The sequence below is a fragment of the Candidatus Zymogenaceae bacterium genome (assembly GCA_016931225.1).
Classification (GTDB): Bacteria; Desulfobacterota; Zymogenia; order Zymogenales; family Zymogenaceae; genus JAFGFE01.
Map to the genome: position 1 here is coordinate 57672 of JAFGFE010000039.1, position 57671 is coordinate 115342.

At 56.9% G+C, this 57671-nt stretch carries 59 protein-coding genes and 2 riboswitches (2 of these 61 cut by a window edge); of the genes, 46 read left to right on the top strand and 13 right to left on the bottom strand.

The features are described 5' to 3' along the window. The 19 genes from rsmH to JW885_15155 all read left to right on the top strand — a co-directional run. Positions 1–167, top strand: the 3' end of a protein-coding gene (rsmH, locus tag JW885_15065) for a 16S rRNA (cytosine(1402)-N(4))-methyltransferase RsmH (protein MBN1883485.1). Its footprint begins 775 nt before the window's first position; the window shows 167 of its 942 coding nt (coding positions 776–942); its start codon lies beyond the left edge, outside the window; the stop codon is at positions 165–167. Next, complete coding sequence (locus tag JW885_15070; protein ID MBN1883486.1) at positions 157–492, top strand: hypothetical protein; 336 nt, start codon at positions 157–159, stop codon at positions 490–492. Before rsmH ends, JW885_15070 begins: the two co-directional genes overlap by 11 nt. A 16-nt stretch (positions 493–508) precedes the next feature. After that, a complete protein-coding gene (locus tag JW885_15075) occupies positions 509–2311 on the top strand; it encodes a penicillin-binding protein 2 (protein ID MBN1883487.1) in 1803 nt (600 codons plus the stop codon). Beyond that, positions 2308–3834, top strand: coding sequence for a UDP-N-acetylmuramoyl-L-alanyl-D-glutamate--2,6-diaminopimelate ligase (locus tag JW885_15080; GenBank protein ID MBN1883488.1), 1527 nt, complete (start codon positions 2308–2310; stop codon positions 3832–3834). The genes JW885_15075 and JW885_15080 overlap by 4 nt, the downstream gene beginning before the upstream one ends. Beyond that, a complete protein-coding gene (locus JW885_15085) occupies positions 3827–5251 on the top strand; it encodes a UDP-N-acetylmuramoyl-tripeptide--D-alanyl-D-alanine ligase (protein ID MBN1883489.1) in 1425 nt (474 codons plus the stop codon). The genes JW885_15080 and JW885_15085 overlap by 8 nt, the downstream gene beginning before the upstream one ends. A 15-nt stretch (positions 5252–5266) precedes the next feature. Further along, entirely contained in the window at positions 5267–6343 is a 1077-nt protein-coding gene (locus JW885_15090; GenBank protein ID MBN1883490.1) for a phospho-N-acetylmuramoyl-pentapeptide-transferase, read from the top strand. Positions 6344–6357: 14 nt separating this feature from the next. Continuing rightward, positions 6358–6720, top strand: coding sequence for a hypothetical protein (locus tag JW885_15095; GenBank protein ID MBN1883491.1), 363 nt, complete (start codon positions 6358–6360; stop codon positions 6718–6720). A 14-nt stretch (positions 6721–6734) separates the two neighbouring features. Next, a complete protein-coding gene (murD, locus tag JW885_15100; GenBank protein ID MBN1883492.1) occupies positions 6735–8108 on the top strand; it encodes a UDP-N-acetylmuramoyl-L-alanine--D-glutamate ligase in 1374 nt (457 codons plus the stop codon). Continuing rightward, a complete protein-coding gene (ftsW, locus tag JW885_15105) occupies positions 8105–9202 on the top strand; it encodes a putative lipid II flippase FtsW (GenBank protein MBN1883493.1) in 1098 nt (365 codons plus the stop codon). Before murD ends, ftsW begins: the two co-directional genes overlap by 4 nt. Further along, positions 9199–10284, top strand: a complete 1086-nt coding sequence (gene murG, locus JW885_15110) for an undecaprenyldiphospho-muramoylpentapeptide beta-N-acetylglucosaminyltransferase (protein MBN1883494.1) — start codon at positions 9199–9201, stop codon at positions 10282–10284. The genes ftsW and murG overlap by 4 nt, the downstream gene beginning before the upstream one ends. Continuing rightward, positions 10281–11666, top strand: coding sequence for a UDP-N-acetylmuramate--L-alanine ligase (locus JW885_15115; GenBank protein MBN1883495.1), 1386 nt, complete (start codon positions 10281–10283; stop codon positions 11664–11666). The genes murG and JW885_15115 overlap by 4 nt, the downstream gene beginning before the upstream one ends. A 2-nt stretch (positions 11667–11668) precedes the next feature. Next, positions 11669–12577, top strand: coding sequence for a UDP-N-acetylmuramate dehydrogenase (gene murB, locus JW885_15120; protein MBN1883496.1), 909 nt, complete (start codon positions 11669–11671; stop codon positions 12575–12577). Beyond that, positions 12574–13368 carry an FtsQ-type POTRA domain-containing protein gene (locus tag JW885_15125; GenBank protein ID MBN1883497.1) on the top strand — a complete coding sequence of 265 codons (795 nt, stop codon included), beginning with the start codon at positions 12574–12576 and terminating at the stop codon, positions 13366–13368. The genes murB and JW885_15125 overlap by 4 nt, the downstream gene beginning before the upstream one ends. A gap of 42 nt (positions 13369–13410) precedes the next feature. Continuing rightward, on the top strand, positions 13411–14637 hold the full coding sequence (ftsA, locus tag JW885_15130; protein MBN1883498.1) for a cell division protein FtsA: 1227 nt from the start codon (positions 13411–13413) through the stop codon (positions 14635–14637). A gap of 24 nt (positions 14638–14661) precedes the next feature. Then, the gene (gene ftsZ / locus JW885_15135; protein ID MBN1883499.1) at positions 14662–15822 is read left to right on the top strand and encodes a cell division protein FtsZ; all 1161 of its coding nucleotides are present in this window, start codon (positions 14662–14664) and stop codon (positions 15820–15822) included. 66 nt (positions 15823–15888) lie between these two features. Then, entirely contained in the window at positions 15889–17571 is a 1683-nt protein-coding gene (locus tag JW885_15140; GenBank protein MBN1883500.1) for a radical SAM protein, read from the top strand. A 151-nt stretch (positions 17572–17722) separates the two neighbouring features. Continuing rightward, complete coding sequence (locus JW885_15145; protein ID MBN1883501.1) at positions 17723–18511, top strand: hypothetical protein; 789 nt, start codon at positions 17723–17725, stop codon at positions 18509–18511. 17 nt (positions 18512–18528) lie between these two features. Further along, positions 18529–19695, top strand: coding sequence for a hypothetical protein (locus JW885_15150; GenBank protein MBN1883502.1), 1167 nt, complete (start codon positions 18529–18531; stop codon positions 19693–19695). 30 nt (positions 19696–19725) lie between these two features. Beyond that, positions 19726–21333 (top strand): family 10 glycosylhydrolase, encoded by a 1608-nt coding sequence (locus JW885_15155; protein ID MBN1883503.1) that lies wholly within the window; start codon positions 19726–19728, stop codon positions 21331–21333. 78 nt (positions 21334–21411) lie between these two features. Here the strand turns inward: JW885_15155 and JW885_15160 are convergent, their stop codons facing one another. Continuing rightward, a complete protein-coding gene (locus tag JW885_15160) occupies positions 21412–21891 on the bottom strand; it encodes a hypothetical protein (GenBank protein ID MBN1883504.1) in 480 nt (159 codons plus the stop codon). A 255-nt stretch (positions 21892–22146) separates the two neighbouring features. On the opposite strand from JW885_15160, the gene JW885_15165 reads away from it, so the two are divergent. Both JW885_15165 and JW885_15170 read left to right on the top strand, forming a co-directional pair. Then, a complete protein-coding gene (locus JW885_15165; protein ID MBN1883505.1) occupies positions 22147–22584 on the top strand; it encodes a hypothetical protein in 438 nt (145 codons plus the stop codon). Positions 22585–22813: 229 nt separating this feature from the next. Further along, on the top strand, positions 22814–23260 hold the full coding sequence (locus JW885_15170) for a hypothetical protein (protein ID MBN1883506.1): 447 nt from the start codon (positions 22814–22816) through the stop codon (positions 23258–23260). 102 nt (positions 23261–23362) lie between these two features. Here JW885_15170 and JW885_15175 read toward each other — a convergent pair whose 3' ends face one another. The 4 genes from JW885_15175 to JW885_15190 form a co-directional block, all read right to left on the bottom strand. After that, positions 23363–23881, bottom strand: a complete 519-nt coding sequence (locus tag JW885_15175) for a hypothetical protein (GenBank protein ID MBN1883507.1) — start codon at positions 23879–23881, stop codon at positions 23363–23365. A gap of 65 nt (positions 23882–23946) precedes the next feature. After that, positions 23947–24534: a periplasmic heavy metal sensor gene (locus JW885_15180; GenBank protein MBN1883508.1), complete on the bottom strand. Its 588-nt coding sequence runs from the start codon at positions 24532–24534 to the stop codon at positions 23947–23949. Beyond that, a complete protein-coding gene (locus JW885_15185) occupies positions 24527–25009 on the bottom strand; it encodes a zf-HC2 domain-containing protein (GenBank protein ID MBN1883509.1) in 483 nt (160 codons plus the stop codon). The genes JW885_15180 and JW885_15185 overlap by 8 nt, the downstream gene beginning before the upstream one ends. Before the next feature lie 99 nt (positions 25010–25108). Further along, positions 25109–25699 (bottom strand): RNA polymerase sigma factor, encoded by a 591-nt coding sequence (locus tag JW885_15190; protein ID MBN1883510.1) that lies wholly within the window; start codon positions 25697–25699, stop codon positions 25109–25111. Positions 25700–25950: 251 nt separating this feature from the next. Here JW885_15190 and JW885_15195 point away from each other — a divergent pair, with 251 nt between their 5' ends. From JW885_15195 to JW885_15225, 7 genes are all read left to right on the top strand, one after another. Then, on the top strand, positions 25951–26700 hold the full coding sequence (locus JW885_15195; GenBank protein ID MBN1883511.1) for a DUF1571 domain-containing protein: 750 nt from the start codon (positions 25951–25953) through the stop codon (positions 26698–26700). Positions 26701–26842: 142 nt separating this feature from the next. Next, positions 26843–27496: a C39 family peptidase gene (locus tag JW885_15200; protein MBN1883512.1), complete on the top strand. Its 654-nt coding sequence runs from the start codon at positions 26843–26845 to the stop codon at positions 27494–27496. Positions 27497–27687: 191 nt separating this feature from the next. Then, positions 27688–27866, top strand: a riboswitch (cobalamin riboswitch). Between the two features lie 108 nt (positions 27867–27974). Beyond that, on the top strand, positions 27975–28901 hold the full coding sequence (locus JW885_15205; protein MBN1883513.1) for a cobalamin-binding protein: 927 nt from the start codon (positions 27975–27977) through the stop codon (positions 28899–28901). Then, complete coding sequence (locus JW885_15210; protein ID MBN1883514.1) at positions 28885–29880, top strand: iron ABC transporter permease; 996 nt, start codon at positions 28885–28887, stop codon at positions 29878–29880. The genes JW885_15205 and JW885_15210 overlap by 17 nt, the downstream gene beginning before the upstream one ends. Next, the gene (locus tag JW885_15215) at positions 29880–30665 is read left to right on the top strand and encodes an ABC transporter ATP-binding protein (protein MBN1883515.1); all 786 of its coding nucleotides are present in this window, start codon (positions 29880–29882) and stop codon (positions 30663–30665) included. The genes JW885_15210 and JW885_15215 overlap by 1 nt, the downstream gene beginning before the upstream one ends. After that, positions 30646–30888, top strand: a riboswitch (cobalamin riboswitch). It overlaps the preceding gene by 20 nt. A gap of 29 nt (positions 30889–30917) precedes the next feature. After that, a complete protein-coding gene (locus tag JW885_15220; protein MBN1883516.1) occupies positions 30918–33023 on the top strand; it encodes a TonB-dependent receptor in 2106 nt (701 codons plus the stop codon). Positions 33024–33217: 194 nt separating this feature from the next. Then, complete coding sequence (locus tag JW885_15225; GenBank protein ID MBN1883517.1) at positions 33218–34330, top strand: D-alanine--D-alanine ligase; 1113 nt, start codon at positions 33218–33220, stop codon at positions 34328–34330. A 156-nt stretch (positions 34331–34486) separates the two neighbouring features. Here JW885_15225 and JW885_15230 read toward each other — a convergent pair whose 3' ends face one another. From JW885_15230 to JW885_15240, 3 genes are all read right to left on the bottom strand, one after another. After that, positions 34487–34939, bottom strand: coding sequence for a hypothetical protein (locus JW885_15230; GenBank protein ID MBN1883518.1), 453 nt, complete (start codon positions 34937–34939; stop codon positions 34487–34489). A gap of 84 nt (positions 34940–35023) precedes the next feature. Further along, complete coding sequence (locus JW885_15235; protein ID MBN1883519.1) at positions 35024–36616, bottom strand: AMP-binding protein; 1593 nt, start codon at positions 36614–36616, stop codon at positions 35024–35026. Between the two features lie 135 nt (positions 36617–36751). Then, positions 36752–38428, bottom strand: a complete 1677-nt coding sequence (locus tag JW885_15240; GenBank protein MBN1883520.1) for a long-chain fatty acid--CoA ligase — start codon at positions 38426–38428, stop codon at positions 36752–36754. A 270-nt stretch (positions 38429–38698) separates the two neighbouring features. Between JW885_15240 and JW885_15245 the strand changes: the two genes are divergently transcribed. The 8 genes from JW885_15245 (at position 38699) to JW885_15280 (ending at position 44322) form a co-directional block, all read left to right on the top strand. Beyond that, positions 38699–39505 carry a hypothetical protein gene (locus JW885_15245; protein ID MBN1883521.1) on the top strand — a complete coding sequence of 269 codons (807 nt, stop codon included), beginning with the start codon at positions 38699–38701 and terminating at the stop codon, positions 39503–39505. Continuing rightward, positions 39502–39951 carry a D-tyrosyl-tRNA(Tyr) deacylase gene (locus tag JW885_15250; GenBank protein MBN1883522.1) on the top strand — a complete coding sequence of 150 codons (450 nt, stop codon included), beginning with the start codon at positions 39502–39504 and terminating at the stop codon, positions 39949–39951. Before JW885_15245 ends, JW885_15250 begins: the two co-directional genes overlap by 4 nt. A 13-nt stretch (positions 39952–39964) precedes the next feature. After that, positions 39965–40459 carry a DUF1285 domain-containing protein gene (locus tag JW885_15255; GenBank protein MBN1883523.1) on the top strand — a complete coding sequence of 165 codons (495 nt, stop codon included), beginning with the start codon at positions 39965–39967 and terminating at the stop codon, positions 40457–40459. Further along, a complete protein-coding gene (locus JW885_15260) occupies positions 40456–40650 on the top strand; it encodes a hypothetical protein (GenBank protein MBN1883524.1) in 195 nt (64 codons plus the stop codon). Before JW885_15255 ends, JW885_15260 begins: the two co-directional genes overlap by 4 nt. Positions 40651–40684: 34 nt before the next feature. Continuing rightward, positions 40685–41929: a GGDEF domain-containing protein gene (locus JW885_15265; protein MBN1883525.1), complete on the top strand. Its 1245-nt coding sequence runs from the start codon at positions 40685–40687 to the stop codon at positions 41927–41929. Further along, complete coding sequence (locus tag JW885_15270) at positions 41926–42531, top strand: HD domain-containing protein (protein MBN1883526.1); 606 nt, start codon at positions 41926–41928, stop codon at positions 42529–42531. The genes JW885_15265 and JW885_15270 overlap by 4 nt, the downstream gene beginning before the upstream one ends. A gap of 41 nt (positions 42532–42572) precedes the next feature. Continuing rightward, positions 42573–42992: a hypothetical protein gene (locus JW885_15275; protein ID MBN1883527.1), complete on the top strand. Its 420-nt coding sequence runs from the start codon at positions 42573–42575 to the stop codon at positions 42990–42992. A 217-nt stretch (positions 42993–43209) separates the two neighbouring features. Beyond that, positions 43210–44322, top strand: a complete 1113-nt coding sequence (locus tag JW885_15280; GenBank protein ID MBN1883528.1) for a hypothetical protein — start codon at positions 43210–43212, stop codon at positions 44320–44322. A gap of 132 nt (positions 44323–44454) precedes the next feature. Here the strand turns inward: JW885_15280 and JW885_15285 are convergent, their stop codons facing one another. From JW885_15285 to JW885_15295, 3 genes are read right to left on the bottom strand one after another with little or no spacing between them, the layout of a single operon-like run. Then, the gene (locus JW885_15285) at positions 44455–45054 is read right to left on the bottom strand and encodes a DnaJ domain-containing protein (protein MBN1883529.1); all 600 of its coding nucleotides are present in this window, start codon (positions 45052–45054) and stop codon (positions 44455–44457) included. 31 nt (positions 45055–45085) lie between these two features. After that, a complete protein-coding gene (locus JW885_15290; protein MBN1883530.1) occupies positions 45086–45484 on the bottom strand; it encodes an Hsp20/alpha crystallin family protein in 399 nt (132 codons plus the stop codon). A gap of 31 nt (positions 45485–45515) precedes the next feature. Continuing rightward, complete coding sequence (locus tag JW885_15295) at positions 45516–45968, bottom strand: Hsp20/alpha crystallin family protein (protein MBN1883531.1); 453 nt, start codon at positions 45966–45968, stop codon at positions 45516–45518. A 161-nt stretch (positions 45969–46129) separates the two neighbouring features. On the opposite strand from JW885_15295, the gene JW885_15300 reads away from it, so the two are divergent. The 8 genes from JW885_15300 (at position 46130) to JW885_15335 (ending at position 53591) form a co-directional block, all read left to right on the top strand. After that, on the top strand, positions 46130–46912 hold the full coding sequence (locus tag JW885_15300) for a TVP38/TMEM64 family protein (protein MBN1883532.1): 783 nt from the start codon (positions 46130–46132) through the stop codon (positions 46910–46912). After that, positions 46909–47379 (top strand): hypothetical protein, encoded by a 471-nt coding sequence (locus JW885_15305; protein ID MBN1883533.1) that lies wholly within the window; start codon positions 46909–46911, stop codon positions 47377–47379. Before JW885_15300 ends, JW885_15305 begins: the two co-directional genes overlap by 4 nt. 45 nt (positions 47380–47424) lie before the next feature. Next, positions 47425–48426, top strand: a complete 1002-nt coding sequence (locus JW885_15310) for an MBL fold metallo-hydrolase (GenBank protein MBN1883534.1) — start codon at positions 47425–47427, stop codon at positions 48424–48426. 31 nt (positions 48427–48457) lie between these two features. Further along, positions 48458–49243 carry an enoyl-CoA hydratase gene (locus JW885_15315; GenBank protein ID MBN1883535.1) on the top strand — a complete coding sequence of 262 codons (786 nt, stop codon included), beginning with the start codon at positions 48458–48460 and terminating at the stop codon, positions 49241–49243. 32 nt (positions 49244–49275) lie between these two features. Next, positions 49276–50250: a HEAT repeat domain-containing protein gene (locus JW885_15320; GenBank protein MBN1883536.1), complete on the top strand. Its 975-nt coding sequence runs from the start codon at positions 49276–49278 to the stop codon at positions 50248–50250. A gap of 39 nt (positions 50251–50289) precedes the next feature. Beyond that, positions 50290–50985 (top strand): HEAT repeat domain-containing protein, encoded by a 696-nt coding sequence (locus tag JW885_15325; GenBank protein MBN1883537.1) that lies wholly within the window; start codon positions 50290–50292, stop codon positions 50983–50985. 52 nt (positions 50986–51037) lie between these two features. Continuing rightward, a complete protein-coding gene (locus tag JW885_15330) occupies positions 51038–51775 on the top strand; it encodes an enoyl-CoA hydratase (GenBank protein ID MBN1883538.1) in 738 nt (245 codons plus the stop codon). Positions 51776–51893: 118 nt separating this feature from the next. Next, the gene (locus JW885_15335; GenBank protein MBN1883539.1) at positions 51894–53591 is read left to right on the top strand and encodes an AMP-binding protein; all 1698 of its coding nucleotides are present in this window, start codon (positions 51894–51896) and stop codon (positions 53589–53591) included. A gap of 172 nt (positions 53592–53763) precedes the next feature. Here the strand turns inward: JW885_15335 and JW885_15340 are convergent, their stop codons facing one another. Further along, a complete protein-coding gene (locus tag JW885_15340) occupies positions 53764–54243 on the bottom strand; it encodes a hypothetical protein (protein MBN1883540.1) in 480 nt (159 codons plus the stop codon). Between the two features lie 260 nt (positions 54244–54503). Then, positions 54504–55754, bottom strand: coding sequence for a hypothetical protein (locus tag JW885_15345; protein MBN1883541.1), 1251 nt, complete (start codon positions 55752–55754; stop codon positions 54504–54506). A 147-nt stretch (positions 55755–55901) separates the two neighbouring features. Here JW885_15345 and JW885_15350 point away from each other — a divergent pair, with 147 nt between their 5' ends. Both JW885_15350 and JW885_15355 read left to right on the top strand, forming a co-directional pair. Beyond that, a complete protein-coding gene (locus JW885_15350) occupies positions 55902–57350 on the top strand; it encodes an MFS transporter (GenBank protein ID MBN1883542.1) in 1449 nt (482 codons plus the stop codon). Beyond that, positions 57347–57671, top strand: partial view of a hypothetical protein gene (locus tag JW885_15355; protein MBN1883543.1) — the 5' end (the start) only. It continues 2231 nt past the right edge of the window; the window shows 325 of its 2556 coding nt (coding positions 1–325); its start codon is at positions 57347–57349; its stop codon lies off the right edge, out of view. The genes JW885_15350 and JW885_15355 overlap by 4 nt, the downstream gene beginning before the upstream one ends.

Below are 57671 nucleotides of genomic sequence, written 5' to 3' on the forward strand. Positions count from 1 at the left end.
TCAAGTTTTCCTTCCGGGCATTGGCCGGGACAACTCCTGATGCAGGTGCGGACTATCGGATCCTTACCAAGAAGCCGCTGGTCCCCACGACCCGGGAACAACGGGAGAACCCCCGGTCCCGCAGCGCGAAGATGCGACTCCTCATGAGGGCGAACAATGGGCATTGACAGCGTGTCATATGGAGAGGCCGTCAGGGTCAGGCAGCAGTCCAAGGAGCGTCAGCGTCGATTCCTGCTTCTGGTCATACCGCCGTTGATTTCGGCTTTGATGATCGCGGCGAGCCTCTCCTTCTATCTCTGGACCCGGGTGTCGGTGGTGACGGTGGGGTATGACCTGAGCGCATTGAAGACCACGCGTGTCGCCCTGATACAGAAGAACAGGGAGCTTCGTATTCAACTGGATACCATGATTACGCCCGGCGAGCTCGAGCGAATCGGAAAGGAGATGGGCTTGATCTATCCCGAGCAGGATCAGATTATCCCTTTGAGATAGTATCCGGAAACAGGCCATGAAACGCTATAACACAGCACGAACCGATAACGAAAAGGCATCGGCGGCGAGGCTTCGAACCTGGCGAAACATGCGCATCGGGTTCATCATGCTGGTGTTTCTGCTCATGTTCGGAGTGGTGGTTGTGCGCCTGTTCAACCTGATGCTTCTCAATCGAGACAAGCTCTATTCCCTGGCGGAAAAGCAGCATCGTGTCATATCCACTTACATTACCAAGCGGGGAAACATTTTCGATACCAATGGTATCGACCTGGCGGTGAGCCTTGAGATGGATTCGATCTACGCCTGCCCCTACAAGGTAGAGGACCTGCAGTCCGAGGCGACGCTGGTTTCCGATGTCGTATCCATCGACCGGGACTCTCTTGTGAGGAAACTCTCTTCAGACAAGAACTTCGTGTGGGTCAAGCGTCGGGCCAATCCCTCAATCGTGTCTATGCTCGATGAAAAGGACCTGGACAGCATCGGTTATGTGAAGGAGGATAAGAGGTTTTATCCTCACGGTAACCTCGCCGGCGCGGTCATCGGTTTTGTGGGGACGGATAATCGAGGTCTGGCCGGTCTCGAATACGAGATGGATGATTACCTCCGCAGCACCGTGAGCCACTATATTGCCATCAAAGACGCCTCCGGACACAAGCTCTTCGAGGTGGATCCCTCAAAGGCCCCGGCGCTGAAGAACTACGACCTGACCCTGACGCTGGATATCTATATTCAGCATATCGCGGAACGGGAGCTGGCCCGGGGGGTGGAGAAGACCGGCGCCCTGGGGGGCTGTGCCGTTGTGATGGACCCGAAAACCGGCGAGGTGCTGGCAATGGCCGGGTACCCGGGATATGACCCGAACCGTTTTCTTGATTCACCCCAGGAGAACTGGCGAAACAAGGCGGTATCGTGGAACTTCGAGCCCGGATCGACCTTCAAGATTTTCCTCGCGGCGGGGGTGCTGGAGTACGGCGTGGCGGCGGTCGATGACGTGTTCGACTGTGAGGGCGGCTCCTTCGATGTCAGCACGGTGAAATTTACGGACCACGAATCAGGATTCGGTCTGCTGTCCGTTTCGGACATCATCACCCATTCCAGCAATATCGGCGCGGTGAAACTGGGGCTTCTCATGGGAAGCGACCGCTATTATCATACCATGAGCTCGTTCGGATTCGGCGATTATACCGACATCACCCTTCCGGGGGAGGAAAAGGGGATGATCTCCGATCCGTCGGTGTGGAACGAGGTGGACCTGGCGGCGGCATCCTTCGGCCACGGCCTGTCCGTCACCCCGCTGCAGTTGATCGCCGCCACCGCGGCCATCGCCAACGGCGGCGAGCTGATGAAGCCGTATATCGTAAAAGAGATCGGCACAGGAGACGAATCCATTTTCACCGCCGAACCTGAGGTCACCCGGCGAGTGATCAGCGAAGAGACGGCAAATCTCGTGATGGAGATGATGGAGCGGGTGGTTAGGGAGGGGACCGGGACCGAGGCTGTGGTGGAGGGTTTTCGGGTGGCGGGGAAAACCGGAACGGCCCAGATCTTCGACCCCGCCACCGGCACCTATTCGGATACGGAATACAACTCGTCGTTTGTGGGGGTCATCCCCGCGGACGACCCGAAGCTGGTCATCCTTGTGGTGCTCGAGCAGCCCAAGACCAGCATATACGGCGGTGACGTGGCGGCGCCGGTGTTTTCGGCCATCGCCGCGTCGACCATGTATTATCTCGGGGAATATCCCGAATATCTCTACGCCCGGGGAGACACCCTCACGTCACCGGACGGGGAGGGGCGTGAGCCTGTGGTGCTGCCATGAAGCTGTCGCAATTGATCAAGGATATTGAGGTTGTCTCCATACACGGAGATGTGGATGTGGAGATTACCGATATCCAGTATGATTCGCGCCTGGTCACGCCGGGAAGCCTCTTTGCGGCTCTCACAGGCTTCACCACCGACGGTCACCGATTTCTGCCCCAGGCGGCGGAAAACGGCGCCAAAGCGGTACTTGTGGGCCGGGACGTGGACACGAATGGCATGACCGTCGTTCGGGTGGCCGATACCCGATCGGCCCTCGGCCGTGCGGCCCAGATTTTTTTCGATGAGCCGTCGACCGGGATGTTTCTGGCGGGGATCACCGGGACCAACGGTAAGACCACCGTGGCGCTGATACTGGAGGGGATGTTTCTTGAGGCGGGATTCACCCCGGGGGTGATCGGCACCATCAGCTACCGATATGGGGACACATCGATCACTCCCCCCCATACCACGCCCCAGGCCCTGGACCTGATCAGGCTGCTGGCGGACATGCGGGATTATGGCGTGACCCACGTGTCGATGGAGGTGTCCTCCCACGCCCTAGACCAGGGGCGGGCCGACACCTGCAGGTTCGATACGGCGATCTTTACGAATCTGACCCAGGATCACCTCGACTATCACGGCGACATGGAGACCTATTTCGACAGCAAGGCCCGCTTTTTCCGTGAAATCGCCGGCAGGGGAAAGGAGACCGTCAGCGTTGTCAACATCGATGATGAATGGGGACGGCGGCTGGCCGGGGAGATAAAGGAGGGACTGGTCACCTACGGATTCAAGAATACCGCGGATATCTCCATCCGGGCCCACCGGGCGGACATGGAGGGCGTCCGGGGAGAGATTATAACGCCCCGCGGCTCGTTCGCCTTCGCCTCGAACCTCCTGGGCGTTCACAACATATATAATATTATGGCCGCCGTCGGCGGCGCCCTGGCGGCGGACATCCCGCTTCCGGTCATCTCCCGGTCTCTGGGGAGAAGAATCGTGGTGCCGGGTCGCCTGGAGGCGGTTGATCGGGGGCAGGACTTCCTGGTGCTGATCGATTACGCCCATACCGACGACGCTTTAAAAAACGTGATCTCAACCCTCAGGCCCCTGACCGCAGGACGCCTGATCACCCTGTTCGGATGCGGCGGTGACAGGGACAAGAAAAAGCGCCCGCTGATGGCACGGGCCGCGGCGGAGCTGAGCCACCAGGTCATCGTGACGTCGGACAACCCCCGAACGGAGGACCCGAACGACATTATCGAGGATATCCTGGCGGGTTTTGAGGGCGTCGATATGTTCCGTGTGGAACCGGACAGCCACCGCTGGGACGTGGACGATAAGGTGTATACGGTGCTTTCGGACAGGCGGGAGGCCATCGCGTTCGCCGTCAATCTCGCCCGGCCTGGGGATATCGTCCTGATCGCCGGGAAGGGCCATGAGGACTACCAGATCATCGGCACCACGAAGTATCCCTTCGACGACAGAGTGGAGGCGGCCCGATGCCTGGACGACCGATTGAAGGGGGGAGCGGGTGGTTGATTCCGCACACATACGGCTCGCCGCGGACGAGATAGCCCGGATGACCGGGGCGGAGCGTATAGGAATTTCGAAGGGGATGGAATGTGTCGGTGTGTCCACCGATTCAAGGAGCATCGGGCCGGGGGAGCTTTTCGTCGCCCTCGAGGGCGATCGATTTGACGGCCATGACTTCCTCAAAGACGTTACAAAAAGGGGCGCCGGGGCCGTGTTGATCAAAAGGACGCGCATTGAGAGCCTTCCCCGGGACGTTTGTGCGTTCGCGGTTGACGACACCCTCTTCGCCCTGGGGGAGTTGGCCCGAGGACACCGGGAGCGGCTTCCCGCACGGGTGGTGGGGATTACCGGCTCCAACGGCAAGACGACCACCAAGGAATTGATATACGACGTGCTATCCCGGCGCTTTCGCACGGAAAAGAGCCGGGGCAATTTCAACAACCTCATCGGTCTGCCGATGATGCTGCTCTCCATGGATGAAACATGCGAAGTGATCGTGGTTGAGCTGGGGATGAACACGCCCGGGGAGATGAAGCGGCTGGTTGCCATCGCCGGGCCGGATATCGGCGTCATCACCAACATCGGCCCGGTTCATCTTGAGGGTGTGGGAAGCATTGAGGGGGTGTACCGGGAGAAGCGTGAGATGTTCCTGGGGCTTCCCGATGACGGCGTCGCGGTTTTCGAGGACGACGGCCCCTTTTCAGATCGCCTCAGGCGGGATGTGAATACGCGCGCCGTCACCTTCGGATTCGGCCCGGGTGCGGATGTCAGGGCGCAAAACATCGGGGAGCGGGACGACGGTGCGGCGGATGTGGAGTTCGTCGTGCCGGAAGGCGCCTTTCGCGCGACGTTTCATATCCCCGGCCGCCATAACCTGAAGAACTCCCTTGCGGCGCTGGCCGTCGGATCGGCCCTGGGGGTGGATACGGACGCCATGAAAGAGGCCGTTGAGGCGTCGCGGCCGGTGTCGATGCGCATGGAGCTTGCCGAGACGAAAGACGGGGTGATGGTGCTCAACGACACCTACAACGCCAACCCGGTGTCCGTAAAGGCGGCCCTCGAATTCCTGGCCCTGGAATCGAAGAGGCGGGGCGGGCGGCTTTTAGCCGCCCTGGGGGATATGTTGGAGCTGGGAGACTACGCCCGGGAGGGACACGAGACGGTGGGGGAGACTGCGGCCCGGGAGGGATACGAGAAGCTCTTCATCCTGGGAGATCATTCGTCGGATGTGGCCCGGGGGGCGGTGCGTGGGGGGATTAAGGAATCGGCGATCAGAATATACGGCAGGGACACCCAGTCGTCTCTGATCGACGAACTCGTACAAGAGGTTCGTCCCGGCGATCATGTATTGATAAAGGGATCCAGGGGGATGTGCATGGAGCGGGTGGCGAACGCCCTTTTGGATTCGGACGAGGCCCACTAACAAGAAGGGGAATATATGTTTTATCACCTGTCGCAATGGCTGGCCGATTCGGCGTCGTTTTTCAACCTGTTTCGGTATATAACGTTCAGGACCATTTACGCCAGCCTCACGGCGCTGGTCATCTGCCTGGTGTTCGGTCCGATGTTCATCCGAAAGCTGCGGGATCTCCAGGTGGGTCAGCCGATTCGGGAAGACGGCCCGACGTCTCATTTTCAGAAGGCGGGCACCCCCACCATGGGCGGCGTCCTGATCGTTTTCAGCGTGGTTATCTCGACACTGTTGTGGGCCGATCTCTCGAATCTGTATATATTCATGGTGCTTTTTGTGACGATCTCGTATGCCGCCATCGGCTTTGTGGATGATTACAGAAAGCAGATCAAGAAGGATTCCCGGGGACTCCCCGGAAGATACAAGCTTTTGTGGCAGGTGATCGTGGGAATACTGGTAGGCGTGATGCTCTACATGGACCCCAATTTCAACACAGAGCTGTCGGTGCCGTTTTTGAAGAATGTGACCCCGGACTTGGGATGGTTCTATATCCCCTTTGCGATATTCGTCATCGTCGGGACATCGAACGCGGTGAACCTCACCGACGGACTGGACGGCCTGGCCATCGGGCCGGTGGTGAGCGTCGCCGCAACGTACCTGGTATTCGCCTATGTGTCCGGCCACATCGATTTCGCCGACTATCTGCTCATCACCTTCATCCCCGAGGCGGGGGAGTTGTCGGTGTTCTGCGGGACGATGGTGGGTGCGGGCATCGGATTCCTGTGGTATAACTCCCACCCCGCCGAGATTTTCATGGGAGACGTGGGCGCCCTTTCACTGGGCGGCGCCATCGGCATGGTGGCGGTGGCCACCAAGCACGAGCTGCTCCTGGTGATCGTGGGGGGACTGTTTGTCGTGGAAACGCTGTCCGTGATCATCCAGGTGGGCTACTTCAAGCTGAAAAAGCGCAGAATCCTCAAGATGGCCCCCCTGCACCATCACTTCGAGCTTCTCGGGTGGCCGGAGCCGAAAATAATTGTGCGTTTTTGGATTATTTCCATCATGTTTGCGTTACTGGCAATAAGTACTTTAAAGATACGATGACGGAGGTTCTTAAAATGGCGTATTCTTATCACGTCAATGACCAGGTCGGCTCAAACCGCCTGTCCGCCGCGATCGAAGAGTTCGATCTGACGAGCTTCGGCGATGAGTTGGCCACAGCCAAGGTGGTGGAGCTGACCGACGGCGGTGTGTTGCTTGAGACCTGCCGCGCATTCTCCACCGGCACGCTGGTGCGGATCGATTTCTATCCGCCCGAATACGACGGCATCAGCGACGAATACGATGAAGTGGTGGCGGTGGGGGTCGTGCGGGAATCTCGGGAGATCGTTTCGGGTAACCTGTATCGGCTCTTTGTGGCGTTTGCGCCGCTGAAGAGCGATCACTACCGCCAGACCATCGAAGGACTGGAGAACTGGTAAGGGGGACGTGTGCTGTGGATCCCGCACGGAGACATGACCTCTCCGGCGAACGGGTGCTGGTGGTCGGCGGTGCATTGACCGGCATAAGCGTCTGTCGCTTTTTAGCCCGGCGGGGCTCTCGGGTGACATTGACCGATCTATCAAATCTCGCAGGGAAGGAGAGTGAGCTTTCGGCCCTCGCCGGGCTGGGGGTGAATCTCGTGATCGGCGGACACCGGGATCGTGACTTCCTGGATGCAGATCTGATCGTCGTCAGCCCCGGAGTGCCCCTCTTTATCGAATCGCTCGTAAAGGCGAAACAGGCCGGCGTGACGATTATCGGGGATGTGGAGCTGGCGTCCTGGTATCTGAAGGCCCCGATCCTCGCCGTCACCGGCACGAACGGTAAGACCACCACCACGGCGCTGTTGGGGGAGATGCTTGATGCATGCAATCTTTCGGTCGCCGTGGGGGGCAACATCGGCGAGCCCCTGGTGGACCTCGTGGAAGGATCGGAAAACCTGGACTGTGTCGTCGCGGAGCTTTCCAGCTTTCAGTTGGAGGCGATCGATACGTTCAGGCCGCATGTCGCGGTGCTCTTGAACATCACACCGGATCATCTGGACCGGTATCCCGGGTTCGAGGAATACGTCCTCTCCAAGATGCGGATATTCGAAAACCAGACGGGGGAAGATTACGCGGTGCTCAACGCCGACGATCTCGAGGTAACGGCCCGAACGGAACGCATCAGGCCAAAGCGGGTCTGTTTTTCCGGGCAAAAAGCCCTCGACGAGGGGGTGATCTGGGATGACGGGCGTATCGTCTGCCGCATGGAGGGGGCCTCGTATTCATACAATCCGGAAGGATCGGCCCTGACGGGCGTTCACAACAGGGAGAACATCATGGCCGCCGTGGCGGCGGCAGCCGTGATGGGATGTGCGGGAGAGGCGGTGGATCGGGCGATTCACTCCTTTCGTCCCGCGGCCCATCGCCTGGAGCTGGTGGGTGAGGCGAACGGTGTGCGCTATTTCGACGATTCAAAGGCCACCAACGTGGGGGCGACCCTCAGGTCTATCGAGAGCTTCGATGGCGGTGTGCACCTGATCATGGGGGGGGTGGACAAGGGGGGGAGCTACGGACCGCTTGTAGAGGCGGTGAAGCGACGGGTGACGGCCCTCTATCTGATGGGGGAGGCGGCGGACCGCATCGAGAAGGAGCTGGGCGGGGCGGCGAAGGTCGTGCGGGTTGCGGATATGGCCGATGCGGTGCGTCGGGCGTCCGACGCCGCATCGAGGGGGGATGTGGTGCTTTTGGCCCCGGCATGTTCCAGCTTTGATATGTACGATAATTACAAGGAGCGGGGGAAGCACTTCGCTCTGCTTGCCGCCGAGCGGATGAAAGAACGATGAGCAGATATCGATACGACAAGATACTGATCGCCGTCACACTGCTCCTGGTGCTTTTCGGCATCATGATGGTGTTTTCCGCGAGCTTCGTGGTGTCCTACCAGGAATCCGGCACGGAATTTCATTTCTTTCAGCGGCAGGCTGCGTTCGCGGTGCTGGGGCTGGTGTTGCTCGGGTTGACGATGACCCTCGATTATCACATCCTGAAGACATATGTCTACCCGATACTCGGTTTCAGTCTCCTGCTTCTGGTGCTGGTGCTGATTCCGGGCGTCGGCCTGAAGATAAACAACGCCCGCAGGTGGATCGGCGTTATGGGGCTTAATTTTCAGCCGTCGGAGCTGGCGAAGCTCGCCCTGGTGATATACCTTGCATATTCCCTGACGAAGAAGGACGACAAGATAAAGACCCTCAAGGTCGGATACTTGCCGCATCTGGTGCTCATGCTGATCATGGCGTTTCTCATCTGGAAACAGCCGGATTTCGGCGCCGCGATAACCATCGGCGTCATCGCATTCATCATGCTGTTTGTGGCGGGAACCCGCCTGTCGTATCTCTTGGCCACGGTATTGGCGACCGCTCCCTTCATATATCTGGGGGTGGTCAACGTGGAATACCGGTTCAAACGGATTATCGCGTTTTTGAATCCCTGGGAGGATCCCACCGGGAGCGGGTATCACATCATCCAGTCCTTTCTCGCCTTCGGCTCCGGCGGATTGACCGGTACCGGGCTGGGGCAGGGGACCCAGAAGCTGTTTTACCTCCCCTATGCGTATTCGGATTTCATCTTTGCGGTTATCGGGGAGGAGCTCGGTTTTATCGGCGCCTGTGTCGTGATATCGGCGTACGTGGTGTTGGCGGTGCGGGGCTTCAGGGCGGCCAGAATGGCGCCGGACCTGTTCGGCACATATCTGGCGGTGGGCATTACCTGCCTGATTACCGTAGGGGCGATACTGAACACCGGCGTCGTGACGGGACTCTTTCCCACGAAGGGGATGACATTACCTTTTATCAGCTACGGGGGGTCATCCCTGGTGGTCAACATGCTGGCAGCGGGGATTCTCATTAACGTGTCGGGCCAGGGGGTGGAATCGTGAATATCGTTATCGCGGGAGGGGGCACCGGCGGACATCTATTCTGCGGCATCGCGGTGTATGAATGCCTGAAGGTGCGTACCGACATCTATTGTGATGTGCGGTTCATCGGTTCGAAGACCGGACTGGAGGCGAGCGTGCTGCCGGATCTCGAGATTCCCGTGTCGTTCATCCCGGTGGTGAAGCTCAGGACGAGCGGTATAGTCGGCAGAATGAAATCGCTCGCGATGCTCCCGATATCCATCCTGTCATCGATCGGGCATCTGAGGAAGCTTGCGCCCGACGTGGTGCTGGGGGTCGGCGGGTACGCCTCGGGCCCCGTGGTGCTGGCGGCGTGTCTGATGAGAATTCCGACGGCGCTTATCGAACAGAATGCCGTGGCCGGATTTACCAACCGGGTACTGGGGAGGTGGGCGAAGAAGGTGTTTTTGGGACTTCCCGGGGCGGAATCGGCGTTTCGAAAGGAGCAGGCGGAGTTCGTGGGGAATCCGGTAAGGGTGTCGCTCACCGAAATTCCACCCGTGGATAGCGTACCCGCTCCCTTTACCGTGCTGGTGTTCGGCGGCAGCCAGGGAGCCAGGCGCATTAACGAACTGGTGACGGGCGCCCTGAAGATGCTGGGAAACCTCAAAAGTGACATTCAATTTCTCCATGTAACCGGAGAGCATGACTATCCTTGGGTATCCAGGGCGTATCGGACCGAATCAGTGAGGGCAGAGGTGCTCAAATTCACAAACGACATGTACAAACTCTATGCCCGGGCGCACTTCGTGATCGGACGGTCCGGGGCGCTCACGGTTTCGGAGTTGGCCGCCGCGGGCCGGGGGGCGCTTTTGATCCCCTATCCTTATGCCGTCGATGATCACCAGGCGGCCAACGCCCGGTATCTTGTCGATAGGGATGCCGCATTCATGATCAGGCAGCATGAGCTGACGGAGAAAAAATTGGCCGATGTAATCGTCAATATGATCAACGAGCCGAAAAAGTTCATACATATGGGGGAGCTCGCCGGGAGCCTAGCCACCCCCGACGCCGCCCGGCGCATCGCCGACTGGCTCGTGGAGAGGGGGGGGACGGCATCATGAATCGATTCGATCGGAGGGAATACAAGGGATTTCATCGGGTGCACTTCGTCGGCATCGGCGGCATCGGCATGAGCGGTATCGCGGAGGTGCTTTTGAACCTCGGATACGAGGTGTCCGGATCCGACCTGAAACGCTCGGACATCACCCAGCGTCTTTCTGATATGGGCGCGAAGATACATTACGGTCATGCCGAGAAGAACCTCGAGGACGCCGATGTGGTGGTCGCCTCCACCGCCGTGAAGAACGACAATCCGGAGGTGAAAGCCGCCGAGGAGCGCACTATCCCGGTCATTCCCAGGGCCGAGATGCTGGCAGAATTGATGCGCATCAAATACGGCATTGCGGTGGCCGGCACCCATGGAAAGACCACCACCACCTCGATGATCGCGACGCTTCTGGGCGTGGGAAACCTCGACCCGACAATCGTCATCGGAGGAAAACTCGATTTCATCGGCTCAAACGCAAAGCTCGGGGAGGGACAGTTCCTGGTCGCCGAGGCGGACGAGAGCGACGGCTCGTTTCTGATGCTCACCCCCACCATCACGGTGGTCACGAACATCGAGGAAGAGCACATGGATCATTACGGGTGCCTGGAGGAGATTCGGGAGGATTTCATCACCTTCGTCAACTCGGTGCCCTTTTACGGTCTGAATGTGCTGTGTCTCGAGCACGAGAACGTTCAGGGCATCATCCCCCGGGTCAATCGCCGGTTCGTCACCTACGGTTTTTCGCCCCAGGCGGATTTTTACGCGTCCCGGGTGCGGTTTGAAGGGCTCACCTCCACATTTGATGTGAACTTTCGGGGAGAGGGATGGGGGGAGATCACGCTGCATATGCCCGGCGCCCACAATGTGCTCAATTCCCTCTCCGCCGTGGCCGTGGGTATGGAGGTGGGGCTCGACTTCGCCACCATTCAGAGGGGCCTCAACGGCTTTACCGGCGTGCATCGGCGCTTTCAGGTCAAGGGGGAAAAGGCGGGAGTGACGGTGGTCGACGATTACGGCCATCACCCCACGGAGATTATCGCCACTTTAAAGGCGGCCCGCAACATCTGGAACGGACGGATCATTGCGGTGTTCCAGCCCCATCGCTATACCAGAACCCGGGACGCCTTTGAGGGATTCCTGACGGCCTTCTTCGCGGCGGACGTTCTGGTGATGACCGACATCTATCCCGCGGGAGAGGACCCGATACCGGGAGTCACGGCGAAATCGCTCTTCGACGGCATCCGGGAGCGGGGGATGAAGGAGGCGTATTTCATCCCGGACAAGAAAAAAGTGGCGGGGAAACTCGCGGAACTGGTACGGCCGGGGGATATGGTTATCACCCTGGGTGCGGGGGATATCAATCAAGCGGGCATGAAGCTTTTGGAGATGGCATAGCAATGAACCGGGCGATGGGAGACATACTGCATGAGCAAGTGAAGGGACGGGTGCGGGAGAACGAGCCGATGGAGCATCACACCTCCTTTCGGATCGGCGGGCCGGCGGACCTGTTTGTGGAGCCTCGTGACCTGGATGATCTCATCATCGCTCTGGAAATATGTACAGAGCATCAAATCCCCGTTATGATTGTCGGCGCCGGAACGAATATGCTGGTCAGAGACGGCGGGATTCGCGGCGCGGTGATCGGTCTCCGGGAGATGAAACGGGTGGAGCGGCGGGGCGCTTCGAGCGTATACGCGGACTGTGGGGCGCTTCTTTCCGGTCTGGTGATGAAGTCCGTCTCGTGGGAGTTGTCCGACCTGGAATTCGCCGTGGGGATTCCGGGAAGCGTCGGAGGTGCCGTCATCATGAACGCCGGCGCCCACGGATCGAGCATATCGAATGTGGTAAAAAGGGTGGAGATGGTTTCTCCCGACGGGTCAGTAAATATTATCGACGTTTATGATCTTTCGTTTTCATATCGAAGGTGTCATATAGACGAAGGAAAGATCGTCACCGGGGTCGAATTTACTCTTCAGCCCGGGGACTCCGTTGACATAAAGAAACGGATAGAAAAACACCTCTCGTGGCGAAAAGACAACCAGCCCCTGAAATACCCCTCCGCCGGGTCGGTGTTCAAAAACCCCCCCGATGTGTCGGCGGGGAAGGTCATAGACGATCTGGGTATGAAGGGAATGAATGTGGGTGGGGCGAAGGTGTCCGAGACCCATGCCAACTTCATCGTCAACACCGGGGGGGCTGTGGCCCGGGATGTGCTGGAGCTCATCGATCGTATCAGGGAGCGGGTCAACGATCGACACGGCATCGAGCTGGAGCTGGAGATTCGGGTTGTGGGGGAGGATGAATGAGCAGGGATTATAAGCATTATACATCCCGGGAAGGGAACGATCGAAAGGGTAAAAGCAAAAAGGATTCTCGTTCTCCATCCGGATCTCCGACGAGCGGCCTGTTTGTGATGCTTCTGATACTTCTGGGAGTCGGATTCGGGGTGTACAAGCTGAGCCCTGTTCTGTCCCAGAGATTGTCCGATGCGGACTATTTCAGAATCAGCGCCGTTGACGTAATAGGGGTGGAGCGGGCCGACAAGGATGAGATAGCCCGGGCAGTGGGCGTAACGGTGGGGGAGAGTGTGTTGGAGACCGATCTTTTGGCCATGCGGGAGCGGATAGAGGCGGTGACCTGGATCAAGAGCGTCGAAGTGATCCGGGAGCTTCCGTCCAAGATCGTCATCCGCGTGGAGGAACATATGCCCGTGGGGGTGATCATCGACGGGAATGAGACGAGGTTCGTCGATCCCGACGGCATGACCGCAGTTATGAACGAGACGGTGGATGCATACCCACTGTTTGTGGACATGAAAACGGCCGAGGAAGTGATCGAGGCCGCCCGGCTGATGGAGGTGCTTCTGAGGTCCGGGGTGACCACGCTGGAATCGGTGGCGATGGTGTCCCACGATCCGATGGCGGGATTTGAAATTGTGACACGGGGGGGAACGAGAGTCCGTGTCGGGAATGCTCCCTTTGAAGAAAAGATCGAGAGATTGAAAATGATTCTTCCGGACGCGACGGCCCAGGGAACCATTGAGTATATCTATCTTGATATGGACGACAGGATTGTTGTAAAGAACGAAACGCTGTAAAAGCGGCGTTGTTCAGGATTACTATAAAGGAGGTGTGGTATCATGTCTTCAAACGGGAACGTGTTCGTCGGCCTTGACATCGGAACCACGAAAATCTGCGCTATTGTCGGAGAGATCGTGGACGGCGAGGTCGAGATCATCGGGATCGGCACGACGCCCTCCAAGGGTTTGCGAAAAGGGGTGGTTATAAATATAGAGAGTACCGTTGCGTCCATCAAGAAGGCCATAGAAGAGGCGGAACTGATGGCGGGGCTTGAAATCAAATCGGTATACGCAGGAATCGCCGGAGGGCACATCAAGGGTTTTAACAGCCACGGTATTATCGCGGTGAAAAACCGCGTGGTCGGCGACGGCGACATCAAGCGGGTAATCGATGCGGCCCGGGCCATCGCCATACCGGTGGATCGGGAGGTCATCCATATCCTGCCCCAGGAGTTCATCGTGGACGACCAGGACGGCATCCAGGAGCCCATTGGGATGAACGGCGTACGGCTGGAGGCGAAGGTACATATCGTCACGGGGGCGGTGACGTCCGCCCAGAACATCATCCGCTGTGTCAATCGAACCGGCATCGACGTGTCGACCATCGTATTGGAGCAGCTGGCCTCGGCGGAGGCGGTGCTGACCCCCGATGAGAAGGAGCTGGGCGTGGCCATCGTCGACATCGGCGGCGGCACCACCGACGTGGCCCTGTTCTGTGAGGGGAGCATCAAGCATACCGCGGTATTCTCCCTGGGAGGTGATCATCTGACCAACGATATCGCGGTGGGGCTTCGCACCCCCATCGTCGAGGCGGAAAAGCTCAAAAAGGGGAATGGATCGGCGATGGCGGCCCTGGTGGAGCGGGATGAGACCATAGAAGTCCCGTCGGTTGGGGGGAGGCGTCCACGGACAATTTCGCGGCAGATACTGGCGGAGATTATTGAGCCGAGGGTGGAGGAAATGCTCAGCCTGGTTGCGAGAGAGATCACCCGTTCCGGGTACGGCGATATGCTTGCGTCGGGGGTTGTGTTGACCGGAGGATCTTCGCTTCTTTTCGGCATGGCCGAGATGGGCGAGCAGATTTTCAATATGCCGGTGAGGATTGGATATCCGGGAGGTATCGGGGGGCTTGTGGATGTGGTCAACAGTCCCATGTACGCCACCGGGGTGGGATTAGTGCTCTACGGGGCCAGGAATCAGGAGGCGGCGAAGTTTCGCGTGGGCGACAACAACGTTTTCGGTAAAGTGGTCACCCGGTTTCGGGAGATCATCAACGACTATTTTTAATCCTGGAGGAGACGGCCTATGGATATGTTTGAATACGCGGAAAGCACGCAAGACGGCGCCAGGATTAGGGTGATCGGGGTCGGGGGGGGAGGAGGAAACGCCGTTGACAATATGATCAGCATGGGGCTCGGCGGCGTCGAGTTTATCTCCGCCAATACCGACGCCCAGGCCCTCAGGGCATCCAAGGCGCCCAAAAAGATTCAGATCGGCGTGAAGATCACCAGGGGACTCGGTGCGGGTTCAAATCCTGATATCGGGAAGAGGGCCGCCGAGGAGGACCGGGAGAAGATCAAGGAGTACCTTACCGGCTCAAACATGGTGTTTATCACCGCTGGCATGGGGGGGGGCACCGGGACCGGCGGCGCGCCGGTGTGCGCCGAGATCGCCCGAGAGATCGGCGCGCTCTCCGTGGCGGTGGTCACCAAGCCTTTCAATTTCGAGAACAAGCGGCGCATGGAGCAGGCGGAGCGGGGCATCAAAGAGCTCGAAAAACATGTGGATACCCTCATCTGTATCCCGAACCAGCGGCTTCTTGAGCTGTCCGGAAAGACGGAAACCCTCCTGAACGCCTTCAAGCAGGCCGACGAGGTCCTGTACTACGCCGTCAAGGGCATCGCCGAGCTGATTACCGTCCGGGGGCTGATAAACCTGGATTTTTCCGACGTCAGGACCGTCATGGAAGAGACCGGCATGGCGATTATGGGAACCGGGGAGGCCGAGGGGAAGAACAAGGGCATCGAGGCGGCGAAACGGGCCGTATCAAGCCCCCTCCTTGAGGATATCTCCATCTGCGGCGCCACCGGCGTGCTGGTGAATCTCACCGGAGGAGAGAATATGACTATGGAGGATGTGGAGGGCGCCATGTCCTTTATCCAGGGTGAGGCGCACCAGGATTCCCATATCATCTTCGGATCGGTCATCGATAAGAAAATGAACGATCGCATGATGGTGACCGTCATCGCCACCGGTTTTCAGAAACGGAGCGACCTCAAGTCCGAGGATTACCTGACCATTGTTCCGGCGGCGCCGTCGTTTCGCCCGGACCTGGATACCCCCACCTTCATCCGAAAAGAAAGGGAGCAGCTTGCCGTCGATCGGGTCGCCGCAAGCCGGCGCAGCACCCCGGGGGACGACCTGGAGTCGGAGTACGATATCCCGACATTTCTCAGGAAAAAGGCGGATTGACGGTTCGATGAAAACATCCCCTTCACATGGTTCAGGGAACGGGCGGACGCATCGGTACCGCGGACGGTGAGCGGTTCATACGAACAGACCCTGAGAAACCTCGCCCGGGAGGAGCGGTCCGTTCTCGAAAGCACAAGAGGCGGCGGGTATAAGATCATTCTTGCATATCCGAACCGTTATCATGTCGCCATGAGCAACCTCGGGTTTCTGTCGGTCTACCGGATGCTGGCCGAGCGCTTCGACGTCTCTGTGGAGCGGGCCACGCTGCCGGACCCGAAGGACGAGCGTGCCCTGAGGGCTGCGGGGAAGCCGATCCGCTCAATCGAATCCCAAAAAGACCTCAGAACCTTCGATTCCATCCTCTTTTCCATCTCGTTCGAAAACGACTATATCAACGTACTAAAAATCCTTCACATCGCAGGCCTTCCCGTGCGCGCGTCCGACCGCACCGACGGACATCCCCTGATAGGGGCCGGGGGCGTGGCGATGATGATCAATCCCGAAGCCCTGGCCCCGTTCATAGATTTCTTCGCCCTGGGGGAGGGAGAGGGATTGATCGACGAGGTGTGTGACGACCTGATCGCGGCGAAGCGGAGGGGACTCTCCCGGGAGGAGACGCTGGAGGAATTGGCTGAGATACCGGGCGTGTATGTGCCGACCCACTTTCGTGTTACGTATGGTGCCGACGGCGTCATCGATCGCATTGAAAACCTGAAGGGGAGATCGAACCGCGTCCCGGTCCGGCGCCTCGACGACTTTCACACGGCCCCATTCTGCTCACCCCTGGTGACATCCGGCACCGAGTTTTCCGATATGTTTCTGGTGGAAATGGAAAGAGGCTGCCCCTACAATTGTGCGTTCTGCGGCACGAAGACCGTCTACGGGAAGGTCCGGCACCGTCCCGGCGGGGATGTTATACGAGACATTGAGCGGGGGGCGGAGCTCACCTCCCGGGTGGGCCTGGTGGGACCCTCCGTCGCCTCACATCCCGATTTCATATCGATCCTTCGCCATATCGAGAAGACGGGGATGGATCTTGGGCTTCCATCAATCCGCACGGAATCCCTGGGCGATGACGACATTCGGCTCCTGGCGGAATTGGGCGTGAGGACCATTACGATCGCCCCGGAGACCGGCACGGAACGCCTCAGGAGCAGGCTCGGAAAAATGATGCGGGATGAACAGATCATGGATCTCGTGTTCCGGGCGGTGAATGCCGGGATCGCACAGTTTCGGCTCTATTTTCTTATCGGCGTGCCCGAGGAGACCCAGGAGGACCGGGACGGCATCGTGGACCTGGTAAAAAAGATACGCCATCGGGCGAGGGAAAAAACCGCAGGGAAGAAACAGGTGGGGCGAATCACCGCGTCCATCAATCCGCTGGTGCCCAAGCCGCACACGCCGCTCATGTGGATGGCGATGGCGGAGCCGAAGGAACTTCTGACCCACATCCGAACCCTTTCGGGAAAACTCAAGAAGATCGGGGGTGTTACGACGATATACGAGCCGCCCAAGTGGTCGTATCTCCAGTGCCTTCTCGCCCGGGGCGATCGACGGGTGGCCGATATTTTGGAAGCGGCGCTTCTTTCCGATGAGAATTGGAACGCCGCCATGAAAAAGACGCCGATAAACCCGGATTTCTACGTGCTCAGGGAGCGGGGTGAAGACGAAACATTCCCCTGGGACATCCTCGATTACGGGGTGGATAAGCCCGCCCTCTATTCACGATACAAAAAAATCATATCGTAATGTATCGTTATCCCTCGAGATCTCTCATGCCTCCCGGGTGATGTGCGGGCGAGGGATTCCTTTCCGTTGTGGTATGGACCTTTCTTGACCGGATGTTTTCTTTTTGATATTCTCATGTGCATACATCACGGAGATACGGACTGTGACACACATGGAAGAACCGACGGGCCCAAGAGGAAAGGACGGGGGAGGGGCGGGAATCCTCATGCGCGCCGTCGAGGGGATGACCCGAGGGGTGAAGCCGGAACGGGTCGTCCGGGAGGCGGCTCTTCTGACCGTCTTTGCCCTGGTTGCCGCGATTTCCTACGTCCGCTACCTGTTGGATATGGCGGTCGGGCGGGGCATGCTGGGGTTGGAGACGGCGTCCGTCGTCTTCGTCACCGATCTGTTTTTGCTGGGTGTGCTCTTGTTTTTATGCGCCCTGGTGGGGCTCTCCTTCGCACCCCGGTATCGCCTTCCGGGGCTGGGGCTGACAAAACGGGTCGTTCATGATCTGCCGCTCCTGGTTCTCGGCGGCCTGGCCTTGGCGGCGCTGACGTTTTTCCTGTTCGATCGATACTTCTATGCCGTCTCCCCCGGATCATATCCAGTATCTCCGCTGATGCTGATCTCTCTTCCAATGAAGGGCGCCGTCACCGATGAGGTCATCCTGCGGCTGGGGATGCTGACACTGGCGGTCGGACTGCTCAGGCACCGGGGGGCGGGCGTCATGCTGATGGCGGCGCTGGCGGCGCTGATGTCGCTCAGGTATTTTCAGTTTCTGGGGATCCCGATCGGCCTGAATTATATGATGATCGCCCACCTTTTGATCTCATTTGTGGGGAACCTGGCGCTGGGATATCTGTATGTCCACCGGGGCCTGATGCACGCGATGCTCCTCAAGGCGGTATACGGGAGCAGGTATCTGGCGGTGGCTTTTTTTCTGGCGGGGGGGTGCTGATGGTGTCGGGTGGAAGAATGGTGTCAAGACGCATCGTCTCGTTCGGGTTGGTATTCGTGATCTTTTCCGTGACCGGTGCACTCTCCGCCCGGGGGGAGTCGGACCGGCTCACCGAGGAGCTTCTCTTCGGGATGGACCTGATATATAATTGCGACATGCAGGGCGGCGGGGAGGTGTTCGATAGGATCATTGATCGCGAGCCCGACAACCCGGCCCCCTATATCTACAAGGCGATGGTCTACCTCTCCCTTCCCCCTCGGGAGACGGGCGACGGCCCGCCCCAGATCGACGAAGGGGTGGTGGAGGACCTCCTGATTATGGGGACAAGATTGGCCTCGGAATATCCCTGGGGGGATGAGGACCGGGGACGGGGGGAGCTGCTTTCGGCCACGGGATATTCTCTCCTGGCCCAGCTCTATCAGGCACAAAGGCGATACGTACCGGCGGCGGATGCGGCGATGAAGGCCGCGAAACACATCGATGAGGCCTACGCCCTCACCCCAGAGGACCCGGACGTCCTCTACGCCCGGGGGCTTCTGCTCTACGGTCTCGCAACGATGCCGGATGTGGCGAGAACCCTGCTCTCTCTTGTCGACATGCAGGGCGATAAAGACGAGGGGCTGGCGCTGATATCCACTGCGGCGGCGGACGGCGTCTATACCGCTTCCAGTGCACGGATGTCGCTCTTGTTTGTGCTGGTGAATGTGGAACACGATTTCGCCGGGGCGATCCCCCACGGGGAAGCCCTTCTTTCCACGTATCCGCACAATCCCGAAATTTATTTCCCGTACGCCTACGCCCTTTCCATGATCGGGGATTTCGATGGGGCTCTGGTGATCGCCGCTGAACTGAAGGCCGGCATCGACCGATCTCTTCCCTATTTCGACGACGCGATCATCCCCCGGTACCATCACCTGAGGGGGAAGATATACATGGACATGGGAGCGTATGATCGGGCGAAAGAGGAGTTCGAGGCGGCCCTGACGGTGACGGACGTCAACTACGGGTGGGTCCGGGCCCTGGCGCTGGCCCGGATGGGGATGATCGAGGATCTCTGGGGGAATCGGGAGGCCGCGGTGGATCTCTATTGCCGGGTGATTGACGAGGATATCCCGGGGGTGGGGCTGGAGCTTTCTCTCAAGTTTCTCGAAACGCCCTATGACGGGACCAACGAATTTGAATGATATATTGGTTACTGAGTATGAGGTGGCAGTATGCAGCGATTGAGCTATGACCCGAAGAATCCGATCTATTCGATCTTCGATGAGGAGTTCTCCCTGGAAATCTTCACCATGGAGAACGTGTTCGGCTTGGACCCCGAACGTACCGAGGTCAAGATCGAGGGTGACAAGGCCCTGGTGACCGCTCGGGGCCTTACCTGGGCGGGGGGACAGGAGAAGTGCGACGGCGGGGCGATGCTGCTTGTGGAAAAGACGGAAAGCGGGCTTCGGTTCAAGGTGGAGGCGGCGCATCAGGAGAAACTTCGCTCGGTCAAGGTAATCCTGCCGGGTCGAAGGGGAGGAGCCGTCACCAGCGATTACGCCCAGGACATGCCGATCCTCGAGGGGGGCATGGTCTATGAATATCCGCACTGGCACGCCTTTATGCTGCGCATGCCGTTGGTTATGTTGAAAAACGGCGGAGAATACACCTACTTCCTCTCGAAGGATGAGCGGGTGACGGCCCGGAGGTTCGGATTCTTCCATCGCCAGGACGACCCGGAGCTTATAGACGTGGAATTGATTTACGAGGCGCCCGCCACCGGATTCGGGGAGATTATCGTCACCCCGGCCTGGGAGATGGGGGTGACGACCGACCCCCGCAGCGTCGCGGAACTCTACCTCGCCTGGGCCGCCGAAACGTACGGGTTCAGTCCGTTTGAGAAGAGGGAAGACGTGCCGGACTGGTTTCGGGATATCAGCCTCATCGTCTCGATTCACGGCATGCATTTTTCCGGCTACGTCTTCAACACCTACAGGGAGATGCTCAATACCATCAAATGGTTCGCCGAGCGTATGGAGGGAAAGAGGATTCTCGCCTACCTCCCCGGCTGGGAGGGCCGCTACTACTGGCAGTATGGGGATTACCGCCCCGATCCGCGCCTGGGGGGACAGGACGGGTTCAAGCGGCTGGTGGAAGGCGCCCATGAGCTGGGGGTCAACCTGATGCCGATGTTCGGTGCCAACTGCACGAACAGCGGACACCCGGATTTTCCTGACTACGGTCCCATCTCCCGGCTCCACGATGCATCGGGCACCCGTTTTGTGGGCAACAAGCCGGACTGGAGCGGCGATCGCGCCTACGACCCGGGCTGGCAGATATGGCTCAATCCGGGCGCCCCGGCCTGGAAGGACAAGCTGGTCGAGTCGTTGTCGGATCTCATCGATCAGTACGGATTCAGGGCGGTGTTTCTGGATACCCACTTCACCTGGACGAATGATCCCTATTACGACGTCTTTGAGGGATATCGCGCCATCAAGAGCGAGCTGAAGAGCGCGTATCCGGATCTCCTGCTGGCAGGAGAGCGCTGGTATGACGCGCTTCTTTCCATCACGCCGCTGTTTCAGATGGACGGGCCGGCCAACTGGGAGGATATCTATGCGAAGTACGCCCTGGCGACGCCGCACCTTTCAACGCCGTCACCCTGCCGAGGGAGCACAGGCGTTCACGAGGACGGATATCTCCCCTTCGCCATGCCCGAGCGAGAGCCCGGAGTGATCCCGATGGTGACCGTTGTGGACGGGACCCTGGCGGCGGCGCCGGACCGGCTGATGGACTATATCAAGCTCGCGGAGGTGTTCGAGGCGGGGAGGAAGAAGTAAGTACGTCGTTGTAATATAAAACGGGGAATCGGAAAGAACTCCCGATTCCCCGTTTCCGTTCGTTTCGGCAGGAAGTGATTATCGGCTGATGGTGATGTTATCCTCCCAGACGCACTCGAATCCCGAGGGATGGAGGTATCGTGAGCTGCCCCTGCCCCATCCGTTGCTGTCCGAGGAGAAGAACAGCGCCATGGCGTTGGTGGCCTCCCCACCCTCGTCGTCCACGATGTCGGTGTTGGAGACCATAATCTGTCCCTCTTCAACCCGACCGGTGAAGATGCACATGGAGGGGGGAGCGCACGTTCTTCCGGAGAGGAACGTCAGGGTGACAACGTCACCCGCCACGGCGATGGAAAGCTCCCCGGAACCGGGTACCCCCGGGGGACACATGCCGACGATGCTCATGGGCGTGACGGTATAGGTCCATACGCCGGTGAAATCCACTTTTGATGGATCCACCGGTATGGGTGTGGGTTCGATACTATCCTGGGCGGTTGCGATGGCCGCCGGGATTACCAGAGCGCATACCATGAGTATACATATCATAAAACGTTTCATGCGGGTTCTCCTGAAAAGAGAAATGTTAAAATTTCTATATATTGTACCAAACATGAACCGACTTTTGTCAAGGATTTTCATGAGATAAAAGAGCGCCTCACCGGACCCACACCGGGCGGTGTATATTCATGATACAATGACACGGGGGGTGCGGCACGGCGGGGAGGGATGGGGGAGGGGCGGGTTTCGGAAATTTGCGCTCAATTGTATGTAATTGAAAAAGAATAACAGTAGTGCAGTGGGAGGCGATGAGATATGGCGCGAAGACTGTGTGTAGCGGCGATACTGCTCATGATGATTTTGACGATCCGGGGACCGGTGTCCGCCGACGAGGTGTATGTCAAGATTCATGTCAGTGATGTTGACATTGATGCGACGTATACATCGAGCGATACGGTTTACTACGCCTGGATGTTTCGGGCGTGGACCAACGATTTCGAAATGCCCCACGAGATGCTCGCCATAGAAACCGTCTATTCGATACGGCTCTACGATCAGGAAGGAATCACGATCGCCTCGGACGACAGCTCATTTCTCTTTACTCCCGAAGATCTGATAATCCTGGAAACCCGAGGGGATTCCATCTACGGGAGATATGAGCGGACGATATTCGGAGAGGCGACGATTGATCGGGCGCTGTGGGATCGATTTTCCGAGTGGGAGGTGGTGGTGGGTGCCAGCGATTTCAGGTAGCATGAAACGCTCCACAGGTCTTTGTACTCAATGTCGCTCCACTGAGAAAACGGGATCGCATTTTCGGGGCGTTCTCAAACAACAGGGATAAAGTTCAAGCACTCATTGGGAACATGAGCGCTCCTTATCGATAAAACATTGTCTAAATAAACTTGACAAGTATGTCTGTTATATGTATTGATAATATATTTATTTGCATTTGATATATTCCTGATTCAAGAGATATGGTATGAAAAAACTCGCCGTTATTTCCTGTGCTCTTGTGTTGCTTGGATCAGTCTTTTGTGTGCCCTGTTTTTGTGAGGATTTGTTTGTTGAGGTGACCGATTTCTATGTGGATATTACCAAGATGACGAATAACTATGTGTATTTCACCTGGAAGTTCACGGCGAAAACTGATGACACATACTTCGATAATAGCGTATATACCAGTAACAGTTACAGGTATGAGGTATACTACTCGATACATGTACGTAACTCCAGCAATTTTGTTACTCGTAACGCCGTGCGATCATTCTATTTCACAAAGGATGATTTCACCATTCTACGTGCAACAAGGGATTCCGTCTTCGGCCGTTTCCAGAAAGAGGTTTCCGATAACTATATTGTCGAAAAAGATGTCTGGTTCGGGAGAGATTCCGTGGAGATTGTCATCACGGACGTCTATCTGAAGTAATAGAGAGAGTGATATAAAAAGGGGGGATGCGGAATCCGCATCCCCCTCGTTGTTCGGCGTCGGAAGTTGATGTCGGCAGCCGACGCCCGCTATGTGTTTTTTTTACCAGCGCCAACATCCCCGACCGTAGCCCGTGCCGGAGCCCATGCCGTAGCCTTTTCCGTAGCCCATACCGTAACCCATGCCGTAGCCCATACCGTAGCCTCTTCCGTATCCCATGCCGTAGCCGCCGTTAAAGGCGTATGGATATTCGGAGAGCTGCTCGTCGGTCAGCACGCCCCGCGCCTCGTCCCGATACTCCCGCCTGAGGTCGATCAGTTCACGGTTCAGATCGTATATGTCGTCCTCCAGGGCGTCCGCCTTCGTGTAATTCGGGTTGTCGTCCCGGTAGATTTTGTCAAGCTGATCCTGCTTGTCCGCGATCGAATCCATGATGGCCTCGGATTTCTCCCAGTATTTCTCCTGGATGTCCGCAAGCCGCTCGTTCTGGGTATCGGTCATGGTGACGTCGTTTCTCCAGCACCAGGGTGCATAGGTATAGTCGGTCGTATCCGCCGCCAGAACCGCCCCCGCCGTCAGTGCCAGTGCCATGATTATTGTGAGTGTTACTATTCGTTTCATTGTATGCTCCTTTTCTCGTTCGATCGATGTGCGATCGTCTGTTACGTTTGTAGTTATAGGTTTCTTCAGGGACAATATCCCTTGCCGGATCCATAGCCGGATCCGTTGTTTTTGTTCTGATTTCGCCAGCCCTTTCCCTTGCCCTTGCCCCTAAAATCATCGTCGGTGTCGTACTCGTCGTCCCACCGTCCCCGTCCCATGCCGTACCCGCCGCCGGGACAGAGCCGCTCCTCCATGTGTGTGGTGAATATCTCGGCCTGCTCCGGGGTCAGGACGGCGTGCACCTCCATCATCTGCTCGGCGATCATCTGCTCCAGTTCACGCTGGAGGTCCGCGATCTCGGCGATTTTCAGCTCCACAGCGTCGGGATCCGGCTCGTCCTGTCGCATCAGCTCCGTCAGCTCGAAGCGCTTTTGGGAAAGCTCATTCTTGATGTCGTTCATCTCCTCTTGGTTTTTTGAGATGATCTCGTCGATGGTCTCCCGCTGTGCGTCATCCAGCATGCCGTCTCCCAGCCAGGTATGAAATCCGAACGAATCGGGAGAGATCGTCGTTTCCGGCGTGACGACGTGCCTGAGGGCCATCGTGCCGATGAGCCCCAGGTTAAGGGCGACGGAAAGGATCAGCAGGATAATCAGCGTGTTTCTACTCATCGGTCACCTCCCGGTCGAAATAGAAGGCCGTCAGGGATTGGGGCGGTGCGTCCATCAGGTATTCGACGGCCAGGGGATCGGTCTGGGGCTCGGGAGTTGCGACGGACGGCGTAAGAAAGGTAAAGAGCGGCAGAACGCCCGCGGCCAGGCCGATGGATGCGGCCAGCGCGTAGGCCGCGGCGTGCCGTAAACGCATATCGAACATGTTCGAGATGCGATCGGCGATGGATTTCCTCCCCTCGATCTCCCTGATTTTCCCAAGAACGAGATCTGTGATGTCGAACTCGGGATCAATCGTGCGGTGCGCCAGGGCCCCGGAAAGCGTGCGATGCAGCTGCTTTTCGCGCCTGAGCGCCCGGGCGCAGTCTTCGCACCGGGCCAGGTGACTCTCCAGCCGCTCGGCCTCCTTCTCGTCCAGTTCTCCGAAGAGATATGCGGACAGGAGCTTTTCAAACTTTCTATGTTTCGTTTTCATCGATTGATTCCCTTTCCAATCCGTTCCCGTCGTGCGTTCCCACTATTTCGTTCTTCTGTACATATAAACCGGATCATGGTATAAATCCTTCGGTTTGCCTTACACATTTTCGCTCGGTGCGGTGACGTCCCGCTTTTCCAGCTCGCGTTTGAGCTTCCTTTTTGCCCGTATCAGAAGAGAATCCACCGCGGATTCGCTGTCACCCGTCGCCTCGGCGATCTCGGTATAGCTCATATCAAGGGTATATTTCATTATCAGAACGGAGCGCTCCCTTTCAGACAGGGTCGAAAGCGCGTCCTCGATGAATCGGGACTCCTCGGCGACCAGGGCCGCTTGTTCAGGATTGTCGTTCTCTGATGCGACGATTGGATCGACGGTGTCCGGATCGTCGGTCTCCATCGGAACGGAGACGGGGCGCTTTTTTGCGATGACCTTGTTGATGGCCAGGTTGTGGGCCACGCGAAAGAGATACGTGGTGAACTTCGCCGTGGGGCGATAGCGCCTCCTGGCTTCATATATGCGCAGGAATACCTCCTGGCTCAGCTCCCGGGCGGTTTCGATGTTTTGGGTATATCGAAAAAAATAGTTGATGACAGCCCCCTGGTGACGGCGCACCAGTTCGCCGAAGGAATTCGTATCCCCCTCTGCTGCGGCCTTCATGAGTTTCTGATCCAGGTCGATGTCGGTCATCGGTCGTGGGTATTTCCGTCTCGTCGATATGTGCCTGAAAATTCGTTCATCGGCTTCTGCGCCTTTCTACTATAAACCGACGTGTCGGCGAAACACTGCGACGATATATGAAAAAAACAGAAATCATATTCGATTTGGTATCGACACGTAATAAATATCCGAAAAAGTACGGACATATACTATGCTATACTATATCATGGACGATGACACACTGCATACACATACCTCCATGTGAAGGAGCTGCTTCGAGTATGAAACGGATACCGATTTTTCTGATAATCATGCTCTGTGCGGCGTATCCGGTATGCGCCGATATGTATTCCGTAAAAACCGATGATCTTCCCTTGTCGAATGATGTCACAATGGCCCTGTCACTTCTGGAGGATGCGCTGGAGACGGCCCGGGGACTTGAGGATTATCAGGTGACGCTGTTCAAGCGGGAGCGGATCGACGGGATCCTGGGCGAGGAGGAACGGATGACCTTCAAGTGGAGGCGGCCCTTCTCCGTGTATGTCCGGGTGGAGGAGGGAGGTGACAAGGGGCAGGAAATCATCTATGTGAAGGGCGAGTATGAAGACAAGATGATTGTCAGTCCCGGAGGGATCCTCGGCGGGATGACGCTGAAAATCGCCCCGGACAGCGGCATCGTCACCAAAAACAACCGCCATATCATCACCGAGGCGGGTATCACTCCCACCCTTGAGCGGATCATATCGATCATCGTCACGGATTCGGAGAACCCGTCGTCTCCCATTCGGGTGGAGTATCACGATCATATTTTGTTTCAGGAGAAGCCGTGCAACCTGATACGGGTACATGAAAACAGCTACGCGTATCTGACCGAGATATATTTGTACCGGGACACCCTGCTCCCCGCCGCCTTCATATCATATAATGAGGCAGGAGAGCTGATCGAGTCCTACCGGTATCAGGATTACCTGATCAATATCGGGCTCGGCGAAGATGATTTCGACCCGGACAACGACGAATACAATTTTTAGGAGAGGGCGTCCCCCCGCTGCGGGCGGCGTATCGCACGCCGCCTGTGGTGCCCGGTTATGGCCCGGAAACCATCTTTCGTTATAAATGACCGTGTGGTGAGGTCCGGTCTCTCTCTGATTTCAACCTCAAAGGGGTATATCAATGAATGAGCGAACACGCCGTTTTGTGGTATGGGCGATGTGTGTTGTGTTTGTGATGTCGGTTGTCCCGGCCGCGGCCGGGGATTCGATGCTCCTCGACATCTCTGACACGTATTGGGACCCGGAGCGGGAAGACAACGGGGAAGGATGGTGTGGGGAGGCGTGCCTGGAAATGGCCATGGCGTATTACGGGGTGGACATTTCTCAGAAGGAGATCAACGAGGCGGCCGTGGATCGTACGCCGGGCCTGATCGAGGAAAACATCGACCAGGCCATGGATGCCCTGGGCGTTACCTATGTGATCTGGGACGACGAGGAGAGTGATCTGGATCTGTTTTTAGAGTGGATTCGGGAAGGACTTCGGCGTGGGCATCCCGTGCTCGTGGGCACCAAGATCTATCCGGATGAGCACCCGAGGTGGTTTGTGGATCATTTCGTGCTTGTGGTGGGCTTTGACGAGCGCGGGCTGGTGATGAACACCCAGTTCGATCTGGACGGCAAAATCCATGTATCCTATGCTCAACTAAAGTCTTGGGACGACGGATATTCCTTTGCCAGCAGGCATGATACGTATTTCGGCAGGGTAATCACGGGAGTAGACACGAATAGAGGCCCCTCCGGCGGGCAGAATCCCGGGGCGGGGAGAGTCAGATGAGATATCGATCTGACCGGGGATGATTTCAATCCAAACAACGGGGAGTATGATTTCCGATGCTCCGAACGGCCTGTGTCTTTGTCGGCGTCTCATCGATACGAATATCGTTGACAATCGAATGTCGTGGCATATAATAGAGCACGATTTTCAAAAGGGGGGGGGTGGATTGATCCATCGGCCCTCCGAGATGAAAAGACAAACAAGGCGCTTTTGCTTTCCGACGATCGGAAAGCGCCAGGGAAGATGGTGAAGATCGAGGACAAGTATTTTGCTCCTGGGTCGTATTCCGTCGCTGCCCCGCAACTGTGAATGGGCGAAAAGAATATTGACGCCCGAAAGCCAGGAACCTGGATGCGCCTGAAAGACCAAACAGTCTTCCGAGGGGAGGGCGGTCTTCCGCGAAGGCGAGTTTTCGTGCCGCAGCAGGAATACACCCCGCCCTTTTGAAGGGCGGGGTTTTTTGTATCGAATGAAATATATGTACAGACATCTCATTTGTGCGGTTATCATTTTTGCGCTTGTGGTATCAGCGGGCGTCTCGTGCCGTGCCGGGGAGGCGAGGTCCCTCATCGACCAGATGGGCCGGGAGGTGACGGTGCCTGAAAACCCAGGGCGCATCGTCTCCCTGGCCCCGAACATCACGGAGATTCTCTTCGCCCTGGATGCCGGGGATCGGGTTGTGGGTGTGACCGTCTTCTCGGACTACCCGGAGGCTGCGGCCTCGATCCCGGTGGTGGGGACGTACATCACCCCGAACCTCGAAGTGATCGTGGCCCTGAAGCCGGACCTGGTCATCGCCACCGCCGACGGCGATAAACAGGAGCCCCTGGCGATTCTCGAAACATTCGGCATCCCGGTGTATGTGATCAATCCGAAGGGCGTCGATGATGTGATCGACACGGTCATTGAGATCGGCGAACTGGTGGGAGAGGGTGAGGAGGCGCGGAAGATCGCAGACGAGATGCAAGGCGTCATCCGTGATGTGGAGGAGCGGGTGAAGGACCTCGAGCCGGTATCGGTGCTGATGGCGCTGGATATCGAGCCGGTGATTACCGTCGGGACGGAGGCCTTCGCCCACGAGCTCATCGAGCGCGCCGGCGGAGTGAACGCCGCCGGCTCCCGGAAGATACGCTATCCCCGGATTTCCCTCGAAGCGGTGATTGCCGCGGCGCCGGAGGTGATCATCATTCCCTCCATGTCGTTCGAGGCGGATACCGAGCGGGCCCTCGCCTTCTTCGCCGCCTATCCGACCATTCCCGCGGTGATGACCGGAAGAATCCACGTGATCGAGGCGGATATCGTCACCCGCCCCGGTCCCAGGATCGTGGAGGGTCTTTTCAATTTGGCTGCTCTTCTTCACCCGGACGCTTTTAAAGATATGCCCGACGATGAATCAGAGACGTAAGCTCATCATCACCGTGCCGCTTCTGCTTTTAGCCGTGGCGGTGACGGCGCTGATCGCCGCCGGTGTGGGCGCGGTTCATATCCCTATCCGGGATGCGGTTCTGTCGATTTTCCGTCCTGATTCCGTCTCCCCCGAGACGCTTACCATCATCCGGGAGCTCAGGCTTCCCCGGATCATCGTGGGGCTTTTGGTGGGGGGCGGCCTGGCGCTTGCCGGGATTGTCTTCCAGGCGCTGCTCAGAAATCCCCTGGCGGATCCATACATCCTGGGTGTTTCCAGCGGCGCGGCGGTGGGTGTGGTGACGGCGTCGCTTTTGGGGCTGGGAGGGGTGTTTTGGGCGTCGAAGCTGTTCGCCTTTGCCGGGGCCATGACCACCGTGATCATCGTATTCCGCATCGCCCGTATCAAGGAGCGGCTCTATCCCCACACGATGCTTTTGACCGGCGTGATCGTGAACGCATTCTTCTCCGCGGCGATCATGTTTTTCATCTCCATCGCCCGGAGCGACCAGATATACAGCATCTTTTTCTGGCTGATGGGAAATCTGGCTCTCTCCTCCATGGGGGAAGCACTGGTGCTGGGGATAGTGTTTGTCTGTGTCTCCGTGATCGTCTTCTACCATGCCCGGAACATGAATCTCCTCCTGGGCGGCGACGAGTCGGCGGCGTCTCTGGGGGTGGAGGTGGAGAGGACCAAGCTGGTGCTGTTCGTTGCGGCGTCGGCGCTGACGGCGGTGGTGGTTTCCGCCGCCGGGGTGGTCGGCTTCGTGGGATTGATCGTCCCCCACATGCTGAGGATGGTCCTGGGGGCGGATCACCGGGCGCTCATCCCCACGGCGGTGCTCTTCGGCGGTCTGTTTCTGGTCGTCGCCGATACCGCCGCCCGGACGGTCATCGCCCCCCTGGAGCTGCCGGTGGGAGTGCTGACGGCTTTGTTCGGGGCGCCCTTTTTCATCTACCTTTTGCGGAGGGAGCTGTGATGATAGAGACACAGACCGTCCGCTTCCGGTACCGCGACGACTGGGTCATTCGTGATGCCAGTATAACCATAGACGATGGGGAAAACGTGGCCGTCATCGGGCCGAACGGGTCCGGCAAGAGCACGCTGTTGAAAATCCTCGCGGGGCTCCTCGTCCCCCAGAACGGGCGGGTGCTGCTTTCGGGTGTTGAGATTTCGGGGCTTTCCCGGCGGAAGATATCCCAAAAGATCGCCCTGGTCTCTCAGGATGGGGGCGGCGATTTCCCCTTCAGTGTCCGGGACGTGGTCCTCATGGGTCGGGCGCCCTATCTTTCCGGGTTCGCCCTGGAGAAGCGGGGGGATTACGAGCGGGCCGAGTGGGCAATGCGGGTGACGGATCTTACGGCTCTTCAGGATCGACTGATGATGGAGCTTTCCGGAGGAGAGCGGCAGCGGGCCTGTATCGCCCGGGCCCTGGCCCAGGATACGGATCTTTTGCTCCTCGACGAGCCGACGGCGTATCTTGACATCGGCCACCAGGTCGCCGTGTCCGGTCTTCTCAGGCGTCTTCATCGGGAGTACCGAAAGACCGTCGTCTCCGTCACCCACGATATCAACCTGGCCTCGACCTTTTTCGATCGGGTGATATTGATGTCGGACGGCGCGGTGCTTGCGGATGGAACGCCGAATGATGTGATTCGGGAAGAATATATACGGGATGTCTATCACACCGAGGTGCTGGTCGATACAAATCCGATATACGACCGGCCCCGGGTAACCCTTTTGGATACAAAAAGGGAGGTATAGTGTTATGTGAGCTCGAAAATGAACGGGAAGACGGTGCAAATCCGTCGCTGCCCCGCACCTGTGAGTGGGAACGACCGCCGTATGAGACGCCACTGCGAATCAGAGAGATGCCGTTCACAAAACGTTATGGGACGTATGAGCTTCGGCATTTTTCGCTCGCGGGAAGGCACGGCCAGTAGGACGCCCATAAGCCAGTAGACCGATTTTCGGGCCTTTTTCAACCAGCCTTTTCGAGGGTGAAAGGAGGTTCTCATGAAACGCTGGTTTGTTTTCTGTGTTGCGACATTGGTGCTGTGTGTGTGCGTGGCCGGTATCGCCCCGGCCCAAGACGAGGATGATGAGCTGCTGGTCCCGGAGATCAAGGTGATCTACACCAGGAGCGAGACCGATCCCCGTAAGATTCCGGCGTCCGTGACCGTCATCGACGCCGAGACCATCGAGAAGTCCGGGGCGAAGACGGTGCCTGACGTGCTCAGGCGGGAAGCGGGCATCAACATTACGAGCCTGATGGGTAACAACACATTCGTGGATGTGAGCACGAGGGGGTCAAGCAGGGGTACGGATACGCTGCTTATGGTCAACGGCGTCCGATTGACCGAGCCGACCCTGGCCGCCGGGGACTGGTCCCTGATACCGCTGGAGGCCGTCGAGAGAATCGAAATCGTCCGGGGGACCGGCACGGCCTACTGGGGTGACAATGCCACGGCGGGTGTCGTCAACATCATCACAAAGAAGGGATACGATGTGCCGTTCGCCACGGTTGGGACCCTCTTCGGCTCCTACGGGAGATTCGAGGAGACGGCAAGCGCCGGGTACTCTCATGACCTGTTTCACGCCTTCGCATCCGGTTCGTACTCGGCCGTCGAGGGGTGGCGGAGAAACAGCGACGCCGAGGAGCTGAGCTTCGTCGGCTCCGTCGGCTTCACCCCCACCGATATCTTCTCCCTGAGCGTGGACGCGGGCTACGTGTCCGACTCCTTCGGCCTTCCCGGAGATCTGACCGCGGCCGACGAGGAAACCTACGGGCGGGATTACTCCTCCACCGACCACGATCGTGGGGCGGGGGAGCGGTTTTACATCACCACCGGTGTCGATTTCGACTTCGATCGGTTCGGCATGTTCACCGCGGATTACTCCTACCGAGACGGCTACTGGTGGTGGGACTCCTTCGATGTGAACGGCGGGTTCGACAACAAGTCGAGAAACAAGAGCGTCGAGCACAATGTTTCCGGAAAGTACGTCTGGGACGTCGCGCTGGGCCCGGTGGAAAACCGGGTGACGGTGGGCGGCGAGTATCGTGTCTATGACTGGAGTTATGGGCTCTACTGGCCGTCAATGACCACCTGGGTGGACGATGACCTGGATCGGACGACCCGGTCGTTCTACACAACCGACGAGCTGACCCTGTATGATATGGTCGTGTTGAGCCTCGGGTATCGCTACGAGCATGCGCAGAATCACTTCACCATGGATAACCTCAATACCGGTCTGGTCACCGAGTCGGACGAATTTTATACCAACCAGGCGTACACGGCGGGGATCACGTTCTTGTACGGAAAGGAGGGGACGCCCTTCTTCGAGGACGGAAGCAAGCTCTACTTCCGGTTCTCCCGGGGCTATCGGCTGCCGCTTATGGATGAATATTTCGGCGTCGGCCTTCCCTCGATCAACGAGGACCTGGAGCCTGAGATCGTCGTCAGCTACGAGGTGGGATTTGAACACTACTTCACCGAGTATCTCCGCCTGACTTTCGATTACTACCGGACGTATTACGAGGACGAGATCGTCTACGACGGCAATATGAACGTCAATTTGGATAAGACCGTGCACGAGGGGATCGAGGTGGGTCTGTACGCGGAGCCGCTGGACTGGTTGAGCCTCTACGCCGCCTACGCGTGGCAGCGAACGGTCATCTATTCGGACGGGTACTATGCCATATACGACACGATATGGCCGGCGCCGCCCAGTTACGAGGGATATGAGTACAGCAGCCTGCCGATGATCCCCGAACATACGGTGAGCTTCGGCCTGGGGATCGACTGGAAGGGCATCGCATTCAACACCGACGCCCGGTGGGTAGACGAGCGGATTTACGACAGCGACTTCACCCGGCAGACCGAAACCCTCGACGATTACCTCGTGGTGGACGCCCGCCTGGGGTACACCCACGATTTCGACTTCATGAGGCTGGAGGTGTTCTTCGGCGTCAACAACATTTTTGATGAGGAATATGCCGATTACGGCGTATATACCTACGAGTACTTCGACTGGGGGACATTTTCCGTCATCCCGGCGAGTACCTCCACCTATCGCCTGCCCGGCCGGGAGTTCTACGGCGGGGTGACCGTACGCTTTTAATGCCCGGATACATCAGAGGAATGTATTACCCCCGGACGGTATGTCCGGGGGTTTTGTTGTTGGGCGGGTCGGAGCCGTTGACAGCCGGTGTGTGACGTGATAGAAGAGAACACGGTCGTTTTCATGGAACCCGGCGATATACAGCGGTGTCGATACATACATCGGGATTATCAATCAAGAAACAGAGGAAAGACGTGAACAAACAGAAAATCGGCGTCATATTCGGCGGGCGTTCGGGTGAGCACGAGGTATCACTGGTGTCGGCCACATCGATCATCGAGGCCCTCGACCGGAATCGGTTCGAGGTCGTTCCCATCGGTATCTCCAAGGAGGGGCACTGGTACACGGGTGCGGGGGTGATGGAATTCCTGAAGGGGAGGCCTTCGGCCGGGCCCGCACACGCCGCGATTCTGCTGCCGGACAACGAGGGGGGGCTTCTGACCTGGGACGAGGGGAGGGGGCGGGAGAGGCTGGACTGTGTGTTTCCGGTGCTCCACGGTCCCTACGGAGAGGACGGCACCGTCCAGGGGCTTCTGGAGCTGGCGGGTGTTCCCTATGTGGGGTGCGGAGTAATGGCGTCGAGCCTGGCGATGGACAAGGTGGTCTCAAAGGCATTGTTCCTTTCCCTGGATCTGCCCACGGCGCCGTATATATGGTTCCACTCATCGGGGTGGAAAGCTGACGAGGAGGGGGTCATCGCCGATATCGAAAAGGAGCTCTCCTACCCGGTATTCATCAAGCCCGCCAACATGGGGTCGTCCGTGGGGATATTCAAGGCCCACGATCGAAATGAGCTGTCCGACGCTGTGCCGCAATCCATGCAGTATGATCGAAAGGTTCTCGTGGAGGAGGCGGTTGAGGACGCCATGGAGATCGAAGTGTCCGTTCTGGGAAACGACGAGCCCGAGGCCTCGGTCCCGGGAGAGATCATCCCCTCAAACGAGTTTTACGATTACGATGCGAAATATGTGGACGGCAAGTCCACAGACAAGATACCGGCGGATCTGCCGAAGAATGTTATCGAGCGCATCCGTGAGCTCGCGGTGGAGTCGTTTCGGGCCATAGACGGCTCAGGCCTTGCCCGGGTTGATTTTCTGGTGACCCGCAAAACCCACGAGATCTTTCTCAACGAGCTCAATACCATCCCCGGCTTTACCTCCATCTCCATGTATCCGAAGCTGTGGGAGGCCACAGGCCTCGGCTATTCGGATCTGCTCACCCGTCTGGTGGATCTGGCGTTTGAGCGGCACGCGGTCAAGTCGTCTTTAGCCACCTCGTATCAGCCGAAAGAGGACTGGTATAAATAGTACCCGGGGTGTTGTGGGACGAAACATGGCGGGATAAGCAATGGTCGCCCCGGCGTATCGCTCGTATGGCTGTTTTTAAAACGACATTATATAAAATAAAAATAAAAGGGCGTCCGATGTCGGACGCCCTTTCGCTTCCATATTCATATTGAGCTGCTACTGCTGGTTTCCCCAGATATACCAGTTCGGATAGACGTAGACCCAGTAGCCCGCCGGGATGTTGGAATAGCCGGCGTAGCTCGTGCCGCTCCAGTATCCCCATTCATAGAAGTCACCGTAGCCGCCCCGGTCGTCCGGAACCGAAATGGTGGTTAAAAGATTGTAATACTTGCCGTTCACCGACGCCCTCACCGCGTCGGGGGAGAGGGTTGGGGCGCTGACCGCCGGTCCTCCCGGCTGTGCCGGTCCAACTGCGGTGCCGCCGCTCGCTCCGGGCCCGGCCGGGGTCTGGGGGGTGGTGCCGGTGGTCGGCGGGGCTGGGGGTGCGGGAGCGGTGATCTCTTCGGCGTCGCCTCCGCCGGTTATTATGTCGATGATCTTATTACAGCCGGAAAGGACCGGAGAAAAGGCGATTACCAGCGCAAATAATATAAAAACCGTCCGTTTCATTATCTTTTTCCTCAATCTATTATGGAAAAAAAGGTAATACTATTGTTTCGTCCCCGGGTCTGAATACATGCTGACATAAAATCGTCAGTCCGCCATATCCTTTAGGATCACCTTTCCATCGGCGGTCTTGTTCATTTCCCGAAGGAACTCCACCTCCACCGGCGTTTTGAACGGGGACAGGTTGGCCCTGCAGTAGGAGATAATGTCCTTACCGGAGAGGGCCTTTCCCTCCTCCAGCACCACAAACGCCTTGACCGCCTCACCGGTCAGCTCATCCGGGATTCCGATCACCGCCGCATCCACCACCAGGTAATGTTTCATGAGAACATCCTCCACTTCCCGGTGATAGACCCGGTTTTCACCCACGAAGATGATGTTTTTCTTGCGTTCCTCCAGCCTGAAATAGCCGTCACCGTCCATGACGGCGATATCACCGGTGAAAAGCGAGCCGTTCTTGACGGTGTCCGCGGTTTCATCCGGCATGGCCCAGTATCCATGCATCACCTGCGGCCCCGAGATCGTCAGCTCACCCGATTCATTGGGCGCAAGCGGTCCCTTTCCGGACAGGAGATTTACCACCTGGGCGTCGGTGCCGGGCAGGGGCAGGCCGATGGTCCCCGGCTTCCCCTTTCCGGACGCCGGGTTGATGTGCGTCAATCCGGACGCCTCCGCCAGGCCGTATCCCTCGATGATCGGAACGCCCGTTATCCGGCGGAATGATTCCCGAGTCGATTCGTTGAGGGGGGCCGCTGCGGACATGGAGAGCTTCAAGGTGGAAAAATCGAGCTTTTCGATGATCGGTGAATGGATGAGGGATCGATACATGGCGGGAATCGCGGGGAAGAAGGTCGGCCGATCCTTTGTGATCACATACTCGAACTTTTCCGGGGTGAATTTGTTCATGACGATGATGGACGCCCCCAGACGTATCGGCAGGTCCAGGGCCATAGTCATGCCGTACAGGTGGTTATAGGGGGCGGCGGCGATAAAACGGTCGTCCTTCGTGAGGTGCCCCTTAAACCAGAGCGCCACTTGCTCAACATTGGTGGCGATGTTCCTGTGGGTGAGCTGCGCGCCCTTGGAGACGCCCGTAATGCCTCCGGTATACTGAATGACCGCCGTGTCCTCCGGCGTGATTCTCACCTCCGGCTTCGACTTCGGGTGGTGATTGATGAGTGTGGAGAAGTTGTGAATATCGCCCTCGTAGGTGATTCTACTGAAATACCCGGTGGTCTTGGCGATGTATTCCTTGAAGAACCGAAGCCGCTTGGGATAGAATCGGCGGATGTTGGTCAGAATCAGGTGTTTGATACCGGTCTTGTCTTTGATGGACAAAAGCCGCTCAAAGTCGCGCTCCAGACCGATGACGACACCCGTCCGGGAATTGGTGAGAATGCGGGATATTTCGCTTGTTGAGGATTCCGGGTTTAGACCGATCATGGCGGCCCCGGCCTTGAGGATCGCGTAGTAGGAGATGATGGTCTGGGGAAGGTTCGGCATCATTACCGCCACCCTGTCTCCCGTCGTGACTCCCAGGTATGTCAGTGCATTGGCCAGGGAATTGGAGAGTTCATCCAGTTCACGGTAGGTCAGACGATTTCCCTTGAAGAAAATGGCCGGCTTCCCGGGGTGGGCGCCGGCGGACTTGGCAAGGTTGTCTATAACGGTATCATCCACAGCTCCAACGTCCGTAGGAACTCCTTCATCATAAGACGCATGCCACGGTCTGTCCATAGTGCCCCCTTTGTGTGATGATCAGGAAAGACAAGACTTTACGCCGCGGTCGATATACCGGGTCGACTCGATTCGGCGTTAAGACTTCTTCTGTTTTTCGATCTCCTGGGCGCGAAGTTCTTTTCTGAGGACCTTGCCGACGGTGCTCTTGGGGAGGCTGTCTCTAAATTCCACGAGCTTGGGCACCTTATATTTCGCCAGCTTCTCCTTGCAGTAGGAGATAATCTCATCGCCGGTCATCGTCTCTCCCGGCTTGGGTACGATAAACACCTTCACCGTCTCGCCCCGGTACTCGTCCGGGACCCCCACGGCGCACGCCTCCTGCACCTTCGGGTGCTCATACAGCACCTCGTCGATCTCCCGGGGATAGATGTTATAGCCGCCGGCGATGATCATGTCCTTTTTCCGGTCCACGATGTAGAAGTAACCGTCTTCGTCCATAGTCGCCACATCGCCGGTGTAGAGCCATCCGTCGCGAAGGGTTCCCTTCGTTTCGTCCGGCATGTTGTAATACCCCTGCATTACCTGGGGGCCACTGATGATGAGCTCTCCGGAGTTTCCCTGCTTGACCTCGGTTTTTTCGTCGTCCAAATCCACGATGCGACAGTCCGTATCCGGCAGCGGCACGCCGATGCTGCCGATCTTGGTTATACCGCCGAAGGGATTGATGTGGGTTACCGGTGTCGACTCGGTCAGTCCGAAGCCTTCGACGATTTTCGCACCGGTCATGGATTCAAATTCCTTGATGACCTCCACCGGCAGCGGCGCCGAACCCGAGAAGCAGCCCTTGATGGATTTCAGGTCGCTCTTCTTGGTGTCCGGATGGGCCAGAAGCCCGATATACATGGTGGGCACCGCCGGGAAAAAGGTGGGCTTGAAGCTGGTGACCGCGTCCAGGATGGCGCTCGGCTCCGGCCGGGGGATGAGTATGTCGGCCCATCCCATATAGATGCAGAAGTTCATCACGCAGGTGAGGCCGAACACATGAAAAAACGGGAGCACGGCAATGCCGATTTCACCTCCCTCGGTGAAGGTGGGGAACCACGCCTTGAGCATCTGAACATTCTTGCAGAGATTTTCGTGGGAGAGCATGACGCCTTTGGAGACGCCGGTGGTGCCGCCGGTGTACTGGAACAGGGCGGTGTCGCTAAAAGCGATGTCCGCTTTAATGGGTGTCGGGGGATATGCAGCCAGGACCTTTTTGAAGAAATGAACGTTCTCCGCTTGGGGGACATCCGCCTTCATCCCCTTCTTCTTGGCGACCAGGGGAAACAGAAGACTCTTGGGGAAGGGGAGGTAATCACCGATGCCGGTGACGATGATGTTCTTCACCTTTGTCTTGGGCTTAAGAGCAATCATTCTCGGTGCCAGAAGGTCCAGGCAGACCAGCAACACGGACTCCGAATTATTAAGCTGGTGTTCCAGTTCCCGGTCGGAGTATAGGGGATTGTTCATCACAACGATGGCGCCGATCCTGAGGGCGGCGTAGAACGCCACGACGCATTGAATCAGGTTCGGCAGCAGGATGGCGATTCGGTCCCCCTTTTTGACTCCCATGTCTATGTATGCCGCCGCCAGGCGGTTTACCATCTCGTCCAGTTTTTCGTAGGTAACGGTATAGCCCTGGAAAATAAGGGCGGTATTTTTGGGATACTTTTCCCGTGATCTGGTCAGCGCCTCAGGGAGGGTTATTTCGTCGTAGTCGATATTGTGGGGAACTCCCGGGGCATACGATGTGTGCCACAGTTTGTCCATGGATCGGGTAATCCTTTCTTGTTGGTGTGAGAAGAGCTGTAAAGAAAAATTCCGTATCAGAAAGCAGAATTATTGTATGTCAATGACCCGTCAATATGCAAGAAAAAATGAAAAAAGACGCATCCGCCCGGGGGGAAAAGTGATAATCCTTTCCTCACGACATGCTCCCCTTTGTGCCAGTGTTGTGGTGCGGCTTTCTTTTTCCTTGAAAACCTGCGGGATATTTTTTATAGTGTGTCCCACAAAGAATGTGAAAAGCGGTGTATCTTTATGGGGCTGATTTCACTGTGTCATCCCGATGACACGAAATCCTGCGGCGCCTGCTGCGGGCTCTACAACTGGACCGATCATAACCGCAGACAGGTGACGGAGCTCGTCAATCGTCGTACCGATATCTTTCGCTCCGGCATGTCGTACGGAAAAGACCTTCTGATCATCAAGGAAGAGCTTCAGGCGGCCGATTCCCTGGAAAGGCTCTTCGAGGTGATCTATAACTGCCCCTTTGTCGGCTTTGTGGATCAAGAGCGCCGACAGGTCGGCTGCATGATTCACCCGGTACATCACGGCGGCCGGGAGCTGAGGGACATTTCGCTGTACGGCGCCGAGCTGTGTCACGGTCATGAGTGTCCCAGCCATCAGGTGCTGACCGAGGTGGAAAGACGGCTTGTCATCGACAGCGTTGACGACTGGTACCTCTACGGCCTGGTAATCACGGATATCGACCTGATCAAAGAGTTCACGACCCTGGTCAGCAACCGGCTGGGCGAGGAGATACGGCCGCATCTGTTCAAAAACCGTCGGGTTCGAGACGCCGCGGCGTCCTTTTTCCGTCTCAAGGAGACCTGGCCCTATCGCAACGGGCAGCGGCGTTTCGGAAAATATTCGTTTTCCATCGCCGAGTACCACATAGAGCGGGATGTGGCCGAGGGGGAACTGGACATCCCCGAATCCCCATTTAAAAAGATTTTTATAAGCCTCGCCACCCGATTCGAGAACGAGTCCGATGCGAGACGGGGCCACGGGATCATCGAGGACAGCATCACTCGGTTTGTTCAATTGTACAGGGGGGCGGCGTGAGGGCGGTTGTACAGCGGGTCTCAAGGGCCCGGGTGGATGTCGAAGATCTGACCGTGGGAGAGATCGGGATGGGGCTGTGCGTGCTTTTGGGGGTGGAGCGGGGGGACGGGGAGGCCGACCTTGCCTACGTATTTGATAAGATCGTGAACCTGAGAATATTTGAGGACGACGAGGGGAAGATGAACCGATCGCTGCTGGAGGTGGGCGGGGCGTTGCTGGTGGTGTCTCAATTCACCCTGCTGGGTGATGTCAGGAAGGGAAGGCGACCCTCTTTCGTCGCCGCCGAGGAGCCGGGGAGGGCCAATGAGCTGTATGAACAGTTTCTCGCCCGCGCCCGGGAGATGAGCATCGAGACGGCGGGAGGCGTATTCCAGGCGATGATGGATGTGACGCTCACGAATCAGGGGCCGGTCACTTTCATTGTGGACAGTAAAAAACGTTTTTGATATGATATGTCAAATGGATTCTTACAAGCCGTATACCATCTCGATCGACAAAGACGGGCTGTGGTATTACAACGGACGTCAGATTATTCACCCCACGGTCCTGAGAATGTTCAACGACGGGCTCAGTCTGCTTGATGACGGAACGTACATTCTTGAGGTTGAGGGAGATCGGGCGCCGGTGGAGGTGGAGGACGCGCCGATCGTGGTTCGGGGCGTCATGCCGGTCAAGGATCGTGATGACGGATTGGTCGGTTTCATCCTGGCCCTTTCCGACGATACGAAAGAAGCGCTGGACCCTGACACCCTCAGTATCAATGAAAAGAACATTCCATACTGCATAGTGAAGAGGGAGGGCGTAAACGCCCCCCGGGGGCTGATGGCCCGGTTCACATCCAAGGCGTACTACGCCCTGGCGGAATATATCGAACATGACGAGGATGAAGACGCCTATTTCATCGAGACCGTGCGGAAGAGATTTACAATACCGTATCAGGGGGCCGATGCATGAGGGGAGATCTGGGCAGCCTTGTCGGCAAGGATGTGGAAGTCATGGCCAATGGTACCGTCTACAGGGGAAGGCTCATTGAGGTGGGGATCGAGGAGGTGTACCTCAGAGCCGATACGAGATGGATTACCATCATGACCTCAGCGGTTAGCGAAATACATGAGATTCACAGCTCCGAGACCGTGGATCGATGACCGCCGGATAAATTCATATGTGGAGTGACAGATTATGTACAGTCCAACGGCGCTTTTTTCCATTAATGCATCGTTAATATGCGTGGCCTTTTCGGCGCTTTTCTTTATTTTATATCTTTCCATTGATCGAAGGGCCCAGTTTCTCGGATACTGCCTGGTAACCCTGGCGCTGGCGATTCACCAGGCGGCGATTGTGCTTCGCGTGTTGTTTGAAAACAATCACGAGCAATACCTGTTTTGGATCAAGGTGGCATATATTGTTGCCGTACTCATCGGCGGTGCCCTGACCGCCGTGTCGAACATGCTGACAGGTCGGACGGTTCGTTCGAGGCTCCTGCTGCTGTTCACCGTGACCGTGGTGCTGGTTGTGCTGCTTGTGTTTACGCCGCTGTTCGGCGACGTTACCGAAACGGGGCAAGACGGATATACCTTTACGCCGGGTCTGACGGTATATATCGTCGGCCTGTTCCTGGTGGTTCTCTTGTGTGTCGTCGTCGCCCGCCTGTTGTATCCCTTCTTCCTCGGGGAAAGGAATCCCCGAGCCAAATCATATGTCATCGTGGCCGTTGCCGCAGGTTTCCTCATGCTTTCCCTGATAATGGACATCGCGGTGGATTTCGGCATCGTCACCCCTCTCCGCTGTGCCTATTCGGCGCCGGGGGCCATCATCTGGGTGGTCGTGGGCGCGGTGGGGATCTTGTACCAGTATTATCGGATGGTGGCGCCGGGGAAACGGGTGCTCGTGCACCTGCGCGAATCCCGTGATACGCTTGCCGCCGACAAGATGGCGATTTCCGACAATCTGACGAATCTATTCACCAGGGACTTTTTTGATGAAAATATCGAGGCGGAGGTCCTGGACTCGATACAGCAGAACCGCTCACTCTCTCTGATGATGATAGAGCTTGACGACTTTAAAAACGTGAAAAAGGTGCTGGGCAACGAATTGAGCGACAATCTCATATCCGAGATAGCGGCCGTTATCAAGCGGCATCTCAAGGGAAGCGACATTCCCGCCCGGTACGAGATGGAAATGTTCGCGATACTCCTGCCCAATACCAGCACGCCGGGCGCCGAGGAGGTTGCCGAGCGCATCAGGCATATAGTGGAGGAAATGGAGTTTCTCTCTCCCGGAAATCCTGATGTAAGGGTGACCGTCTCTATGGGTGTTGCGACATTGCGGGGATCCGACGTGCCCGCTGATCTGATGAAAAGGTGTGTGGATTCCCTGAAGTCTTCGATAAAACACGGCGGGAACCGGGTGAGTGTTGCCACGTGACGATCCTCTCCGATCATTTCGATCCAACCGACGATCCGCTGTTTTGTGACCTGATCGATGCGGTACGGGAGTGTTTTGTCGATGACGATTCCCATGGGATGAATCACGCCCTGAACACCCTGGATTTTGCGCTGGCGATCGCCGACGGGCTGAAAAGAAGAGAAGGTGCGGATATCGACCTCTACGCCCTGGCCGCCGCCGCCCTGATGCACGATATCGGCAGGGAGAATATCTTCTTTGATCCGGGGCACGGCGGGCGGGGCGCACGGCGCGCCGATGATATCCTCACGAGGTTGGGCGCCCCCTGGGATCGTGAGAAGATCATGCGTCTCATCGCCCTGCATGACGAAGAGGGGATCGACTGTGAGTCGGAGCCGATGGAGCTGATAATCCTCAGGGATGCCGACAAGCTGGAGCTTTTGCGCATCGGGCCGGATTATCTTGACCTTGATCGACTGGTCACCCGGGAGGCGCTGGCTCTTGTCGAAGAGGTACTGGCCCGATACGATACCGGAGATAACGAGTATCGGAAACGGGCCGATGAAACGACCAGACGGGCGAAAGGCCTGCTGGGAAAGAGAGAGCATAACACGGCACCGTAACAGGAGCGGTATACATATTCAAGGAGAACGGGAGGCGCATCATGGAGTCTCAACAGCTTTTTTTTCGCATCGATTATGAAGGACGGTGGTATGGTCCAGACGGCAAAGAGGTAAACGAGGCGAGCATCTATTTTTTGACAAATAACATCCGCTCCGATGAAAACGGGTATTTTGTCGGCATGGGATTCGGCCCGGCAAAGCTGATTGTTGAGGACGTCCCGTTTGTCATCCAGACGGTACAGAGAAAAGACGGCGATCCCCCCTTTCTTGAGCTGGTACTCACCGACGGCGTCACGGAAGCGCTGGATCCTGAGACCCTCTCGATAAAAAAAGGCGAGGTCGATCTCTACTACTGCATGGTGCGGGGTGGGCAGTTCCCGGCCCGGTTTTCGGACGAGGCGGCCCGGGTGCTCGAACAGTACCTCACCAGGGAGGAGGATAGTGTTTTCCTGACCCTGTAAAAAGTGTGGGTGTCCTTGGTGTCTTGACGGCGATACATCTTTTCCGTGTCGCCGTTTGCGTATTGCGAAATGTCGAACGAACCGGGGCCGCTTTTTTCCGTCTTTAGCGATCCATTACGAGGAAAATCCCTTTATTTGTCCTTGACAAAAACCGGTCAGCCGTTTATTGTATCGACCATTCGAAGAGTATACCATATCTATTTTTTAAGCTTTCATCATGCAGATAATTGAAGTAGTGGACAAAAGAGATCTGAAGGATTTTGTGAAATTTCCTTTTGATCTCTATCGAGACCACCCGGTCTGGGTGCCGCCGCTGAGAATAATGGCTAACCGGGAATTCGATCGAAAGAAAAACGGTTTTTTCGAACACGCCGACGCCGCTTTTTTCATGGTCAAAGACGGCGATCGGGTCCTGGGGCGCATCGCCGCATTTATCAATCTCAATTACTTGAAACATTACGACGACAAGGTCGGTTTTTTCGGTTCATTTGAATCGGTGGATGATCAGGAAGTGGCGCGCCTTCTGGTGCACGGCGCCTGCGATTGGCTGAAGGAGCGGGGCATGGATCTCATCCGCGGCCCGTATAATTTCACCTCCCAGAGCACCGGATGCCTCATTGAGGGGTTCGACCAGGCGCAGATTTGCCTGAGTCCCTACAATTATCCATACTATGATCGGATACTCCGGAGTACGGAACTGGTAAAAATAAGAGACCTGAACGCCTATTACGGTGATTCCCTGGAGCGGTATACGTTTCCGGATCGCTTCACCCGGTACGCGGAACTTCTGATGAAACGATACGGCGTGACGGTTCGTACCCTGCAAAAGATGCGGCTCCACGATGATATTCTGGACCTGATACGGGTGGGAAACCAGGCATCCAGCGGGAACTGGGGATTCGTCCCCGCCGACGAGGCGGAGGTCGACGAGATTGTCCGCAGTTTTAAACCGGTAATGGATCCCGACGCGGTCTTCCTGATGTACAAGGGGGAGACGCCCATCGGTTACGCCATCGCTCTGCCGGATATCAACCGCATCATCAAGAAACTGGACGGGAGGCTCTTTCCCTTTGGTATTTTTCGTTTAAAGTACGGTGTGAAGAGGCTCCGGGAATACCGCCTCCTCGGGCTGGGGCTGGTACCGCAGTACCAGAGCAAGGCCCTGGACACGCTGCTCTATTACAGCATTTTTAAAAGCCTCATCAAGAAACATGCCCGGCTGGAGGCGAACTGGGTTCTGGAGAGTAACTACAAGATGAACCACGCCCTCGTCAAGCTCAACATGAAACTCACGAAGCGCTACCGGCTCTACCAGAAGCCGCTGGACTGAACACGTCGCCGAAAAACGGCGCACCTCTCGCGTCTGCATGACCGAAAAACACCCCCTTCGATTGGCAAGAAGGGGGTTTTTTATGCCCGATGATACGGAACCGCCGTGTATACAGAATCGCCGCCCGGGCGGTTATCGGTGCAGCACGGTGATCTCCACATCTCCCGGCGTGCCGATGATGCCGGCCAGGTTCACCACATATATCGAACCGTGGGATACCCCGGGGGGAATGCGGAGAGAGAACCTGCCGATTGTTCTTCCCTCCGCGTCCGGTACGGAAATATCGAACACACCGCCCCGCATCGCTTCATATCGGGTCAGGTATATTTCAAGACAGCGCCGGGTGTGAGGGGGGATCGATCGGGAGTCAAACGTATCTGCATTGCGAATATGGGGGGTGATGGTAAAAAAGCGTTCGAACAGGGATGAAAACGTGTCGAAAACAGACCGCGACGGCTGGGGCGCCGGTCCGGAGCGCCTCAATGGACGACCGGACCGGGCAAAAACATCGGGGGACGGGGAGATTGTCGGCAGGATGGCATCGTACTCGGCGCGTTTCCTTCGGTCACCCAGTATCTCATAGGCCTCCTGCACATTGTACAGGTCTTCCGCGGTCATATCGCAGTCAAGAGAGTCGGGATGACACCGTTTGATACTATCCCGGTAGGCTCGTTTTATCCTTTCAACAGAGGCATCCCGGGGTATGCCGAGTATTTTATAATAATCCTTCAACGTACCGCTCGTCCCGTGTTCTTAAGATAAATTACGATACGGCGATCTTTCTCGGTTTTGCCTTTTCAACCTTCGGCAGCACCAATGTCAGGACTCCGTTGGTCAGTTGTGCCGAGATTTTTTCCTGGTCAATCACCTCGCTGAGGGTGAACTGCCTCTGGTAATTGCCCACGCCGTATTCACGAACGAGATAGCGGCGCTCCTCGTCTTCGACATCGGCCTTGCCCAGGATGGTCAGGGTGTCGTCCCTCAGGTCGATCTCAAGGTTCTTCGGATCAACTCCGGGCAAATCCGCCAGCAGGGTCAGCTCTTTTTCGGTTTCATATATGTCCACTCGGGGGCGATAGTATACGCCCTCTCGGGTGCCCTCGGCCTTGGCCGATGATTCGGACTGTGTGCTTTTCTGTACTTCAAGTTCCTTGTCTTTCATGGATCGTCCCTCCTTCTCTCAAAAGGGTGGATCATTCATTGGCCTTGATGGTGATCTGTTTTGGCTTGGACTCCTCGGCCTTGGCCATCTTCACCGTCAGGACGCCGTTCTTCAGGCTCGCCTCGACCTTTTCAGGATCGATTCGGTCTCCCAAGGTGACGACCCGGGAAAACTTACCGCCGCTTCGCTCCCGGCGATGGTAGTTGACGTCCTCTGCATCTTCGATCTTTCGCTCTCCCTTGAGGGTAATGCTGTCGTAGACCGCCGTGATTTCCAGGTCCTTCTGCTCGATCCCCGGAATCTCCGCGTTGAGAAAGTAGTTGTCGCTGTCCTCGTACACATTTACCGCCGGGAACACCCCCATGGTCCGGGGTCCCCCCTCTCCGGGAGAGAAATGATCCACAATACGGGCCATCTGCTGCTGCAGCCGGGAGAACTCATTTAAAAACGGATCCCTCGGCACAAACCATCTGTAACGGTTCATGATATCCCTCCTTCTTTCCTGTATACTCTTTACACTGAATACATGTCTCGCTTTTAAAAAAAATATAATCATGTTTTTTCTGATGTCAAGGGGACGTGATGTGTCCTGTTTGACAATATACAGAATGACGCATATAATCATGCGATTGGAGGACTACGTATATGCAGCATGGAAAAAACGATGAAGGAGGGGGGCAGGACATCGGGCTTGGTGTACCGTCGAAACTGACCGTCGGTTTCGTTTTAAGAGAGCTTCGAGGCGTTTTTATTTTTATCGCCGTCATTTCGGCCGTGTATGTCGGATTTCGTTTTTCACCCTGGTACGGCGCGTTTACCGTTGCCGAGTTTGATGAGCATCTCAGGTCCCTGGGATACCTGGCGATGCCGATTCATATCGTCTGTTTTGTGATTCTGCCCCTTTTTATCTTTCCTATTACACCGCTGTGCGTGGCGGGTGGGGTGCTGTTCGGCACGGGGCTCGGCTTTGTGATCTCAGCCGTCGGATACATTCTCAATTCCTGGGCGGGTTTTCTCATTTCAAAAAGCATGTTCAGAAAGCGTATCGAGCGTCTGGTGCGGGGTCGGGGAATGGACATCGACAAAGGAATCGCTTCTCACGGTATCCTCTCCACGTTTCTCATTCGGTTTTTCCCCTTCACTCCCGCAGGATTCCAAAACTACCTCGTGGGCCTCTCCGGGGTAGGTTTTCGCCATTTCACCATCGGCAGCATACTGGGCGGAATTCCCTGGGTGTTCGTTCTCGTGTTCATAGGCGGTGCCTTTTTCACCGATCGGGCTTCTGTTTTTCTCTCGTCGATTCTTCTTTTTTTATTTATTTGTGTTGTATCGCTCATCATTACATTTTACAATAGAGACAAAATATTGGGAAAAACGTCGAAGAATGGACACAGTCATGTTCGAACGCATAATGAGGAACGCACATGATTTCCGAAAAATTTATTAGGATGATCGAAGACAACGCCGAGGAAATTACCGGCTACTGGATTGCAGATATCAGGGAGAACATCACGACTCCCGTGTTTCACCTGATGTCCGACGAGATATGCATTCCATACGGAACGTCCCTGATACAGGAGCTGGGTGATTGGCTGGACGAGGGGAAAAAGGGTCGAGACGTCAAGGACGTGTATCTGGCTCTCGGAAAAAAGCGGGCGGAAGAGGGGATTGCCCTGGGAGATATCGTCAGCGCTCATCTGCTCCTGAAACGGCACATCTGGCTGTATGTCCTGTCTCACGGTTTTCTCTCCACCGCGTTTGAACTCTACCAGGTCCTCGAGTTGAATAATCGGGTCGTTCACTTTTTCGACAACCTCGTCTTTTGGCTCGTCTATGGATACGAATCGGAGACGACGGCGAAGATCAAGGGAATGGAACGGTTATTTACAGAGTAGTCCGCACGGTACTGAGACACTCCGAGACGTCTGAAAAACCCAGTAATGGATATTTCCGAAAGAGAGAAATGGCGTAATTACCTGCGCGAAATGGGGATTGTCATCATCCGAATACCCATGTCGATGGATATTTCTCACTCCAACGCCTATTTTATCGACGGTCCCTCTCCTCTTTTGATCGACACCGGATACCCGAGCAATGAGGCGGTGAAGGTCTTGGAGGAGACTCTCAATTCAGCGGGATTCAGTATTACGGATGTCCAGACTATTCTCCTGACACACAGTCATGATGATCATGCCGGCCTTGCGACGCATATCAGGGACATGACAGGGGCCAGGGTGCTCATTCACCATCGGGAACGGGGCGTTGCGGACGACGAGGCATTCAAAAAATACACACACCGGGTCGTTGATTGTTTTCGTGAAATCGGAACACCTCCCGCCGAGGTGGAGAATTGTCAGAAGATTCTGTCCGAACAACTCTCCAAGCGAATCGGTGTATCCATCATACCGGACGGGTTACTCACCGGTGGGGATGAATTCGATACCGGTGCCGGACGGTTGAGGGTAGTCGAAACGCCGGGACATTCCGAGGGATCGGTATCATTTCATATCGAAGGAGCGGGGTTGTTGTTCACCGGGGATCTGATCTCCGCCAACTACAATCCCCTTTCAGTGTTGATGATGGATTACGAAAGAAGGGGCGCTGTATCGGCATACGACGCGATGATGAAATCCATTAACAGGATATTGGAGATATCTCCCAGGCTGCTTTTGCCGGGCCACGGGAGGCCCATCGATACCTGGGAGCGGCTCATCGAACGGATAACGTCGGTCCAGGGTACGCTGACAGGCAGCATCAGGGAATTGCTTCGGGCGGAGAAGGAGCTCTCCGTCTATAAAATCACCCGCCTGATGTATCCCGGCGCGAAGGGCCCCGGGATGATTCCGGCCGTAAACATGGTGCTGGGCATTCTGGAGCGATTGAACCGGGAGCATATCGTGGACCGTGTCGACAACGGGGTGGTCCGATTTATCTCGTCCTGACTGAACATCAAAACTTAGGGGGAGTGGAGAGATGGAGTATTCGCATCTATTGCTTGAGAAAAGAGAGGGTGTGCTCATTATCATCCTGAATCGCCCGGAGGTGAGAAACGCACTTTCCGTCGATCTCTTGTCCGAGCTGCATCGGGCCCTGGTAGATGCCGAAGCCGATGAAGGCGTCGACGTGGTAATCATCACCGGTGCAGGAAAGGCCTTTTCCTCCGGCATCGATGCGTCCGATTTCGCCTTCTTCACCGTCATGGAGGGTGACACCGAATATGAAAAACTCCAAGACGCCTTCGGATCCATTACGGTTCTGTCCGACATGACGAAGCCCACCATCGCCGCGGTCAACGGTGCGGCGGTAACCGGCGCATTCGAGCTGGTGCTCAGATGCGATGTGGTGATTGCTTCCGAATCTGCGCGATTCGCCGATACCCACGCCCGGGTGGGCATCATTCCCGGCGGAGGCATGACCCAGATTCTTCCCCGACTGGTGGGGGCCGCCCGGGCCAGGGATATCTCTTTTACGGGCCGGTTCATCGGTGCCACCGAAGCCTATGATATGGGACTTGTGAGCCGGGTGGTGCCGGACGACGTTCTGATGGACGAGGCGCTGTCCGCGGCGGCCCAGATGCGCCTGTGCCCGAAGGATGCACTCAGAGAGATTAAAAACCTCATCAACCGCGGTCTGGAGCTTCCCCTGGGCGAAGGTCTTCTTCTGGAACAGGATGCGTTCAACCGATGGCGTCGATCCATCGACCCGGCTCGGTCCGCTGGCGCCTTGAAGACCATCGCACGAAACAAGGATAATAAATAATGAGGGCGTCCCCCCGGAAGAGACGATGGATCTTGCTGTTGACAGCGGCTGTGGTGCTGTGCGGGGCCCTCTGGGTGTGTCTCCTTTCCCGGGGGCGCACCGCCGCCCTTTTTTTTCCCCTGCCGTACGGCGTACCGGGTGAGATCATCGTCATAGACAGCGCTACATCGGGGCCCATACCCGACGCCGTGGTTCGCGCCGAATGGTGGTGCCACGACAATCCCCTGCCCGACGGCCCCGGTTCCTTTACGGTGATGTCCGAGGCGACGACCGATGCGGAGGGTCGGGCCGGTCTGACCGTGCCGAAAAGAAGGGGAGGCTGGTTCGGATGTTCCCTTGCCGTTACGATATCAAAACCGGGATACATTCCCGCGGGAATCCTGGTTGATCCGGTAAATATACCTCTCCCCGAGTCGGTGGCCACATGGCCGTTCAGGACGACGGTATCGATTGCGGAGTTTCCCGAAACGCTGACGGTGTATCTCGAATCGGCGCTTCCGGTGTATCTTTCCGCCCTTGTCGATGACGACGCGTTTATCCGCGCCGTCGCCGCCGAGGAGCTGGGCGCCCTTGAGCCGGTATTGGTGACCGAGAGGGACGAGGTGGTTCTGGCGCTGACGAACGCCCTGGACGATTCGGACGCGCAGGTCAGGCGAAACGCCGCACAGGCCCTGGGCGTTTTCGCCGATGACGCGTGCGGCTCGATGCCTGTGCTTGTGGAGCTTGTGTTCGACGAGGATGAATGGGTCCGCCTGGAGGCGTGCACCACCCTGGGGCTTCTGATGCAGGCGGGCTGTCTCCCGACCAACGGGACAATCGACGCCCTGATACGGGCGCTGTCGGATGAGTTTGCCTGGGTCCGCCGGGCCGCGGCAGAAGGATTGCGGTATGCCGGACCCGACGGGACCGGCGCCCTCGACGCCCTCACCCGAGCCTTGGAGGATGACGACGCCCAGGTCCGGGAGTACGCCGCCTGGGCGATCGAAGAGATAAGACGTGCAAAATAAATGGTGTTTTTTTATATATCCTGACAAGATTGGCGAATAATGGCGGCTCCCCTCACGGAGGAACGAAGAAGGATCATCCTCATCTGGGTGGCGGTGTGCATCCTTATCGGGGTGTTGGTGTCCTTCCGGGGACGGTTCGCCCCGATCTTTCCCTCCCTGAAGTATGGCCCGTCGAAGGATATCGGTGTGTACGACGCGGACACCTCACAGCCTATATCCGGCGCCGAGGTCAGGGCCGAATGGCGGTGCGGCGACTATCCTCTTTCCAACCGTTCCGGCTCGCCCAATATAACACTCGGGACCATCACCGATGAAGGCGGCCGGGCCACACTGACTATTCCCCGGGATCTGGACGAATCCTTTGAATGTCCCATGTCCGTGACGATATCGAAATCGGGGTATGTGCCGGAGAGAATACTGGTGTGCCCGACGCCCGGCTCCTTTCCCGATCAGGGAGGAGACTGGCCCTTCAGGACGACGACGCTCGTTGCTGAGCTTCCCAAAGATCTGACGGTCGTCCTTTCGCCCGCTCCGCCGATCTATCTTTCGGCCCTCTCGGATAACGACCCGCTGATTAGGACCATCGCCGCAGAAGAACTGGGAAAGCTCCCGGTGCTGGAAGAGGAGCGGGAAGAGGTGATTCGTGCATTGACGAACGCCCTGGATGATCAGAATCCCCAGGTCCGAGAATCCGCCGCACGGGCGATTGAGAACTTGATGTGCACGGAACAATAGCGTTTAGTTTTACATATATCTGAACCGTATTTTGAACAGGGGGAACCATTTCATGTCGGAAAACCATGTACTGTATGAAAAGAAGGACGGTATCGCCGTCATCACCCTCAACCGCCCCGAGGTGAGAAACGCCCTGAACCTCGCCATGTTGTATGAAATCGAGCGGCTTTTCAAGGAGGCGGACGCAGACGATGATGTGCGGGTGATCGTCTTTACCGGCGCCGGCGACCGGGCGTTCTCCGCAGGCCTCGACCTGAGTGATTTGAGAAGCTTCATGGCGGCGGAGGAAGATCCGGACAACACGGAACTGTTCGCGGGAGAGCGGGGATTTCGCACAATTAGGGAAATGAAGAAGCCGGTCATCGCCGCAGTCAATGGGTACGCCGTCACCGGCGGTCTGGAGCTTGTTCTGGGATGCGACATAATCATCGCTGCGGACACCGCCAAGTTTGGAGACACACACGCGAAGGTGGGGGTCACCCCCGGCGCGGGTATGAGCCAAATACTTCCCCGCATCGTCGGGTCTTACAAGGCGAAGCTCATGTCGTTGACCGGGGAGTTTATGGACGTCCAGGCGGCGTATACGGCGGGGCTTGTGGCCCGGGTGGTCGAGGGAAAAGCTCTGATGGATGAGGCCATGCGGCTGGCCGGGATCATCGCCTCCTTCAACGATGAGCAGGTCCGGCGGATAAAACGGATGATCGATCGCGGCGGGGATCTCTCACTGGCCGACGGCATGGCCTTGGAGGCCCGGGAATTTGTCGAATGGAAGGAGACAAAGAGAGGCTGAAAAAACTCATCACCACATGATCGTAACATCACGGGAAGCATCATAAGCTTGGATTCGGACGCGAAAAAGAGCGTCAGGTAATATATCTCATATTTCCAGTATGATCAGGAGGTATCATATGTCTGTTTCGTATGAGCAGAAACCGTGGATGGCTTTTTACGACGATCACGTACCGGAATTTCTGGACTATCCAGAAAAGCTCTATTCCGAGCGTTTTCAAGACATCGTTCGGGCGATGCCGGATGCCGTAGCGGTATACTATATGGATCGGCCCATCACCTATAGGGAACTGAATCGATACGCCGACCGCTTCGCGAATTTTATCATATCCCGGGGGTTGGTCCCCGGCGATGTGGTGGGGGTGAATCTCCCCAATCTCCCGGCCTACTATATCGCTATACAGGGCATCATGAAGGCGGGTTGCGTTCTCTCAGGCGTCAGCCCGCTCTTGACTCCCAAGGAGTTGGAATATCAGCTCAATGACTCCGGCGCGAAGATACTGGTGACGCTGGATCTTTTGTTCGGCAAGGCGGCCGAGGTGGTGGCGAAGACCGGTGTGCGGTCGGTGCTGGTCGCCGGGATAAGTGATTTTCTCCCTCCCGTCAAGAAATTTTTGGGAAAGCTCCTCAAGAAGATTCCCACAGGCGCCGTCACGGAAGTCCCGGGTGTGGAGGTCATTCGCTATATGGAAGCCCTTGCCGGGGCGGAGGAGTCTCCGGTGCTGGTTCAGGTCGGCTTCGGGGCGCCGTGTCTGATGCAGTACACCGGGGGCACCACCGGTCCTCCAAAGGGTGCGGTGCTCACCCAGAAGAACGTTTCCTGGCACGTGGAGCAGCTCAAGAGTTGGTTAAACCTGGATCCGGGATACGGCGCGGCCATATCCGCCTTTCCGCTGTTTCACCAGGCGGGGCTTTTTGTGGGGATGCTCTGCATGGCCATGGGTTTAAACCAGGTGGCCGTTCCGAATCCGCGGGACTTGGGATTCATCGTCAAAAATATCAAAAAATACAAACCATTCGGCATCATCAACGTTCCCACGATTTTTTTGGAGCTGATGAAGCGGGAAGATTTTCGCGCGCTTGATTTTTCTAGCGTCAACTGGTTCGTCAGCGGGGCGGCGCCCTTTCCGGCGGACTATATCGTCGAGTTCGAAAAGATCGTGGGGAAAAACAAGCTGGTGGAGGTCATGGGCATGACCGAGACCACACCCATCACCACGGCCCTGCCGATATACGGCAAAAAAAAGGTCGGGTCGGTGGGGATTCCCATTTCCGACACCGATGTGAAGGTGGTGGACCCGGCCACGAAGGAGGTGGTGCCGGTGGGAGAGCCGGGGGAGATGGTGGTGAAGGGCCCCCAGGTCTTCACCATCGGGTATCACAACAAGCCCGAGGAGACCGCCAATACGCTCAGGGACGGGTGGATATACACCGGGGATATCGTCTCCATGGACGAGGACGGTTACTTCTTCGTGGTGGACCGGGCCAAGGATATGCTGATCGTCTCGGGCTACAAGGTGTTCACCCGGACAGTGGACGACGTTCTGATGGAGCATGACGACATCGACATGGCGGCCACCATCGGCCTCCCCGACCCGAAGCGGCCCGGTTCAGAGCTGGTGGCCTCGGCGATCGTCCTGAAGAAGGGCGTTTCGGCGGACGACGCGGCGAAGGAGCGCATTATCGCCTACATGAAGGAGAAGGTCGCCCCTTACAAGGTCCCGAAGGTTATCGAGTTTATGGACGAGCTTCCCATGAGCGCCGTGGGGAAAATCCTCAAGCGGGAGCTTAGGGATTCAATGGCGAAGAAGGCATAGTGACTTGATACCGCACGCCGGGGTCGATTCGGCCCCGGCGTTTTTTTGTGCCCGTGCAGGTTCATTGCCCCGTTACAGGATCTCCGGCGATACGGCCGATGGATTTGGATTCAGTCGGGCCTGGGATGGGGCACGTCGTCTGTAGAACGATCCGGACGCTGAGTGCGCCCCATCACTCCCAGGAGGCCTCCCAGGGGCCGGAGCCGCCCTTGGAGTAGATGATCAGCCAGTACGTCCCCGCTCCCGGAAGCGGTATCGACATATCCTGCCATATCTCGTATTCGGCGATCATCGTTACGCCCGAGGCGTCCTTTATCTGGAGCCAGAAATCGCTCTTGGAATTTTCCACGCTGACATTGATCGAAACGGTCTCGTCATGGGCGGTGACGGTCCAGGAACAGTATTCGCCGGGGCCTATCAGGTATCCGGACGCGGAGTTTGATTTCATCTCGCAGGTGGTTTCCGTCGGCACGATCATCTTGTCGAAGAGATGCACCATACCGCTGACGTAAAGCAAAGAAAGTATCCAGATAATAAAGCATATGAGTCCGATCACTCCCAGGCAGGAGAGGCTCCCGAACACGATGATTTTTTGATTCCTGGTTAAAAGCGGCTTTTTCACATCTTTTTCGCCGTTGTGCGGCTGTTCCATAGTTGTCTCCCGGGTACTATCCGTTATGTGTGCGGTGACGGAGGGAGGCTGTCGGCGTTTACGTCGGATATGCCCCGGCATTCACCCCTCGATCGCCTTTCGGCATCATCCCGCCCGTGATTTTTCAATACTGGAATACTTTTTCGTGCGGTAAGTGTCTGTGCGGACGGACAGGTGTTTCCGATATACCAGATTTTTAGGGGAAAGACAAGAAGATACACAGGCTTTGTGGAGATAGAAGCGAAGGGGAACATCCCCGTCTATTCGTCAAAAAAGAGCCGCCTGATGTGCCGATTAAAGATGTTTTCGTATACCTGTTCCGAGATGACCGCCTCGTACTCATCCAAAGCGTCGAGATAGCGTTCTTCCATCTCCGCCGCCACACGATAGCCCACGTGCAACAGCTGGCGGAGGTCCGGGTTGTACAGGGGATGTGCGGGGTCGTGACGCAGTGCGTCGGCGAATTGTTTCCCGGACCATCGATCCACATCACCGGGCGCAGGGAGGTGATCGATGTTGATGTCCACGACGGTGCTGTAGGGTTTCGTCAGCTCGGCGCGCCTGGCGTATGACTCCCGGTAAATCTCCCGGGCGATGACAAGCCCCTCGCCTCCGGACTCGGCCAGGCCGATCAGCTCCTCCAACCAGGTGGTACCGGCGGTCTTGAGGTGGACGCCGGCGTCGAATTTTTTCAATCCGTCACGGATGGCCGGATAGATGGAGAACTTGTCCGAGCCCGAGTGGATGGAGAGCTTCAGGTTGGAAGGCAATCCGAATCGGGAGACGGCGAAATCGATAACCGCCAAATCCGCCTCGAACTCCCGGGAGAACCGCTCCACGTCCCCCACATAGTCTACCCCCTTGTTGAACCGTCCGGAAAACCGCGGGGCGATGGTTTGGACGGGTATTTTTTCATCGGCGATCGCCGCCAGGATCACCAGAAGCTCCACGGGCGTTTGGGGTGAATTGGTCTCGTCCATGGAGATTTCCGTAATAAAGGAATCGCTTCCCTTTATCGATGCAATGTGGCGGTATATCCGCCCGGCATTGTGAACGGCGGCCAGCACCCGCCCGGCAATACGCCCAAGATCCTCGGTTGATATCTCCAGGGGGTGCTCGATACCGGGGATCCGGTGGCTCCCGACGAGGTCCCGGCGGGCCGTGATGAAGGCGGCGAGGGACGCATCATCCACTGGCGCTCCCAGGGAGTCGGCCACGTCCAGGGTGAAGAAGTCACAGTGATCGAGGAACCGATCGACGGTGTTTGCGCCGATGTGATCGGCGTCGACGAAGTAGCGCCCGGAATAGTCGAGGTGTTGTATCGCCGCGTCCGCCCTGCGACGCTGCTCGGAAGGAGATGTGCGGGTGATTTCGTGCTCCCGGTGGGACTTGTTCCAGACCGGATCGATATCAACGCCCAATTCCCGTGCGTTCATGATCGCCCGAAGCTGAACCGCACCCTGACGGCCGAATCGATCCCCAATTCCCATGGAATATTTCCCGATTTTCATGCGTACTTTTCTTTCGGAATATTCTTGACTTTTTTGCGCGCAAAGAGATATATTTTTCACGATAGTACCACAGATGTGGTTGCTTTTCAAAATATTTTTCACGATACTCGTTTCCATATCATCATATTTTCTATCAGGAGCGGGGACATGAACGACAAGTCGAATGAGCGGTTGAGCTGGGGGACCAAGCTCGGCTTCGGCGCCGGGGATATCTTCGGCGGCGGGGCGATGGTGATTATCGGTTTTTTCTATCTTTTCTTTCTGACCGATGTGTTGCTGATATCGCCGGTCCTGGCAGGCGTGGTGTTCCTCGTCAGCAAGATGTGGGACGCGGTGAGCGACCCGATCATGGGCATCATCAGCGATCGAACCCGTACCCGCTTCGGCAGGCGGCGGCCCTATTTCCTGTTGGGGGTGGTGCTGGTGTTCCTGTCGTTTTTCATGATGTGGTTCCCGGTGGATTTTGAGCGGGAGACACATCGATTCATCTTCGTGCTGGCGGCGTATATCTTTTTTTCCACGAGCTATACCATTGTGATGATTCCCTACCTCGCCCTGGCGTCGGAGCTGACCACCGACTACAACGAGCGGACCGCCTTGACATCGGTGCGCATGGTCTTTTCGATGGTCTCCTCGCTCGTATGCGCGGTGCTTCCCCTTGAGATCGTCAAAACGTTCCCGGAGGTCAGGACCGGGTATATTGTCATGGCGCTGGTCTTCGCATCGTTGTTTTCTCTTCCCTTCCTCGCCACGTTTTTCGCAACGAAGGAGAGGCCGGAATTCCAGAAGGAGCCGGAAACGTTCAATTTCAAGCGGACGTTCGTGGAGCCGTTCAAAACGCCGACGTTCATCCATGTGCTTCTGATGTATCTCTTCTCCATGGCGACGATGGACATCGTCATGTCGATCATGATGTACTTCATGACCTACTACATTAAACGTCCCGATGAAGCCAACTACGTGCTCGGAGCGCTTTTGATCGCCCAGATTGTCGCCATTCCTTTGTTTGCCGTAATCAGCGGCAAAATAGGGAAAAAACGCACCTTCGTGTATGCCGCGATAATGTGGCTTGTGACCATGTGCTTCAGCCTTCTCATCACGCCCGACAATCACGATATCGTCATCTACGTGTTCTGTGCTATTGTGGGCATCGGATCGGGAGGGATTGTCGTGATGATCTATTCCATCCTGCCCGATGTGCCGGATGTGGATGAGCTCTATTCCGAGCGTCGGCGGGAGGGTATCTTTTCCGGTCTGATGACGTTTCTCAGAAAGGCCAGCTCCGCCCTGGGCATCTTCATCGTATCCCAGATCATCTTTTGGGCAGGATACTTAAAGCCGGTGGAGACGATAATCGACGGGAAGGCGGTCATCGAAAGGCAGGCCCAGACGCCGGAGTTTCTCATATCCCTCAAGATCATGTTTGCATTGGTTCCCGCACTGTTTTTATCGATCGCGATCATCAGCGCGATACGCTATCGCCTGACACCCGAGGTCCACGATCGCCTCAACATCACGCTGACCGCCCGGAGACGGGGCAAGGATTATAATAAAACCGAGGAGCAACAATTAAAGAAAACCCTTGAGGGCGAATGAGGCATCGGGCGGGACACGATCGAGAGAGGGCGACGATCATGAATAACAGCGCCGCACGCGTACACCTCGCGTTTCGGTTTCACGGCAATTTCTATCACTCCTACCGGGGCGACACGCCGGATGAGCTGGGCTTCGGGAAGGACATCCGGATCATCCGGCACATCATAGACACCCTGGAGGCGTACAATAAAAGGGGTGTCGCGGTCCGGGGCACCTGGGATTTTGAGAATTATTTCTCCCTTGAAACGATCATGCCCGAGCACTGTCCCGGCATCATCGAAGCCATCAGAAAGAGGGTGGCGGACGGGAGGGATGAGATAC

Coding starts and splice junctions, on each gene's coding strand:
- JW885_15070 (MBN1883486.1), top strand. CDS start 157: ATGGGCATTGACAGCGTGTCATATGGAGAGGCCGTCAGGGTCAGGCAG.
- JW885_15075 (MBN1883487.1), top strand. CDS start 509: ATGAAACGCTATAACACAGCACGAACCGATAACGAAAAGGCATCGGCG.
- JW885_15080 (MBN1883488.1), top strand. CDS start 2,308: ATGAAGCTGTCGCAATTGATCAAGGATATTGAGGTTGTCTCCATACAC.
- JW885_15090 (MBN1883490.1), top strand. CDS start 5,267: ATGTTTTATCACCTGTCGCAATGGCTGGCCGATTCGGCGTCGTTTTTC.
- JW885_15095 (MBN1883491.1), top strand. CDS start 6,358: ATGGCGTATTCTTATCACGTCAATGACCAGGTCGGCTCAAACCGCCTG.
- ftsW (MBN1883493.1), top strand. CDS start 8,105: ATGAGCAGATATCGATACGACAAGATACTGATCGCCGTCACACTGCTC.
- JW885_15115 (MBN1883495.1), top strand. CDS start 10,281: ATGAATCGATTCGATCGGAGGGAATACAAGGGATTTCATCGGGTGCAC.
- murB (MBN1883496.1), top strand. CDS start 11,669: ATGAACCGGGCGATGGGAGACATACTGCATGAGCAAGTGAAGGGACGG.
- JW885_15125 (MBN1883497.1), top strand. CDS start 12,574: ATGAGCAGGGATTATAAGCATTATACATCCCGGGAAGGGAACGATCGA.
- ftsA (MBN1883498.1), top strand. CDS start 13,411: ATGTCTTCAAACGGGAACGTGTTCGTCGGCCTTGACATCGGAACCACG.
- ftsZ (MBN1883499.1), top strand. CDS start 14,662: ATGTTTGAATACGCGGAAAGCACGCAAGACGGCGCCAGGATTAGGGTG.
- JW885_15145 (MBN1883501.1), top strand. CDS start 17,723: ATGGAAGAACCGACGGGCCCAAGAGGAAAGGACGGGGGAGGGGCGGGA.
- JW885_15150 (MBN1883502.1), top strand. CDS start 18,529: ATGGTGTCAAGACGCATCGTCTCGTTCGGGTTGGTATTCGTGATCTTT.
- JW885_15155 (MBN1883503.1), top strand. CDS start 19,726: ATGCAGCGATTGAGCTATGACCCGAAGAATCCGATCTATTCGATCTTC.
- JW885_15160 (MBN1883504.1), bottom strand. CDS start 21,891: ATGAAACGTTTTATGATATGTATACTCATGGTATGCGCTCTGGTAATC.
- JW885_15165 (MBN1883505.1), top strand. CDS start 22,147: ATGGCGCGAAGACTGTGTGTAGCGGCGATACTGCTCATGATGATTTTG.
- JW885_15170 (MBN1883506.1), top strand. CDS start 22,814: ATGAAAAAACTCGCCGTTATTTCCTGTGCTCTTGTGTTGCTTGGATCA.
- JW885_15175 (MBN1883507.1), bottom strand. CDS start 23,881: ATGAAACGAATAGTAACACTCACAATAATCATGGCACTGGCACTGACG.
- JW885_15180 (MBN1883508.1), bottom strand. CDS start 24,534: ATGAGTAGAAACACGCTGATTATCCTGCTGATCCTTTCCGTCGCCCTT.
- JW885_15185 (MBN1883509.1), bottom strand. CDS start 25,009: ATGAAAACGAAACATAGAAAGTTTGAAAAGCTCCTGTCCGCATATCTC.
- JW885_15190 (MBN1883510.1), bottom strand. CDS start 25,699: ATGACCGACATCGACCTGGATCAGAAACTCATGAAGGCCGCAGCAGAG.
- JW885_15195 (MBN1883511.1), top strand. CDS start 25,951: ATGAAACGGATACCGATTTTTCTGATAATCATGCTCTGTGCGGCGTAT.
- JW885_15200 (MBN1883512.1), top strand. CDS start 26,843: ATGAATGAGCGAACACGCCGTTTTGTGGTATGGGCGATGTGTGTTGTG.
- JW885_15205 (MBN1883513.1), top strand. CDS start 27,975: ATGTACAGACATCTCATTTGTGCGGTTATCATTTTTGCGCTTGTGGTA.
- JW885_15210 (MBN1883514.1), top strand. CDS start 28,885: ATGAATCAGAGACGTAAGCTCATCATCACCGTGCCGCTTCTGCTTTTA.
- JW885_15215 (MBN1883515.1), top strand. CDS start 29,880: ATGATAGAGACACAGACCGTCCGCTTCCGGTACCGCGACGACTGGGTC.
- JW885_15220 (MBN1883516.1), top strand. CDS start 30,918: ATGAAACGCTGGTTTGTTTTCTGTGTTGCGACATTGGTGCTGTGTGTG.
- JW885_15230 (MBN1883518.1), bottom strand. CDS start 34,939: ATGAAACGGACGGTTTTTATATTATTTGCGCTGGTAATCGCCTTTTCT.
- JW885_15240 (MBN1883520.1), bottom strand. CDS start 38,428: ATGGACAAACTGTGGCACACATCGTATGCCCCGGGAGTTCCCCACAAT.
- JW885_15245 (MBN1883521.1), top strand. CDS start 38,699: ATGGGGCTGATTTCACTGTGTCATCCCGATGACACGAAATCCTGCGGC.
- JW885_15255 (MBN1883523.1), top strand. CDS start 39,965: ATGGATTCTTACAAGCCGTATACCATCTCGATCGACAAAGACGGGCTG.
- JW885_15260 (MBN1883524.1), top strand. CDS start 40,456: ATGAGGGGAGATCTGGGCAGCCTTGTCGGCAAGGATGTGGAAGTCATG.
- JW885_15265 (MBN1883525.1), top strand. CDS start 40,685: ATGTACAGTCCAACGGCGCTTTTTTCCATTAATGCATCGTTAATATGC.
- JW885_15275 (MBN1883527.1), top strand. CDS start 42,573: ATGGAGTCTCAACAGCTTTTTTTTCGCATCGATTATGAAGGACGGTGG.
- JW885_15280 (MBN1883528.1), top strand. CDS start 43,210: ATGCAGATAATTGAAGTAGTGGACAAAAGAGATCTGAAGGATTTTGTG.
- JW885_15290 (MBN1883530.1), bottom strand. CDS start 45,484: ATGAAAGACAAGGAACTTGAAGTACAGAAAAGCACACAGTCCGAATCA.
- JW885_15295 (MBN1883531.1), bottom strand. CDS start 45,968: ATGAACCGTTACAGATGGTTTGTGCCGAGGGATCCGTTTTTAAATGAG.
- JW885_15300 (MBN1883532.1), top strand. CDS start 46,130: ATGCAGCATGGAAAAAACGATGAAGGAGGGGGGCAGGACATCGGGCTT.
- JW885_15305 (MBN1883533.1), top strand. CDS start 46,909: ATGATTTCCGAAAAATTTATTAGGATGATCGAAGACAACGCCGAGGAA.
- JW885_15310 (MBN1883534.1), top strand. CDS start 47,425: ATGGATATTTCCGAAAGAGAGAAATGGCGTAATTACCTGCGCGAAATG.
- JW885_15315 (MBN1883535.1), top strand. CDS start 48,458: ATGGAGTATTCGCATCTATTGCTTGAGAAAAGAGAGGGTGTGCTCATT.
- JW885_15325 (MBN1883537.1), top strand. CDS start 50,290: ATGGCGGCTCCCCTCACGGAGGAACGAAGAAGGATCATCCTCATCTGG.
- JW885_15330 (MBN1883538.1), top strand. CDS start 51,038: ATGTCGGAAAACCATGTACTGTATGAAAAGAAGGACGGTATCGCCGTC.
- JW885_15335 (MBN1883539.1), top strand. CDS start 51,894: ATGTCTGTTTCGTATGAGCAGAAACCGTGGATGGCTTTTTACGACGAT.
- JW885_15340 (MBN1883540.1), bottom strand. CDS start 54,243: ATGGAACAGCCGCACAACGGCGAAAAAGATGTGAAAAAGCCGCTTTTA.
- JW885_15345 (MBN1883541.1), bottom strand. CDS start 55,754: ATGAAAATCGGGAAATATTCCATGGGAATTGGGGATCGATTCGGCCGT.
- JW885_15350 (MBN1883542.1), top strand. CDS start 55,902: ATGAACGACAAGTCGAATGAGCGGTTGAGCTGGGGGACCAAGCTCGGC.